47 protein-coding genes are annotated in these 53,416 nt (G+C 61.9%); 31 read left to right on the top strand and 16 right to left on the bottom strand.

The annotated features are described in order from the left end of the window. The 7 genes from VGU61_RS06250 to VGU61_RS06220 all read left to right on the top strand — a co-directional run. A partial coding sequence (locus tag VGU61_RS06250) for a FixH family protein (protein ID WP_326858242.1) occupies positions 1 to 492 on the top strand: 492 nt, incomplete at its 5' end. Positions 493 to 500: 8 nt separating this feature from the next. Continuing rightward, the gene (locus VGU61_RS06245; RefSeq protein WP_326858241.1) at positions 501 to 737 is read left to right on the top strand and encodes a hypothetical protein; all 237 of its coding nucleotides are present in this window, start codon (positions 501 to 503) and stop codon (positions 735 to 737) included. Positions 738 to 772: 35 nt separating this feature from the next. After that, the gene (locus tag VGU61_RS06240) at positions 773 to 2,536 is read left to right on the top strand and encodes a cation:proton antiporter (RefSeq protein ID WP_326858240.1); all 1,764 of its coding nucleotides are present in this window, start codon (positions 773 to 775) and stop codon (positions 2,534 to 2,536) included. Between the two features lie 63 nt (positions 2,537 to 2,599). Further along, positions 2,600 to 4,051 (top strand): PAS domain S-box protein, encoded by a 1,452-nt coding sequence (locus VGU61_RS06235; RefSeq protein WP_326858239.1) that lies wholly within the window; start codon positions 2,600 to 2,602, stop codon positions 4,049 to 4,051. Next, complete coding sequence (locus VGU61_RS06230; protein WP_326858238.1) at positions 4,041 to 4,682, top strand: response regulator transcription factor; 642 nt, start codon at positions 4,041 to 4,043, stop codon at positions 4,680 to 4,682. Before VGU61_RS06235 ends, VGU61_RS06230 begins: the two co-directional genes overlap by 11 nt. A gap of 260 nt (positions 4,683 to 4,942) precedes the next feature. After that, the gene (gene fnr, locus VGU61_RS06225) at positions 4,943 to 5,677 is read left to right on the top strand and encodes a fumarate/nitrate reduction transcriptional regulator Fnr (protein ID WP_326858244.1); all 735 of its coding nucleotides are present in this window, start codon (positions 4,943 to 4,945) and stop codon (positions 5,675 to 5,677) included. A gap of 40 nt (positions 5,678 to 5,717) precedes the next feature. Continuing rightward, positions 5,718 to 6,116: a hemerythrin domain-containing protein gene (locus VGU61_RS06220; RefSeq protein ID WP_326858237.1), complete on the top strand. Its 399-nt coding sequence runs from the start codon at positions 5,718 to 5,720 to the stop codon at positions 6,114 to 6,116. Positions 6,117 to 6,157: 41 nt separating this feature from the next. Here VGU61_RS06220 and rimI read toward each other — a convergent pair whose 3' ends face one another. Continuing rightward, positions 6,158 to 6,625 carry a ribosomal protein S18-alanine N-acetyltransferase gene (rimI, locus tag VGU61_RS06215; protein ID WP_326858236.1) on the bottom strand — a complete coding sequence of 156 codons (468 nt, stop codon included), beginning with the start codon at positions 6,623 to 6,625 and terminating at the stop codon, positions 6,158 to 6,160. A 109-nt stretch (positions 6,626 to 6,734) separates the two neighbouring features. Then, on the bottom strand, positions 6,735 to 7,124 hold the full coding sequence (locus VGU61_RS06210; protein WP_326858235.1) for a hypothetical protein: 390 nt from the start codon (positions 7,122 to 7,124) through the stop codon (positions 6,735 to 6,737). A gap of 331 nt (positions 7,125 to 7,455) precedes the next feature. Here VGU61_RS06210 and VGU61_RS06205 point away from each other — a divergent pair, with 331 nt between their 5' ends. Then, entirely contained in the window at positions 7,456 to 9,420 is a 1,965-nt protein-coding gene (locus VGU61_RS06205) for a diguanylate cyclase domain-containing protein (protein ID WP_326858234.1), read from the top strand. Between the two features lie 58 nt (positions 9,421 to 9,478). Here VGU61_RS06205 and VGU61_RS06200 read toward each other — a convergent pair whose 3' ends face one another. Then, the gene (locus tag VGU61_RS06200; RefSeq protein ID WP_326858233.1) at positions 9,479 to 10,918 is read right to left on the bottom strand and encodes an NAD-dependent succinate-semialdehyde dehydrogenase; all 1,440 of its coding nucleotides are present in this window, start codon (positions 10,916 to 10,918) and stop codon (positions 9,479 to 9,481) included. Between the two features lie 369 nt (positions 10,919 to 11,287). On the opposite strand from VGU61_RS06200, the gene VGU61_RS06195 reads away from it, so the two are divergent. The 5 genes from VGU61_RS06195 (at position 11,288) to VGU61_RS06175 (ending at position 17,482) form a co-directional block, all read left to right on the top strand. After that, on the top strand, positions 11,288 to 12,361 hold the full coding sequence (locus VGU61_RS06195; RefSeq protein ID WP_326858232.1) for a LacI family DNA-binding transcriptional regulator: 1,074 nt from the start codon (positions 11,288 to 11,290) through the stop codon (positions 12,359 to 12,361). A gap of 209 nt (positions 12,362 to 12,570) precedes the next feature. After that, complete coding sequence (gene kdgD, locus VGU61_RS06190; protein ID WP_326858231.1) at positions 12,571 to 13,482, top strand: 5-dehydro-4-deoxyglucarate dehydratase; 912 nt, start codon at positions 12,571 to 12,573, stop codon at positions 13,480 to 13,482. Between the two features lie 41 nt (positions 13,483 to 13,523). Further along, positions 13,524 to 14,495 (top strand): tripartite tricarboxylate transporter substrate binding protein, encoded by a 972-nt coding sequence (locus tag VGU61_RS06185; protein ID WP_326858230.1) that lies wholly within the window; start codon positions 13,524 to 13,526, stop codon positions 14,493 to 14,495. Between the two features lie 71 nt (positions 14,496 to 14,566). After that, positions 14,567 to 15,955 carry a glucarate dehydratase gene (gene gudD / locus VGU61_RS06180; protein ID WP_326858229.1) on the top strand — a complete coding sequence of 463 codons (1,389 nt, stop codon included), beginning with the start codon at positions 14,567 to 14,569 and terminating at the stop codon, positions 15,953 to 15,955. 63 nt (positions 15,956 to 16,018) lie between these two features. Continuing rightward, positions 16,019 to 17,482 (top strand): aldehyde dehydrogenase (NADP(+)), encoded by a 1,464-nt coding sequence (locus VGU61_RS06175; RefSeq protein WP_326858228.1) that lies wholly within the window; start codon positions 16,019 to 16,021, stop codon positions 17,480 to 17,482. 9 nt (positions 17,483 to 17,491) lie between these two features. Here the strand turns inward: VGU61_RS06175 and VGU61_RS06170 are convergent, their stop codons facing one another. The 4 genes from VGU61_RS06170 to VGU61_RS06155 are packed head-to-tail and all read right to left on the bottom strand — an operon-like array spanning position 17,492 to position 21,913. Beyond that, on the bottom strand, positions 17,492 to 18,346 hold the full coding sequence (locus tag VGU61_RS06170) for a DUF6920 family protein (protein ID WP_326858227.1): 855 nt from the start codon (positions 18,344 to 18,346) through the stop codon (positions 17,492 to 17,494). Positions 18,347 to 18,394: 48 nt separating this feature from the next. Continuing rightward, the gene (locus VGU61_RS06165; protein ID WP_326858226.1) at positions 18,395 to 19,810 is read right to left on the bottom strand and encodes a diguanylate cyclase domain-containing protein; all 1,416 of its coding nucleotides are present in this window, start codon (positions 19,808 to 19,810) and stop codon (positions 18,395 to 18,397) included. A 27-nt stretch (positions 19,811 to 19,837) separates the two neighbouring features. Beyond that, positions 19,838 to 20,065, bottom strand: a complete 228-nt coding sequence (locus VGU61_RS06160; protein ID WP_326858225.1) for a cation-translocating P-type ATPase C-terminal domain-containing protein — start codon at positions 20,063 to 20,065, stop codon at positions 19,838 to 19,840. Positions 20,066 to 20,125: 60 nt separating this feature from the next. Beyond that, positions 20,126 to 21,913, bottom strand: coding sequence for a PHA/PHB synthase family protein (locus tag VGU61_RS06155; protein ID WP_326858224.1), 1,788 nt, complete (start codon positions 21,911 to 21,913; stop codon positions 20,126 to 20,128). 257 nt (positions 21,914 to 22,170) lie between these two features. Here VGU61_RS06155 and fabI point away from each other — a divergent pair, with 257 nt between their 5' ends. From fabI to VGU61_RS06135, 4 genes are all read left to right on the top strand, one after another. Next, positions 22,171 to 22,956, top strand: coding sequence for an enoyl-ACP reductase FabI (gene fabI / locus VGU61_RS06150; protein WP_326858223.1), 786 nt, complete (start codon positions 22,171 to 22,173; stop codon positions 22,954 to 22,956). A gap of 60 nt (positions 22,957 to 23,016) precedes the next feature. After that, positions 23,017 to 23,454 carry a universal stress protein gene (locus VGU61_RS06145; RefSeq protein WP_326858222.1) on the top strand — a complete coding sequence of 146 codons (438 nt, stop codon included), beginning with the start codon at positions 23,017 to 23,019 and terminating at the stop codon, positions 23,452 to 23,454. 104 nt (positions 23,455 to 23,558) lie between these two features. After that, on the top strand, positions 23,559 to 24,038 hold the full coding sequence (locus VGU61_RS06140; RefSeq protein WP_326858221.1) for a phasin family protein: 480 nt from the start codon (positions 23,559 to 23,561) through the stop codon (positions 24,036 to 24,038). Positions 24,039 to 24,393: 355 nt separating this feature from the next. Beyond that, a complete protein-coding gene (locus VGU61_RS06135) occupies positions 24,394 to 25,383 on the top strand; it encodes an SDR family oxidoreductase (protein ID WP_326858220.1) in 990 nt (329 codons plus the stop codon). A 4-nt stretch (positions 25,384 to 25,387) separates the two neighbouring features. Here the strand turns inward: VGU61_RS06135 and VGU61_RS06130 are convergent, their stop codons facing one another. Continuing rightward, positions 25,388 to 27,193, bottom strand: a complete 1,806-nt coding sequence (locus VGU61_RS06130) for a glycoside hydrolase family 15 protein (RefSeq protein WP_326858219.1) — start codon at positions 27,191 to 27,193, stop codon at positions 25,388 to 25,390. A gap of 342 nt (positions 27,194 to 27,535) precedes the next feature. Between VGU61_RS06130 and cls the strand changes: the two genes are divergently transcribed. From cls to VGU61_RS06095, 7 genes are all read left to right on the top strand, one after another. Continuing rightward, positions 27,536 to 28,975: a cardiolipin synthase gene (gene cls, locus VGU61_RS06125; RefSeq protein ID WP_326858218.1), complete on the top strand. Its 1,440-nt coding sequence runs from the start codon at positions 27,536 to 27,538 to the stop codon at positions 28,973 to 28,975. Between the two features lie 437 nt (positions 28,976 to 29,412). Further along, positions 29,413 to 31,623, top strand: coding sequence for a TonB-dependent siderophore receptor (locus VGU61_RS06120; protein WP_326858217.1), 2,211 nt, complete (start codon positions 29,413 to 29,415; stop codon positions 31,621 to 31,623). A 25-nt stretch (positions 31,624 to 31,648) separates the two neighbouring features. Beyond that, positions 31,649 to 33,928 (top strand): IucA/IucC family protein, encoded by a 2,280-nt coding sequence (locus VGU61_RS06115; RefSeq protein WP_326858216.1) that lies wholly within the window; start codon positions 31,649 to 31,651, stop codon positions 33,926 to 33,928. A gap of 3 nt (positions 33,929 to 33,931) precedes the next feature. Next, complete coding sequence (locus VGU61_RS06110) at positions 33,932 to 35,182, top strand: MFS transporter (protein ID WP_326858215.1); 1,251 nt, start codon at positions 33,932 to 33,934, stop codon at positions 35,180 to 35,182. A gap of 35 nt (positions 35,183 to 35,217) precedes the next feature. Beyond that, positions 35,218 to 36,414, top strand: coding sequence for an ABC transporter substrate-binding protein (locus tag VGU61_RS06105; RefSeq protein ID WP_326858214.1), 1,197 nt, complete (start codon positions 35,218 to 35,220; stop codon positions 36,412 to 36,414). Next, a complete protein-coding gene (locus VGU61_RS06100) occupies positions 36,411 to 37,472 on the top strand; it encodes an iron ABC transporter permease (protein WP_326858213.1) in 1,062 nt (353 codons plus the stop codon). The genes VGU61_RS06105 and VGU61_RS06100 overlap by 4 nt, the downstream gene beginning before the upstream one ends. Further along, positions 37,466 to 38,221, top strand: coding sequence for an ABC transporter ATP-binding protein (locus tag VGU61_RS06095; protein WP_326858212.1), 756 nt, complete (start codon positions 37,466 to 37,468; stop codon positions 38,219 to 38,221). Before VGU61_RS06100 ends, VGU61_RS06095 begins: the two co-directional genes overlap by 7 nt. Before the next feature lie 30 nt (positions 38,222 to 38,251). Here the strand turns inward: VGU61_RS06095 and VGU61_RS06090 are convergent, their stop codons facing one another. Further along, a complete protein-coding gene (locus tag VGU61_RS06090; protein ID WP_326858211.1) occupies positions 38,252 to 38,392 on the bottom strand; it encodes a hypothetical protein in 141 nt (46 codons plus the stop codon). 263 nt (positions 38,393 to 38,655) lie between these two features. On the opposite strand from VGU61_RS06090, the gene VGU61_RS06085 reads away from it, so the two are divergent. The 3 genes from VGU61_RS06085 (at position 38,656) to VGU61_RS06075 (ending at position 43,328) form a co-directional block, all read left to right on the top strand. Next, entirely contained in the window at positions 38,656 to 40,554 is a 1,899-nt protein-coding gene (locus VGU61_RS06085; RefSeq protein ID WP_326858210.1) for a hybrid sensor histidine kinase/response regulator, read from the top strand. A gap of 495 nt (positions 40,555 to 41,049) precedes the next feature. Next, positions 41,050 to 41,535, top strand: a complete 486-nt coding sequence (locus tag VGU61_RS06080; RefSeq protein ID WP_326858209.1) for a chemotaxis protein CheW — start codon at positions 41,050 to 41,052, stop codon at positions 41,533 to 41,535. 80 nt (positions 41,536 to 41,615) lie between these two features. Continuing rightward, a complete protein-coding gene (locus tag VGU61_RS06075; RefSeq protein ID WP_326858208.1) occupies positions 41,616 to 43,328 on the top strand; it encodes a methyl-accepting chemotaxis protein in 1,713 nt (570 codons plus the stop codon). Between the two features lie 325 nt (positions 43,329 to 43,653). Here the strand turns inward: VGU61_RS06075 and glmS are convergent, their stop codons facing one another. Both glmS and glmU read right to left on the bottom strand, forming a co-directional pair. Beyond that, complete coding sequence (gene glmS / locus VGU61_RS06070) at positions 43,654 to 45,483, bottom strand: glutamine--fructose-6-phosphate transaminase (isomerizing) (RefSeq protein WP_326858207.1); 1,830 nt, start codon at positions 45,481 to 45,483, stop codon at positions 43,654 to 43,656. A gap of 9 nt (positions 45,484 to 45,492) precedes the next feature. Next, positions 45,493 to 46,863: a bifunctional UDP-N-acetylglucosamine diphosphorylase/glucosamine-1-phosphate N-acetyltransferase GlmU gene (gene glmU, locus VGU61_RS06065; RefSeq protein WP_326858206.1), complete on the bottom strand. Its 1,371-nt coding sequence runs from the start codon at positions 46,861 to 46,863 to the stop codon at positions 45,493 to 45,495. Between the two features lie 33 nt (positions 46,864 to 46,896). On the opposite strand from glmU, the gene VGU61_RS06060 reads away from it, so the two are divergent. Continuing rightward, a complete protein-coding gene (locus tag VGU61_RS06060) occupies positions 46,897 to 47,781 on the top strand; it encodes a DUF6279 family lipoprotein (RefSeq protein WP_326858205.1) in 885 nt (294 codons plus the stop codon). A gap of 37 nt (positions 47,782 to 47,818) precedes the next feature. Here the strand turns inward: VGU61_RS06060 and VGU61_RS06055 are convergent, their stop codons facing one another. The 4 genes from VGU61_RS06055 to VGU61_RS06040 all read right to left on the bottom strand — a co-directional run bounded on the left by VGU61_RS06055 (position 47,819) and on the right by VGU61_RS06040 (position 50,849). Next, positions 47,819 to 48,583, bottom strand: a complete 765-nt coding sequence (locus tag VGU61_RS06055; protein ID WP_326858204.1) for an SDR family oxidoreductase — start codon at positions 48,581 to 48,583, stop codon at positions 47,819 to 47,821. Between the two features lie 100 nt (positions 48,584 to 48,683). After that, positions 48,684 to 49,622 carry a tRNA 2-thiocytidine(32) synthetase TtcA gene (gene ttcA / locus VGU61_RS06050; protein ID WP_326858203.1) on the bottom strand — a complete coding sequence of 313 codons (939 nt, stop codon included), beginning with the start codon at positions 49,620 to 49,622 and terminating at the stop codon, positions 48,684 to 48,686. A gap of 12 nt (positions 49,623 to 49,634) precedes the next feature. Next, positions 49,635 to 50,027 (bottom strand): dihydroneopterin aldolase, encoded by a 393-nt coding sequence (locus VGU61_RS06045; protein ID WP_326858202.1) that lies wholly within the window; start codon positions 50,025 to 50,027, stop codon positions 49,635 to 49,637. A 51-nt stretch (positions 50,028 to 50,078) separates the two neighbouring features. Beyond that, complete coding sequence (locus VGU61_RS06040) at positions 50,079 to 50,849, bottom strand: SDR family oxidoreductase (protein ID WP_326858201.1); 771 nt, start codon at positions 50,847 to 50,849, stop codon at positions 50,079 to 50,081. Between the two features lie 113 nt (positions 50,850 to 50,962). Between VGU61_RS06040 and VGU61_RS06035 the strand changes: the two genes are divergently transcribed. The 3 genes from VGU61_RS06035 to VGU61_RS06025 all read left to right on the top strand — a co-directional run bounded on the left by VGU61_RS06035 (position 50,963) and on the right by VGU61_RS06025 (position 52,640). Beyond that, the gene (locus VGU61_RS06035) at positions 50,963 to 52,123 is read left to right on the top strand and encodes a class I SAM-dependent methyltransferase (protein WP_326858200.1); all 1,161 of its coding nucleotides are present in this window, start codon (positions 50,963 to 50,965) and stop codon (positions 52,121 to 52,123) included. A gap of 67 nt (positions 52,124 to 52,190) precedes the next feature. Continuing rightward, positions 52,191 to 52,388, top strand: a complete 198-nt coding sequence (locus VGU61_RS06030) for a DUF2905 domain-containing protein (RefSeq protein ID WP_326858199.1) — start codon at positions 52,191 to 52,193, stop codon at positions 52,386 to 52,388. A 42-nt stretch (positions 52,389 to 52,430) separates the two neighbouring features. After that, on the top strand, positions 52,431 to 52,640 hold the full coding sequence (locus VGU61_RS06025) for a DUF2905 domain-containing protein (RefSeq protein WP_326858198.1): 210 nt from the start codon (positions 52,431 to 52,433) through the stop codon (positions 52,638 to 52,640). Between the two features lie 36 nt (positions 52,641 to 52,676). Here VGU61_RS06025 and VGU61_RS06020 read toward each other — a convergent pair whose 3' ends face one another. Next, positions 52,677 to 53,219: a DUF3455 domain-containing protein gene (locus VGU61_RS06020; protein ID WP_414691605.1), complete on the bottom strand. Its 543-nt coding sequence runs from the start codon at positions 53,217 to 53,219 to the stop codon at positions 52,677 to 52,679. Between the last annotated feature and the right edge of the window lie 197 nt (positions 53,220 to 53,416).

Genomic DNA, 53,416 nt, shown 5'->3' with positions numbered 1-53,416 from the left:
ACCCCCTGGTACACCCACCGCTGGCCCTGGTTCCTGATGATCGGCCCGGTGGCCGTCGTGCTGGCCGGCATCGTTACCGGATGGATCGCCTTCGCGCAGCAGGATGCGCTGGTGGTGGACGATTACTACAAGCAGGGCAAGGCGATCAACCAGGATCTGCGGCGCGACCGTGCCGCGGCAGCGCTGGGATTGTCGTTCGCGCTGCGCTATGACCCCGCCACCGGCAAGCTGTCCGGCAACCTGCTTGCCAAGGATAAGCCGCTGGCCGGGGCAGCACAATTGCGCCTGGTTCATTCCACCCGCCCTGAACTCGATATGCGCGTCGTGATTGAGCCGGACAGCAAGGGCAATTTTTCAATCGACCTGCCGATGCTGGAGCGGGCGCGCTGGCAGGTGCAGGTGGAAGACATGCAGCGGGACTGGCGCCTGCACGGCGGCTGGAAGTGGCCGCAGGAACAAGCTGTTCACATCAAGGCCGATCCGGTCCAGTAGGAGAAACAATGTTACGTCTCGCATTGGTCGTGTTATGGCCATCGTTCCTGGTTGCAACGGTGGCGGAAGGCTTTTTCTTTTCGTTGTTCGATCCGCATGATCTGTCGATCAGCGGCATTCATCCCGAATTGCCGCCCATCGCCGTCTATACCGCCGGATTCTTCTTTTTCTGGGCATTCTGCTCGCTGGCCAGCATGCTGACCTGTTACCTGGTGCTGCCGGGGCCACGCCGCCCGCCGTTGTAATATCAGGCTTTGATTGTCAGACGCGAGTCCCCGGATTGCAAGAACACCATCCCATTCCCTACCTCGGAGAAGCACTCCTGTTCCTTGCCCTTGCGGGCATACTGATTCCCCTTCTGCAGGGCCTGCGCATCAACCAGGTGGTCGGCTTTCTCGCGGCGGGAGTCCTGGTCGGGCCGTTCGGGCTGGGCCTGTGGACGGACAGCACCCCGGCATTGCGCTATTTCACCGTCGAGCGCAGCGCCGGCGTCGATGCGCTGGCGGAGCTCGGCGTGCTGTTCCTGATGTTCACGATCGGCCTCGAACTCTCCGCGGCGAGGCTGTGGGCATTGCGGCGCTGGGTATTCGCGGGCGGCATGTCGCAGATCGTGCTGACCGCCGTCCTGATCGGCGGCATGGCCTATGTGTTCGGCAACCGTACCGAGACGGCGGTGGTGCTGGGCCTTGTGCTTGCGCTGTCGTCCACCGCCGCGGTGATGCAGCTCCTGGCCGAGCGCCGTACCCTCGGCACGCCGCTCGGGCAGGCCGGCTTCGCGATCCTGATGATGCAGGACCTTGCCGTCGTTCCCCTGTTCCTGCTGCTGGGCGTGATGGCGTCCGGCCAGAGCGACAACCTCCTGCCGCTGCTCGGCGGCGCACTCGCCAAATCGGCGCTGGCCGTCATGCTGATCTATGTAGTCGGACGACGGTTGGTCCAGCCGTTGTTCCGGCATTTTTCACGGCGTGGCCAGCCGGATGTGTTCATGGCGCTCACCCTGCTGTGCGCGCTCGGCATCGCGGCGCTGACCGCAGCGGCCGGGCTATCGCTGGCGCTGGGCGCATTCCTTGCCGGGTTGCTGCTTGCGGAAACGGAATTCCGGCATGAAGTCGAAGTGACGATCGAGCCGTTCAAGGGCCTGCTGATGGGCCTGTTCTTCATGTCGGTCGGCATGCAGATCGACCTGCGCCAGATCGCCGAATCGCCGGTATGGATGCCGCTGTCGGTGGTCGGGCTGTTCCTGATCAAGATGGCGGTGCTTGCCGTGGTATTCCGGGCCGGCGGTTTTTCATGGGGACGCGCGGTCGAGGGCGGATTGCTGATGGGGCAGGGGGGTGAATTCGCTTTCATCATCGTGGGCTATGCGCTCACCGCAGGCCTGATCGACCCGGCGGTCGCGCAATTCATGATGCTGGTGGTCGGGTTCAGCCTGTTCGCCACGCCGGCGGCGGCAAAGCTCGGACGCGCCGTCGGCGACTGGTGGGAGCAGCATAGGCGCAACGACGCGGCGGATCAGCACATGGCCGCGCCGGAGCTGATGGACGGCCATGTGCTGATCGCCGGATTCGGCCGTGTCGGGCAGTTGCTGGCACGCATTCTCGCCGACCGGGGCATCCGGTATGTTGCGCTGGAAAGCGACGGTCGCCTCGCCGGGCAATTGCATTCGCAAGGGCTCCCTGTTTACTTCGGCGATGCAGAGCGTGTCGAACTGTTGCGCAAGCTGCATGCCGATCGGGCCGCCGCGATCGTGCTCACCATGGATCATGCGGCGTCGGCACTGCACGCAGTCACCGCCATCCGGCGCGAATGTCCGCACACACCGCTGTTCGCGCGCTCCCGCGATGAAAAACATGCGCTGGCGCTGAAGAAGGCCGGCGCTACCATGGTGTTTCCCGAAACACTCGAATCGAGCCTGCAACTGTCGTCGCTGGTGCTGCAAACCATGGGTGAATCCGAAGCCGCCGCCACGCACATCGTACAGGCGGAGCGCGAGCGCAGGATTGCCATGTTGCAAGGAGTGGAGCTGCCTGTGCCGCCGCTATAAAATAGGGTCTTCATTCGCGGCGCGGAATCCTCTCCGCCGCATCACAGGGAAACCACATACCGCATGCTCAGAGGACAAAGCATCGACTGGATCTTGCAGTCGGCCATTGACGCCATGCTGATCGCCGACCCGCAAGGAATCATCGTTCTTGCCAATCCTCCGGCGGAAAGCATGTTCGGCTACGCGCAGGGCGAACTGGTCGGCAAGCCGATCGAAATACTGCTGCCGGACCGCTCGCAAGCCGCGCACGTGGCGTTGCGCATGAGTTATACGGAACAGCCTCATGCGCGCGCGATGGGCACCGGCAGGGAACTGTTCGGCAAGCGCCGGTCCGGCGTCGAGTTTCCGGTGGAAGTCAGCCTGTCGCCACTCAAAACGGATGCCGGCATCGCGCTGGTCATGGCGACCATCCACGACATCACCCGCCGCAAGCAGGCCGAGGCGGCGCTGCAGGAAAGCGAAGTCCGCATGCGCGCCATCTTCGATACTGCGGTTGACGCCATCGTGACCATCGATGCGCGCGGCATCATCGACCGCTTCAATCATGCGGCCGAAAGGCTGTTCGGCTACACCGAGGCGGAAGTGGCGGGCAGGAACGTCTCCATCCTCATGCCCTCGCCATACCGGGAAATGCATGACGGCTATCTTGCGCATTACGCAAAGACCGGCGAAAAGCGCATCATCGGCATCGGCCGCGAAGTCACCGGCCAGCGCAAGGACGGCAGCACCTTCCCGATGGAGCTTGCGGTGGCGGAGATGTTCATCGGCGAGCGGCGCATGTACACCGGCATGGTGCGCGACATCAGCGAACGCAAGCAGGCGGAAGAGGCGCTGCGGCAATCGCAGTCGGAACTGCGCCGCCTGTCCGCCCACCAGGAACAGGTGAAGGAGCAGGAGCGCAAGCGCATCGCCCAGGAAATCCATGATGAGCTGGGCGCGCAGCTCACCGGCATCAAGGCCTATGTGTCGGTGTCGATCGACCGCGCGGTCCGCGCCGGTCAGCCGGCCGACCCGCTGCTGGTGGAGACCGCCGGCCTGGCCGATAACGCCATCAAGACGGTGCGCAAGGTCATCACCGACCTGCGGCCGAGCGTGCTCGACCAGCTTGGCGTATGGGCGGCGCTGGAATGGTATGCGGAACAGATCCAGGAGCGCTCGGGACTGGCATGCCAGTGCATCATTGATCCGTCCACCTTCGACGTCGAACTCGATCATGAGCGCAGCACCATGGTGTTCCGGGTGGTGCAGGAGGCGCTGACAAACGTAGTACGCCATGCCGAAGCATCGAAAGCCGTGGTGAAGGCAACATGCGGCGACGGCATCGCCGTCGTCACCGTGGAGGATGACGGCAAGGGCATCGAGCCGGAGCGCCTGCTCAACCGCGACTCCTGGGGCCTGCTCGGCATGTACGAACGCAGCCGCCATTTCGGCGGCGACCTGCGCATCACCGGCGCGCCGGGACAAGGTACCCGTATTGTTCTGCGCCTGCCCCTGGAGAATGCTTATGGCGAATAACAAGATCCGCATCATGCTGGTGGATGATCACACGGTGGTCAGGAACGGCGTACGGCTGATGCTGAGTTCCGAATCCGACATTGTCGTCGCGGGCGAAGCCGCCAATGCGCAGGATGCGCTGGCGCTCGTGCGGGACCGGCAATTCGACGTCGCACTGGTCGACATCGCCATGCCGGGCAAGAACGGGCTCGACCTGCTGCGCCTGCTGCGCGCCGAACAGCCGAAACTCGCGGTGCTCATCCTCAGCACCTATTCGGAGGAAGTCTATGCGGTGCGCGCGCTCAAGCTCGGGGCAGCCGGTTACCTGACCAAGGACAGCCCGGCCGCCGTGCTGATCGCCGCCGTGCGCAAGGCCGCCGCCGGCGGCAAGTACGTCAGCCAGGCGCTGACCGAAAAAATCGCCGGCATGCTCGGCGGCGGCGGCGCGGCCACCCACGAAGAACTGTCGAACCGCGAACTGGAGGTGTTGAAGATGATCGCGGCTGGCGAAAGCCTGGTAAAGATCGCCGACACCCTGCACCTCAGCCCGAACACCGTCACCACCTACCGCACGCGCATCCTCGAAAAAATGGGCATGACGAGCAATGCGGAACTGACACGGTATGCGATTGAAAACGGCTTGCTGATCTGATTGCACATCCTGGGTAATGCATCCCGTGCATGGAGGCTGTGCTTTTATAGTCCGGCTTCCCGGCCGGAAGGGGAATGCCGAACCTGCAACAGGTCTCAAGTAGGTTTTCCCCTACACCCCGCAATCCCGGAAATCCCTACAAAACATGACTGCCATCCACGATGGCGGCCCGGTCCGCGCTCGCCGATACTTCCACCATCGACGAACCCGCCGGAACAGCCATCATGATGACAGCCCTGCAATTCACTCCGCCCGAACAGATGCACAAGGCAGCGATGCACGCTCCGGAGCCGAATCACTGCGCTTCCTGCAGCCTGCACAAGCTCTGCCTGCCGACCGGCCTGCAGGAATCGGACATGCAGCGGCTCGACAAGATCATCGGCCGCCGCCGCAAGGTGCAGCGCGACGGCAATCTGTACCGGATGGGCGATCCGTTCACCAAGCTGTATGCCATCCGCGTCGGTCATTTCAAAACCTACCAGATCAATTCCGCCGGCGAACAGCAGATCACCGGCTTCCAGATGCCCGGCGAATTGCTCGGCATGGATGCCATCGGCGCCGGCCGCCATCATTGCGGTGCTGTTGCTTTGGAAGACAGTGAAGTCTGCGAGATTCCCTTCGCCAAGCTGGAGGAGCTGTTTGCCGATATCCCGACCCTGCTGCGCCATTTCCACCGGCTGATGAGCCAGGAAATCACCCGCGAGCAAAACGCGATGCTGCTGCTGGGCGGCATGCGTGCGGAGCAGCGGCTGGCTGTGTTTCTGGTGAACATCGGTGCACGTTATGCCGCACGCGGCTACTCATCGAGCAAATTCCAGCTGCGCATGATGCGCGAGGATGTCGGCAACTATCTGGGGCTGACGATCGAAAGCATCAGCCGCATGCTGTCCCGGTTCAAGAAGGAGGGTTTTCTGAAGGTATCGAATCGCGAGATCGAAGTGCTGGACCCGGTGCGTCTGAAGGAAGTGGCGGCGGGAACCGCGCATGTCCACTGACGGCAGTCCCTTGTTCTGATCCAGGTTGCAGAAGGAAATCATGCCGACATCGCTTTGGTCTCCCACTCTCTCCGTTGGCATGCCGTCGATGGATACGTCGCACGGCGAGCTGCTCGACAAGCTGGCATGCCTGCTTGATGTACCGGATGCCGACTTTCCAGCGCACTACGCGGCGATGGTCGCCCGTGTCGAGAGCGACTTCAGGGAAGAGGAGGACCTGATGGAGAAAATCGACTTTCCCGGGCTTCATCATCATCGCGAACAGCATTGCGCACTGCTCGGGAAACTCCATCGCGTCGCGGGCGCAATCATGCAAGGCGATGTCGCGCTGGGCCGCCAGACGATCGCCATTCTGCCGCAGTGGCTGGTCACGCATATTTCCACATGGGATGCCGGCCTCGCATTCGCATTGCAGTTCCGGCACGAGGAAATACTCTAGGCCAGGGCTGGGGCCGTAATCGTGCCTGAAAAGCCGTACCGTCAGGACGACAGCCAAAGATCCCTGGCCATGCATACCGCATCCTCGATACCCTGGTAGTACCGCTTCCGCCGGTGCATCTCCCGGAATCCGTTCTGCCGGTAAAACGCGATTGCTCCCGCATTGCTTGCCCGGACTTCGAGACGAATCAGATCGATGCCGGCCACCCGCGCGGTGGCTTCCAGCCATGCAAGCAGGGCTGACCCCACGCCCTTGCGGCGCTGATCGGGATGTACCGCAAGCAGCAGAATATGCGCTTCGCTTTCCGCATATTTCATGATCGCAAACCCGGCCAGGCGATTTTCCTGGCGCACGACCACCACATTGGTCGACCTGTCGGCGATGCTGTTGGCAACGCGGCGCCGCGTCCAGCTCCACGACAGACCTTGCTCAATGACATTCCGGGAAAGCAGGGAAATGCCGGTCGCGTCGCCCGGCACGGCAAGTTCGACTTCATGATTGGCAATCATTGCATTCCCGCGATCGCCGTCGCAGGGCAGGCCGCATTTCCCGGAGCCGATTTGGCGCCGTGGCGCGCATGCCATGCAACCGGGAGCGTCCCTCTTTTCAAACAGGCGCTCAGATGTTGTACTGGTCCAGCACAATTTTTGCCGATTCGGCAATATCCGCCCCGATCAGGCTGATGGGCTTGTCATCCGTTTCGGCCTCGGCATCCTCGGCATCGGCCCGCTTGGCCAGCGCCATCAGGTGCTTGCGCACATGTCGCGCCAGCGATACCCGCTTGGTCGACTTGTTCAGTAGATAGTGTCCCTGATAGCGAAAGCCGTCCTCGAACACGATCTGGAAGTCGCATTGATCGTATCCGGTGTCCGGCGCACAGTCCGACCAATCGTCGAGCACCTTGTTGGCGGCCTCGAGCGATGACACCCTTGCTTTTGATGGCAACCCGTCAACACGTTGTATCAATATGCGGGCAATATCCACCTTTTCAGTTGCGTCCGATTCCATTTTGTCATCCAGTTTTGCGGTATTCATTAAAGTAACAGTGACGCCGCTTTGATGAATTTCAAGGTGCTCCGACCTATGGAAAACACGGAAAGCAGCGCCGAAGCCGGTGGGCCGTTTTGTTACTTTGTCCCGGACAGGCGTGATAAGTCCGGCGCGTTCGAGCCGCTCCTCATCCTGTCTGCATCTCCCTACCTGACATGGACAAGCCATGTAAGTTCGCCATCACGGGGACCAAAAATCAAACGCCCATTCCATTTCGGCAATGATCTATGCAATACTCGCGGCAGGGCATACCGGGTTATCAAGACGTCAATTTCAAGGCATCAATTTAATGGCCTTCCTTTTCCATTTGTGGAACACAATCGCGCCTGCCATCCGGGCTGTAATCGGAGTTGCCGCCGGATTCCCCATCGGATCGTTCTGCATCGGATTCACTTTCGGGCTGCTCTTGTTGTCCGAGGCAAATGCGGAGCAGGTGATTGTCGACATTCCCGCCGGCTTTCAGGCCCGCAGCCTGGGACCGGAAGTGGATGTCCTCGAGGACCCGTCCCACACACTGACCATCGGGCAGGTATCCGGACGCGACTATGAAAAAGCGTTCTACCCGCAACGCGGATCCGCGAACCTCGGCTACACCAACTCCGCTTACTGGCTGCGTATCAGGCTGAAACAGCCGGTCGCGATCGACCGAACCGTGCTGGTGGAAATCGAATATCCGCATCTGGACCATGTCTCGCTATTTCTTCCCGCGCCGGGCCCCGGTGAAGGTTTCATCGAAATGCGCACCGGCGACTCAACAAACTTTTCCAGCCGCGATATCAACCACCGCCATTTCGTCTTCAAAGTTCCCCTCGACGGCACCGAGGTCCGTACCGTGTACGTGCGGCTTGCCTCCGGAGGCACGGTAACCTACCCGGTCAGGCTCTGGTCGCCCGAAGCATTCCATGATGCCCATAGCGTGGAGCTGCTGATCCTCGGCATCTTCTACGGCATGCTGGTAGCGATGGCGTTTTACAACCTCTTTCTGTTCCTCACGGTCCGGGACCGCGTCTACCTGTATTACGTTGCCTTCATCGCCTCGGTCGGCATGCTGATGTTTTCCCTCGACGGCCTGGGCTACCAGTTCATCTGGACCGGCCTGCCGGCCATCGTCAACTGGACCAATGCCACGCTGACCTGCCTGACCCTGATTTTCGTGCAGCTCTTCGCGCACGAATTCCTGTCGCTGCCGAAAACGGCGCCGCGCATGGGCCGCCTGATGCGGGTGCTGATCTATCTGGCGCCGACGGCGTTCGTGCTGACCGCATTCGGCGGATATAGCGTGGCGATGCGCACGATGCTCCAGCTTGGCCTTATCTCGCTGGTCATGACCGTGGCATGCGCCGTCATGTCATGGCGCGCCGGATACCGGCCGGCGCGGTTTTTCTTTATCGCCTTCGGCATCGAGATTCCCGCCGCCGGCATGCTGATGCTCAGCAGTATCGGCATACTGCCGACCAATTTCCTGACAATGCATGGCCTGCAGATCGGTATCGGCATCGATGTCCTGCTGCTGTCGATCGCGCTGGCCGACCGCATCAACGCACTGAAGCGCGAGAAGGAACTGGCGCAGGCGGATGCGCTGGCAAGCCAGCAGCGGGCGCTTGCCAACCTGAAGAAACACGAGGAGGAACTGGAGAAACGGGTGGAGGCGCGGACAAACGAGCTGCATGCCCTGGCGGATACGCTGCGTGACGAGATCCGCAAGAAGGAATCGATCGAGATCCAGCTGCGCGAAAACGAACAGCAGATGCGGCACCTTGCCCACCATGACGCGCTCACCGGGCTGCCGAACCGGATGTCGTTGCAGGAGAGGCTGACGATGGCGATCCAGCAGGCCCAGCGCAACGGCTGTTGCGTCGCGCTGCTGATGATCGATCTCGACAACTTCAAGCAGATCAACGACAGCTGGGGCCATAGCGCCGGTGACGCGGTCCTGTGCACCGTGGCCCGCCGGCTCCAGGCCATGGTACGGAACGTCGATACGGTGGCGCGGATCGGCGGCGATGAGTTTGTCGTCGTGCTGTCCGACGTCGATTCGGATGCGGACGCGCTGCTCGTCGCCGAAAAAATACTGCTCGCCTTATCCGAGCCGATATCGGCTTTCGGCGCCACGTACCAGACCTCGCCAAGCATCGGCATCAGTCTTTTCCCCCGCGACGGCACGAACCTGGACGAGTTGCTCAAACGGGCCGATACCGCCGCCTACCAGGCGAAGAAGGCCGGGAAAAATACCTTCAGGCTTGCGATGTCCTGATCGGGGCCAGGCCTGCCTCGCCCTTACCGTGGAGGCGAGACAGGCGCCGGCTTGAGGATCAGACGTTCATCACCGCGACCGAACGCACATTGAGATACGCTTCGATCGCCTCCGGTCCGCCCTCGGAGCCGTAACCGGAATCCTTCAAGCCGCCGAAAGGCATCTCGGCCGACGGCAGGGCCGGCATGTTGATCCATAGCATGCCGACTTCGACCCGGCGCGCCAGCAGGTCGGCATTCTTCAGTGAACGCGTAAATGCATAGCCGGCCAGGCCGTAGGGCAGGCGGTTGGATTCGGCGATCGCTTCCTCCAGGGTGTTGAAGCTGCGGATCGCCGCCATCGGGCCGAACGGCTCGTCATTGAAGACTTTCGCTTCGAGCGGCACATCGGCCAGGATGGTGGGCTGCCAGAAGTTGCCCGCATCGCCGAGGCGTTCGCCGCCGGCGAGCACCTTCGCGCCGCGCTCGACCGCATCCTTGGTGAATTCCGCCATGGCGGTGAGCCGGCGCGGATTGGCCAGCGGTCCCATCTGCGTGCCTTCCGCCAGTCCGTCACCGACCTTCAGACCCTGCGCATGCTTGACCAGCGCCTGCTCGAAATCCTTGCGGATGCTTTCATGCACGAGGAAACGGGTGGGCGAAATGCAGACCTGGCCGGCGTTGCGGAACTTCGCGGCGCCGGCGGCCTTCACCGCCAGCGCGATGTCGGCATCCTCGGCAACGATCACCGGCGCATGGCCGCCGAGTTCCATCGTTACCCGCTTCATGTGCTGGCCTGCCATCGCGGCGAGCTGCTTGCCCACCGGCGTGGAACCGGTGAAGGTGATCTTGCGGATGACGGGATGCGGGATCAGGTAGCTGGAAATCTCGGCGGGATTGCCGTAGACGAGGCCAAGAACGCCGGGCGGGATGCCGGCATCGGCGAATGCCTGGATCAGCGCCGCCGGGCCGGCCGGGGTTTCCTCCGGTGCCTTCACCAGCATCGAGCAGCCGGCGGCCAGCGCCGCGCCCACCTTGCGCACCACCTGGTTGATCGGGAAGTTCCATGGCGTGAACGCGGCCACCGGCCCGACCGGATCCTTCAGCACCATCTGGCGCACCGCCAGGTTGTTGCGGGAAGGTACGATGCGGCCATATACGCGAAAGCCTTCTTCGGCGAACCATTCGATGATGTCGGCCGCGGCCAGCGCCTCGCCCTTGGCTTCGACCAGCGGCTTGCCCTGTTCCTGCGTCAGCAGGCGGCCGATATCCTCGGCGCGCTCGCGCATGAAGCCGGCAGCCTTGCGCATGATCTTGCTGCGTTCGGCCGGCGTCATGTCGCGCCAGGTCTCGAATCCCTTCTGCGCGGCTTCCAGCGCCTTGTCGAGGTCGGCGCGGCCGGCATGGGCGACGCGCCCGATTTCCTTGCCGGTGGCGGGATTGTGGATGGCCAGCGTGCGGCCGTCGGCAGCGTCCTGCCATTGGCCGTTGATAAACAATTGCGTATTCGGATAAGTCATGGTGTGCTCGCTTTGCCCAATGCAGGATGAATGGATCAAGCCGCCGCGCGCCGTCCGGCGGCCCTGCGTGAACTTGCCGGATGCGATGATGCGAACGGATGGTGCGGTGGTCGGAGTATTGACGGCACATATGTTTGCGGTCGTCAACGCCGGGATTGTCCGGATACCGCCTCGGCGGTTATCTTCCGGTAGTCTAGCAGGGACGCTTCTTGCGGGTGCGCGGCCCTCCGGTGCGTCACGCGGAACCGGTGAGCCGGCGCAAGAGACGGCGCGAAAGACATGCAGCCGCTCCGTCAGCGCAAACTATTCTTCTATAATCCAACCCGATGGTATCGCTACCAGACTTTCCCTTCTTTCCTCTTTTCCCAGATGGCAGAAAAATTGAATAAACCGGTCGTGGACGAAGCGGCGGAAGTCAAGCGCCGAGGCCGCCGCGGCAGCGGCAGCGTCACGTTAAGGGATGTCGCCAAGCTGGCCGGCGTCGCCCCGATCACCGCTTCCCGCGCGCTGAACTCGCCCAGCGCCGTGTCGCCGCAGGTGCTGGAACGCGTGCAGGACGCGGTCCGCCGCACTGGTTATGTGCCCAACATGCTCGCCGGCGGCCTCGCGTCCAGCAAAAGCCGGCTGGTGGCCGCCGTCGTGCCGACCATTGCCGGACCGGTATTCCAGGAGAGTGTGCATTCGCTCACCGAGGCGCTCGCCGAACACGGGTATCAACTGATGCTCGGCCAGAGCGGTTACCGGAATTCCCGCGAGGATGCGCTGCTGGACGCCATCATCGGCCGTCGTCCCGACGGCGTGGTCCTGACCGGCATCATGCGTTCGGCGGACGGCCGCCGCCGCCTGCTGGCCAGCGGCATCCCGGTGGTGGAGACCTGGGATCTGACTGCCACGCCCATCGATATGCTGGTCGGCTTCTCCCACGAAAACATCGGCATCGCGGTCGCGGAATATCTGCATGAGCGCGGCTGCAAGCGGGTTGCCAGCATCAACGGCAACGACGACAGGGCAGTGCGGCGCCACAATGCCTTCGCGCAGACCGCGCTGCGGCTTGGCATGGCGGCGCCCGGCGCGACCGCCATCCCGGCCCATGTGGTGCAGGCGCCCACCACCCTGGCGAGCGGGCGGGAAGGGCTGAGCCGCCTGCTCGAAGACGGCAAGGAAATCGACGCCGTGTTCTGCAGCTCCGACATGCTGGCGCTCGGCGTGCTGACCGAAGCCCAGGCACGCGGCATCGAAGTGCCGCAGCAGCTGGCGGTATGCGGATTCGGCGACCTGGGTTTCGCCCGCGATCTGCATCCGGCGCTGACCACCGTGCGCATCGACGGCACCGCGATCGGCCAGCTCGCCGCCCGGTTCATCATGGACAGGGCCGAAGGCCGGGCCGTCGAGCAGCCGATACGCGACATCGGCTTTTCCATCGTTCGGCGCGACAGCGCCTGACCGGCCCCGCACCGCTTTTAACATACCAAACGTTTCCGAAAAAACACGTTGACACCTCAATTTGGTACCGCTACCATTCGATCACCGTTGAATTGGTAGCGGTACCATTTATAGCCATTTCTCGTCATTTCCATGCCCATCGCCGTTGCAATGCAGCGCGGCAAGCAAGTTGGCGGACAGGCCGGCAACAACTTACACACAGGTGAAACATGAATCCAATCGAGTTAAAAAGCGTCCTCCAGAGCGGCCTGCTGTCCTTCCCGCTGACGGATTTCGACAAGGAGCTGAACTTCAATCCCGGCCCGTATGCCGAGCGGCTGGAATGGCTGATGCCCTATGGCGCTTCCGCGCTGTTCGCCGCCGGCGGGACCGGTGAATTTTTCTCGCTGGAGCCGGAGGAGTTCTCGCAGGTGATCCGCACCGCCATCCAGACCTGCAAGGGCCGCATGCCGATCATCGCCGGTGCTGGCGGCGGCACGACGCTGGCTATCAAATACGCGCAGGAAGCGGAACGCCAGGGTGCCCAGGGCGTGCTGCTGCTGCCGCATTATCTGACCGAGGCCAGCCAGGAAGGCCTGGTCGCGCACGTGCAGGCGGTCTGCCGAAGCGTGAAATTCGGCGTCATCGTCTATAACCGCGGCGCCTGCCGCCTGACGCCGCAATCGCTGCTGAAACTGGCGGATTCCTGTCCGAATCTCGTCGGCTTCAAGGATGGCATCGGCGATATCGAATCCATGGTCGCCATCCGCCAGACGCTCGGCGACCGCTACGCCTACCTCGGCGGCTTGCCGACGGCGGAAGTGTTTGCCGGCGCCTACAAGGCGATGGGCGTGCCGGTCTACTCCTCGGCCGTCTTCAATTTCATCCCGCGTACCGCCATCGAGTTCTACAACGCTCATGCGAAAGGCGACACCGCGACCACTAATCGCCTGATCCGCGACTTCTTCCTGCCGTACATCGAGCTGCGCAATCGCGGCCAGGGCTATGCCGTCAGCATCGTGAAGGCCGGTGCCACCATCGTCGGTCACGGCGCCGGCCCGGTGCGGCCGCCGCTGTCGGAGCTGAAGCCGGAGGAAATGGAGCAGCTCGCCGCACTGATCAAGCCATTGGGACCCCAGTAACGCATCACAACGACAGCCCGAACGGGCACAGGAGAAGAGACATGAAGCAACTGATTTCCGCAGCAGCCGTCACCATCGCCGCCCTTGCCGCCGTCACCGGCGCGCATGCCGCCGGCTATCCGGAAAAGCCGATCACCGCCGTCGTGCCATTCCCGCCGGGCGGATCGACCGACGCCATTGCCCGCGCCATCGCGCCCAAAATGCAGGCTGCCCTTGGCCAGCCCATCGTGGTGGAAAACAAGCCGGGCGCCACCGGCGCGATCGGCGCCGGATTCGTCAAGAGTGCGCCGGCCGACGGCTATACCTTCATGGTCGCGTCGATCGGCGTGTACTCGGTCAACCCGGTATTGCAGAAAAAACTTTCCTACGATCCGTCGAAGGATTTCGACCTGCTGACCGTCGCCGTGCGCGCGCCCAACGTGCTCGTCGCCACCCCGAACTTCCCGGCGAATTCGCTGCAGGACCTGGTCGCCTACCTGAAAAAGAATCCCGACAAGGTGAGTTTCGCCTCGTCGGGGGCGGGGTCGTCGGACCACCTGACCGCCGCCCTGTTCTGGCAGAAGACCGGCACACGCGGCGTGCATGTGCCATACAAGGGCGGCGCGCCGGCCATCACCGATCTGATCGGCGGCCATGCCGACGTATCGTTCCAGAACCTCAACGTCGTCGTCGGCCATGTCAAGGCAGGCAAGCTGAAGGCGCTGGCGATCACCGGCGACAAGCGGTCGGCGCTGCTGCCCGACGTGCCGACCCTCACGGAGGCCGGCATCAAGGAGGTCGATGTCTATTCATGGCAGGGCGTCGCAGCGCCGAAAGGCTTGCCGAAGGACGTCAAGGCGAAACTGCACGGTGCCGTCACCGGCGCGCTGAACGACAGCGAACTCAAGAAGAAGCTGACCGAGCAGGGTTTCGAAATCGTCGCCAACTCGCCGGAGGAATTTGCCCGGTTCCAGGCGCAGGAACTGGCGCGCTGGAAGAATGTCATCGAGGTCGGCAAGATCGAGATCGACTGATCGCAGCGCAATCCGGGCCGCGTCCATCGCGGTCCGCCTGAATCAGATAGATACTTTTCCTGGAATCCAACATGTCTGCAACGAACACGGCGCAAGCCGCACAAGACAACGCCGCGCAGGCGGCAAAGGGAACGCGCGGCGCACCCGTCGTCACGGAAATGCGCGTCATCCCCGTCGCCGGACGCGACGCCATGCTGCTCAACCTCAGCGGCGCGCACGGACCTTACTTCACCCGAAACATCGTCATCCTGAAGGACAGCACCGGTAATGTCGGCGTCGGCGAAGTGCCCGGCGGCGAGCGCATCCGCCAGACACTGGAAGATGCACGGCAACTGGTGCTGGGCAAGTCGATCGGCACCTACCAGGCGATCCTGAACGCGATGCGCAACACCTTTGCCGAACGCGATGCCGGCGGACGCGGCCTGCAGACGTTCGATTTGCGCGTGACCATCCACGCCGTCACCGCGATGGAGGCGGCGCTGCTGGACCTGCTGGGGAAATTCCTCGGCGTGCCGGTCGCGGCATTGCTCGGTGAAGGGCAGCAGCGCAGCAGGGTGGAGATGCTGGGCTACCTGTTCTACGTTGGCGACCGCACGCTCACCGACCTTCCCTATCCGAGCGAACCGGATGCCGAGGACGACTGGTGCCGTCTGCGTCATGAAAAGGCAATGACGCCGGAAGCGATCGTGCGGCTGGCGGAAGCGGCTTACGCACGCTATGGCTTCAATGACTTCAAGCTCAAGGGCGGCGTGCTGCGCGGCGAGGAGGAAATCGACGCGGTCACCGCGCTGGCGGAGCGGTTCCCGGACGCCCGCATCACGCTGGACCCGAATGGCGGCTGGCTGCTCAAGGACGCGATCCGCCTGTGCCGCGACAAGCACGATGTGCTGGCCTATGCGGAAGACCCGTGCGGCGCGGAGAACGGCTTCTCCGGACGCGAAGTCATGGCGGAGTTCCGCCGCGCCACCGGCCTGCCGACGGCGACCAACATGGTCGCGACCGACTGGCGCGAGATGGGCCACGCCATCCAGCTTCAATCGGTCGACATCCCGCTGGCCGATCCGCATTTCTGGACCATGCAGGGATCGGTGCGGGTGGCGCAGATGTGCAAGGAGTGGGGGCTGACCTGGGGATCGCACTCCAACAACCACTTCGATATCTCGCTGGCGATGTTCACGCAGGTGGCCGCCGCCGCGCCCGGCAAGATCACCGCGATCGACACCCACTGGATCTGGCAGGACGGGCAGCGCCTCACGAAAGAGCCGCTGAAGATCACCGGCGGCATGGTCGATGTGCCGGCGGCCCCGGGTCTGGGCGTGGAGGTCGACATGCAGCAGATCGAGGCCGCGCATCAGCTTTACCTGAACATGGGACTGGGCGCGCGCGATGACGCCATGGCGATGCAGTACCTGATACCGGGCTGGAAATTCGACAACAAGCGTCCCTGCCTGGTGCGCTGATTCGCCGGCGTATCCGCCGCATGTCATCACTTACTCAAGCAACATCTTCTGGAAGCACTCGCCATGTCAGCACAAGCAACACCATCGCCGCCGAACCAGGCGCTCCGTGAAATGCCGTTCGATGAAATCGACCGTATCGTGGCCGGCGCGGCGGCCGCCGCCGATCCATGGGCGGCGAGCGACGCGAACCTGCGCGGCAGCCTCCTGCGCGAACTGGCGGCGGCGCTGGAGAACGGACGCGAACATCTCGTCGCACTGGCGGATGAAGAAACCTTTCTCGGCGCGACGCGCCTGAACGGCGAACTGGACCGCACCGCCTTCCAGTTGCGCGCCTTCGCCGACGCGGTCGAGGCCGGCGAGCCTTACGCGACGATCGACGACCCGGCCGTTCCCGGTGCGCCGCCTGCGGGACATCCGCGCCTCGTGCGGGTCAATCTGCCGCTGGGCCCGGTCGCCATGTTCTCGGCGAGTAATTTCCCGTTTGCGTTTTCCGTACTCGGCGGCGATACCGCCTCCGCGCTTGCCGCCGGATGTCCGGTGGTGGTAAAGGCGCACCCGGCGCATCCGCGCCTGTCCGCCGCCGTATTCGGGCTCGCCCGCGCGGCTATCCGCGAAGCGGGCGCACCGGAAACGGTGATCGGCATGGTGGAGGGGGCCAGCCGCGAAGTCGGCGTGTACCTGGTGCGCCATCCGGGCATCGCGGCGGTCGCATTCACCGGCTCCTTCGCCGGCGGCGCGGCGCTGCAGCGCGAAGCCAACGCCCGCCCGCGTCCCATTCCGTTCTTCGGCGAACTCGGCTCGACCAATCCCATCGTGGCGCTGCCCGCTGCAATCGATGCACAGGGCGCGGCACTGGCGAAAACGCTCGGCGCCTCGATCGCGCAAGGCGCCGGCCAGTTCTGCACCAGTCCCGGCGTGCTGCTGATGCTGGAAGGCGATGCAACGGACGCGTTCATCCGGCAGCTCGCCGGCGAAATGGACAGCCAGGCGACGCATGCGATGCTCTCTCCCGCCATCCGTGCCGCCTTCGAGCATGGCGTGGACAGGCTGGTCCGCCATGCGGCGGCCACCCGCATCACGACGGGCGAATCGTCCGGCGACAAGCATCCGGTTCCCAACCTGGTGGCGCTGGACATGGACGCCTTCCTCGCCCATCCCGAACTGCGCGAGGAAGTCTTCGGTCCATCCTGCGTCGTGTTGAAGGCAAGGTCGGTCGATGACATAGTGGCCGCCTTGCAGGCAATCGGCGGCAGCCTCACCGTTACCGTCTGGGGCGCGGAGCAGGACGATGCCGACAGCCGCCGGATCGTCCGGCAGGCCGCTGCGATCGCCGGGCGGGTGCTGTTCGCCGGCGTCCCGACAGGCGTCGCGGTCACCCGGGGCCAGCATCATGGCGGGCCATGGCCAGCCTCGACCCAGCCGCACACCACCTCCGTCGGGCTGATGGCGATGCAGCGCTTCCTGCGCCCGGTCGCGCTGCAGGATCCGCCGGACTGGCTGACGGCACGTGGGGGCGTGCCGTTGTAAATGCAGCGGCTAGTGCGCGAACTCGTAGTCGATGTCCGCGATACGGCCGCGCCAGTACGGTTTCGGCCCTTCCGGCAGCAGCCACGCCACTTCGCCGTCGATCGGCACGCGCATTCCGTCGTGCCGCTCATAATTCCAGAAGCGGCCCTGCCATGGCGTCGGGATGATCTGGTCGCCTACCATGCGGCCGCGCGCTTCCGCGCGAACGGTGTCGATCAGGCCGTCTTCATTGAAGGTGAAGAGCATGTCGAGAGAAATCGGACCGTCGACGAGGGTGCCCCGCGCGGACCGGTCATCGACAGCTTCCCATTGAACGCCCTGGCTGGGAAGCAATGCGGTCGGATACCACGCCGCCTCGGCAAAAAAGCGCATCAACTCGCCTTCCGCCACAGCACGCGTACCCCGCATGTCGGCCACCGGGATCAATCCCAGCACGGCGGCATGCAGGATTCCTTCGCCGGCGACATAAGCGTCGTGCACCCGGGCAGTCACGCCTGGAAACATCGACACCCGCCCGTCCCAGTCAAAGCCCGGACGGCGGGTCACCACCTGCTGATCAGAGGTGAACGGTTTCCACTGATCCGCGCCTTGCCCCATGTTGAACGTACCCTGGTGCCGCACGCGCACGCCCGATACCATCGGCTGCCCGTCCCGCAGCACGGCGCGAAAATAGCGTTGCACCGGCGCAGGCAGGCCTTCCAGCTCGGCGAAGCGGACGGATTTCGGCTCCATGGGAACGCGGGCCGCATCGAGCCGTAACCGCAGATCGTGGGTCATGCCGCTCCAGCGCAGGGCGCCGGCGGCAGCCGACGCCCCGGCAACCGCGGCAATGGACAATGCAACAATCGTGATCTTTTTCAGCATGGCAGCACAGGAAGGGGAAGGTTCAAAAAGCCCGTCTATTGCAGGCGGCTATTCCGCAGGCGCCGCCTTGATTTTCTTTTCCTCGTACATCGCCCTGTCCGCCTGCCCGAGAAGCTGGTCGATGCCGTCGCCGTCGTCGGGATAAAGTGCGACGCCGATACTCGGCGGCGAACGCACGACATTGCCGTCGATCGTCATCTCCCGGCCCAGCGCGGCACGGATTTTTCCGGCGATCGACAATGCCTGTCCGGGCATCTGGAGTTGCTCCACCAGCACCACGAACTCGTCGCCGCCCAGGCGGGCGACGGTATCGTTGTCGCGCATGCACTGTTTCAACCGGCGCGCGACTTCCTGCAGAAGCAGGTCGCCGCCGGCATGCCCGAGGGTGTCGTTGATCTGCTTGAAGTTGTCCAGATCAATATAGAGAATGGCCATGCGGCCTTCGTCCTTGCGCACCGCCGCGAGTGCGGCCTCCATCCGGCTGTAGAACAGGCGCCGGTTCGGCAAGCCGGTCAATTCGTCGAACTGTGTCATCGCCAGCAGCGCCGCGTGCAACTGCTTGCGCTCGATGGCGGTCGCGACCTGCATCGAGACGAACTGGAGAAGTTCCTTGTCCTTGTCGGTATACATCGTGGCGGGAGGGCTCTTCATCACCATGGCGCCCAGGGATTTCGCTTGTGAAAGCAGGGGTACGGCCAGCCAGGATGCGGCGTTCGCTACAGGCTGAACGCTGCCGGAGCCGGTGCCGGTGCGTAAAAGCGCCAACGGTTCCGGTCTCAGCGTCGACTCGCGGCGGGCGATGACTTCGATGCAAATGCGGCGCACATCGGCTTCCTCCTCGAACGGCGTAACGCCGTGGCTGTCGAGGTGATACGGAAAACCGAGCGTGCCACCGTCGCCGTCGCACAGCGCAACGGCAAAGCTGCTTACCGGTATCAGCGTTGCGATGATCTGGTGCACTTCCCGGAGCAGCGTCGCAAGGTCGGACGCGACATGTGCCGCTTCCGAAACGGCATAGGTTGCCGCCTGCAGCGATCTCGCCTGTTCCCGCTCCGTCACATCGCGGGCGACGCCGATTCTCAACTGGTCGGCCTCGGACCAGCGGGCGGACCACATGATGCTGGCCAGGCGGCCGTCTTTACGCATGTAGCGGTTCTCAAAGCCGATCCTGTGCTGTCCGGCCATCACCTTCGCCGCTTCCTCCATCGTTCTTGCACGATCCTCCGGGGCAATGAAATCGATCATCATCCTGCCGATCATTTCCTCGGGTTTATAACCAAGTATCCGTTCGGATGCCGCATTCACATACAGAATGCATCCATGGACATCGACCATGAATACCGCGTCCAGCAGGAGATCCGCAAAGTCAGGCAGTCCGTCATAGGTTTTCACGTTCATGTCGACGATATTAGCAGCTGCCGGTTCCCGTTCTCCTATGCGCTTTTCGCCGCCGCGTAGAGCCATCCCTCCTCATCAGCAGCTTGTCCATTTCTACAAGCAAAAACACCAGGCTCGATAATTCCAGGCAGAACAGCAGTTCGGGGCGGTCAGCGGTTGCGTATCGAAGATCGGATTCAATGCCGGCACATACACCGTCGCCATCTGCAGCAGGAAGGTCGGCAGCACCGCGCCCAGCAGCGGCAGGTTGGAACGCAGCCCCTGGCTGAAAATCGAATCGCGGTCGGAACGCCGGCGCTTCGCCGGCGTGCTGCAGATCATCGATCTTCATGCATACAGGCCGGCGGATTAGGTAAAGGGATCGTCGCGGTTGCGCAGGACTCAGCGCAGCAGCACGTAGGTGCCGGGCGCATCGCACAGCGGCTTGCCCATCGCCGGCGGCGCGATCATCTTGCCGGAACGTTCCGACAGCCAGCGCTCCCATGCCGGCCACCACGAACCCTGCTGGCGCGGCACGCTCGCTTCCCACACATCCGGATCGACATACCGGTCGTCATGCGCATGGGTTGCCATCTGGTAGCTCCTTTTCGGATGCCCCGGCGGTGACACCACGCCGGCATTGTGTCCGCCAGTGGTCAGCAGAAAGGTAACTTCGGTATCGGTCAGCAGCCGGATCTTGAAGGCCGAGCGCCACGGGGCGACATGATCGGTAAGCGTGCCGACGGCGAAGATGGGCGCCCGTATATCGGTGAGCGCGACCGGCTTGCCGCCGGCCAGGTAACGGCCTTGCGCCAGCTGGTTTTCGAGGAAGAGCTTGCGCAGGTATTCCGAATGCATCCGGTAAGGCATGCGTGTCGTGTCGGTATTCCATGCCATCAGGTCATTCCTGGTTTCCGGGCGGCCCAGCAGGTACTGGTTGAGCCGGCGCGACCAGATCAGGTCGTTGGAGCGCAGCAGCTGGAATGCGCCGGCCATCTGTTTGGTATCGAGATAGCCCTTCTCCCACATGATCGCTTCGAGGAAGGCAACCTGGCTTTCGTCGATGAACAGCGACAGCTCGCCCGGTTCCTTGAAGTCGACCTGCGCCGTGAACAGCGAGATGCCGGCAAGGCGCTGGTCGCCGTCGCGTGCCATGGCTGCCGCGGCAATGGCGAGCAGCGTGCCGCCGAGGCAGTAGCCGACCGCATTGACCTGCGGCGCGCCGGTGATCGAGGTGACCGCCTGCAATGCATCCATCACACCGAGGGTGCGATAGTCTTCCAGCGACAGGTCGCGATCCTGGGCATCCGGGTTTTTCCAGGAAATCATGAATACGGTGTAGCCCTGGCCGACCAGATACCTGACCAGCGAATTCTCCGGCGACAGATCAAGGATGTAGTACTTCATGATCCAGGCCGGCACGAACAGCACCGGTACCGCGCGCACCTTCGGCGTGACCGGACTGTACTGGATCAGCTCGATCAGCCGGTTGCGGAACACCACCTTGCCGGGCGTGATGGCGACCGTGTGCCCGACGGCGAAATCCTCGTCGGCATGCTCTTTCCGGCGCGCCTCGCGTTCCATATCGCGCAGCGCATTGACTGCGCCCTGCAGCAGGTTGCGCCCGCCCGTGCGCGATGTTTCATCCTGCACGACCGGATTGGTCAGCGGAAAGTTCGACGGCGAGAACATGTCCAGCCATTGGCGGGCGATGAATGTGACCACATCCTGATGATGCGGCGCCACGCCGCTGACCCCGGTCGTCGCGCGATGCCACCACTGCTGCGACAGCAGGAAGCCCTGGTACAGGCCATGGTAGGGCCAGCGCTGCCATGCCGGATCGGCGAAGCGCTTGTCCTGCGGCAGGGGCTTCACGCAATCGCTGTCGGAATTCGGCGCGTTGGTGCCATGCGTAACGCAGTAATCACACCAGCGGAAAAACTTGTCCCATGCATCGGTCACCAGTTCCTGATGCTTGGACGGCGACAGCTGCAGATGCATGAGCCAGTCGACATAGGCCAGCGTCAGCGCGGCAGGCGAGAGATCGGCGGTAAGGCCGCCCAGCCATGCCTTGAATGCACGGTCGAGGTCGGAGGGCGCTTCATGCACCCGGCTGTAATGACCGGTCGCGCCCAGCCACGCGCTCGCCAGGCGTTCCGCGTTGAAGGGCGGAATAGTCGGTGTGTTCATGATGCGGAGGCTCCATACAGATGGTCACCGCAGATTAACAACCTGTTTGTGAAAATTTTTGATCCAGATCAACGGGGTCCGGATGCCCGGTCTTAACCTTGGCGGCTACCGTTTTCCCTGATCGCCGACTTGTCCATGACGCCATTGACGATTGAAAACCGCATCTTCAAGGAGACCGCCATTGGTGGCGGCGCGGTTGGCGCTCGAACGTAGAACACCTTATCCAAACATCCGACAAAAGCCCCGATATGCCCACCATGGTGACCCCGACAAACAAGCCTTTCGATCTTTCCGGCCGGCGCGGCCTCGTGCTCGGTATCGCCAATGAACAATCGATCGCCTACGGCTGCGCACGCGCGCTCCGCGAAGCGGGCGCGACCCTGGCGGTCACCTATCTCAACGACAAGGCCGAACCGCATGTACGCCCGCTCGGGGAAGCGCTTGGCAGCGCGATCATCGCCGCATGCGACGTGCGGATCCCCGGGCAGCTGGAAGCGGTGTTCGAGCGTATCGAACGGGAATGGGGATCGCTGGACTTCGTGCTGCATTCGATCGCCTTTGCACCGAAGGAGGATCTGCATGGGCGCGTCGTGGACTGCTCGGCCGCCGGCTTCGCGATGGCCATGGATGTGTCCTGCCACTCCTTCATCCGCACGGCCCGCCTTGCCGAACCGCTGATGAAACGGGGCGGATGCCTGATGACGGTCACGTTCTACGGTTCCGAGCGGGTGGTCGAGCATTACAACCTGATGGGGCCGGTGAAAGCGGCGCTGGAAAGCACCTGCCGCTATCTTGCCGCCGAGCTCGGGCCGAAGGACATCCGCGTCCATGCGATATCGCCGGGGCCGGTGAAGACGCGCGCGGCCAGCGGGATCGACCGCTTCGACCAGCTGCTGGAACGCGCGGCGGCCGAAGCGCCGCAACGGCAGCTTGTCGGCATCGACGACATCGGCGCGCTCGCCGCCTTCCTCGCGGGCGACGGCGCAAGGCTGATCACCGGCACCGTCATCCCGGTGGATGGCGGCCAGCATGTGCTGGCGTGAGCCGCGGCAGTAAATTTGCATCGATCAATCACAATCATCACAACCACCAGAGAGGACACCATGTTCAACGTCATTCTCGTGCCGACCGATGGCTCTGCCTTGTCCGAAAAGGCAGTCCGTGGCGCGATCGGGATCGCCAGGCTGACCAAGGGCCGTATCGTCGCAGTCGCTGTCGCCGAACCATATCCCTTTGCCCCGTTATCGCAGGGCACCGCCACGCCGGATCAGAACATTTATGAAAAGCAGACCCGCATGTATGCGCAATTGCATGCCGACCGGATCGCTGAAATCGCGGCCGAAGCGGGCGTGCCTTGCGAAAAACATGTGACGATGTCCTTCAGTCCTTATGAGGGCATCCTGGCGGCCGCCGCCGAGCATGGCTGCGATGCAATCTTCATGGCGTCGCACGGCCGCAAGGGACTGAACCGGTTGTTCGTCGGCAGTGAAACGCAAAAAGTGCTTGCGCATACCACTCTCCCGGTGACGGTGTTCCGTTAACGCGGTTACGGAAAGAAAGACGGAAAACGATCGCACGACAGGTTGAACGTTCGCGGCCATACCCTTGTCAAAACGTTTCCCCATTAGTTTCATAGGAGTATTTTGTGTTCACGTTTCCCGTTACCGCAGCATCCGATTTTGTTCGTAACAACCTTGAAGTCCAGTTTTCCCTCGCCAACAAGATGATCGGAAGCATGATGGATACGTCGATGCAGCTTGGAAGGCTGAACATTCAGGCATCACGCAAGTTGATGGAAGAATCCGCCACTGCCACGGAAAAAGCCATCGGGCTGAGGTCCTTCGCCGACACCCAGGCGTTTCTCCTCGAGCAGTCACAGCTGGCATTCCAGCGGTTCAGCGGCTATAGCCAGAATGCACAGAAGATCGCCACCGGCAGCATCGGCAATCTGAATACGGCTGTCGCTGTCACGAATTCACAGCAGGAAACGGCCGCCGTCGAAGCTCCTGTGCAGGAAAAGCACGGGGCATCGCACGGGCAGCAGCATGAAGTCGATCCGCAACCATCGGCGCTGGTTGAAAAGCTGATCTCCAACGTCGCCGGCGATACCGGCAATCTCCACTGACCGTCCCCAAGGTCCTCGCCGCGTCTCTGCACGGCACTTGAGTGCGAAGCGCGGCGGCTTCGTTTTTTCTCTCCCTCGCCGATCCTCCTTCACCCATGCCGACGCGCATCAAGAACAGCGTCGATATGCGGCACGACAGAAAAACGATAATTTTTTGACATGGAAAGCGGAACCGCTTTCGTTATCGCTACTCAAGAACTAAAAGCGCATGGGCAGGTTGTTGACGGCTTGCCACGCTGGGTGCTTCTCCGTGCCCCGAATGTGCGGTGTGCTTCCATGCATGCCGGCGGGCAACCGCTGCTCGCATGGTTGATGCAGCCGTCCTTTGGCCAACCTCGAACACCGACCTTCGCACATGACGACGAGCCGAACAGTTGTTCTTACGGGCGCATCCGCCGGCATCGGCCGGGCGGCGGCAATCCTGTTTGCCAGGCGGGGCTATCGTGTCGCCTTGCTCGCCCGCAGCCCGGAAGGACTGGCAGGCGCATGTGATGATGTCCGGGCGGCCGGCGGAATCGCATTGCCGATCATCACCGATGTGGCCGACCATGCCCAGGTTGAAGCCGCCGCTGCGCGGGTGGAGCAGGAATTCGGCGCGATCGATGTCTGGGTAAACAATGCGATGGCCACCATCTTCTGTCCGCTCAAGGACATGTCGCCGGAGGATTTCGAGCGTGCCACCCGGGTGACCTACCTGGGCGCGGTATGGGGAACGATGGCGGCGCTCAAGCGCATGACCTCCCGCAACCGCGGCACCATCGTGCAGGTCGGCTCGGCCCTGGCCTATCGGTCGATTCCGTTGCAGGCACCTTACTGCGGGGCGAAGAGCGCCTTGCGGGGATTCACCGACTCGGTCCGCTCAGAGCTGATCCACGATAAAAGCCAGGTGCGCATCACCATGGTCCAGTTGTCGGCATTCAATACACCGCAGTTCGACTGGGGGCGCACCTGTTTCGACAAGCAGCCGCAGCCGGTGCCGCCGATATTCCAGCCGGAGCTGGCGGCGCAAGCCATCCTGCTGGCGGCCGAGCGGCCGCGACGCGAATTCTGGATTGGTTTCCCCGCGGTGAAGGCGATCCTTGGAACCCGCGTCGTGCCGGGATTTCTCGATCATCTGCTGGCGAAAAGGGCATATTCAGGACAATTCACCGACCAGCCGCTGCCACCCGGCAGAACGGACAATCTTTACCATCCCGCTCCCGGCGACCGCGGCGCGCACGGCCGCTTCGACGACCAGGCGAAACCGTCAAGCCTGCAATTCCGTCTGGCGGCGCACCGCAACGCCGTCGTTGCAGCCGTTCTTATCGTGCTTGTCCTGCTGGGCGCGGCCCTGATTGCAATGTGAGCCGTCAGTTCTCCGCCAGCGCAAGCCACGCCATGATCTGCGACACATGGGTGAGCCCCTGCGGAAAATTGCCGAGCATCTGGTTCGATGCGGTGTCGTACTCTTCCGAAAACAGGCCGAGTTCATTGCTGCAGGCGATCGCCCTGTCGTAATAGGTTCGGGCTTCCGCTTTCCTGCCTTGTCTGGCAAGGCAGGACACCAGCCAGAAGGTGCAGGGAAGGAACATCCCCTCCGGGCCTTTCAGACCATCCGGTCCCCGGTAGCGCAGCAGCAGGCCGTCGCGATCGAGCTCGCCGCAGATCGCGTCGACGGTGCGCAGCATGCGCGGATCGTCGTACGCGACGAATCCCACGCGGGGCAGCATCAGCAGCGCCGCGTCCAGCTCGCTGCTGTCGAAGGCCTGCAGGAACACGCCGCGTTCGCGGTCGTATCCCCTGCTTTCGATGGCTTCCCGGATGTCGTCCCGGATTTGCATCCAATGCGCGAGCGGCGCGTCGAAACCGGTGTCTTCGGCGAGCTGAATGCCGCGGTTGATCGCCGCCCAGCACATCGCCTTCGAATGCACGTAGTGGACCGGATTGCCGCGTACTTCCCAGATGCCGTAGTCCGGTTCGCTCCAGCGCCGGCACACGGTATCGATCACGCTCACCAGAAAATCCAGGTAGTCGGGATCGGTTTCATGACCGTTACGGTGCCATTCCCATGCCATTTCCAGCAGCTCGCCGTAGATGTCGAGCTGGGTCTGCTTCGCCGCGCCGTTGCCGATGCGGACAGGCCGCGATTGCCTGTACCCTTCCAGCCAATCCAGTTCGACCTCGGTCAGCCGGCGGTTGCCGTCGACGCCGTACATGATCTGGAGCTGATCGGCGCTGCCGGCGGAACAGCGCTGGATGAAGCGGTGGAATTTGTCCGCCTCGGTGGCATAGCCCAATTCCTGCAAGGCCCGGATGGTGAACACCGAATCCCGCACCCAGCTGAATCGGTAATCCCAATTACGCCCGCCGCCTATCCACTCGGGCAGCGAGGTGGTCGAGGCGGCGACGATGGCGCCGGTGGGCTCGAAGGTCAGCGCCTTGAGAACGATGGTCGAACGGACGGTATGTTCGTCCAGCTGGAAGGAAGAGCGCATGCGCGACGACCAGTTGGTCCACCAGCGGCGCGTGCTTTCCAGGTGGCGGTCGAGATTGTCCGGATTGATGGCCTGCGCGGTGACCTCGGGCGTGATTTTTTCGGGAAACTCGAACTGCACGGCGAGCCGCACGCGTTCGCCGGCGCGGATGCGGAAGGTGCCGCACAAGTCCCGGTGCGCAACCACATCGAGCGGGATGTCGGAATGAATGATCAACCCCTGGTTGCTTCCGATCGCGGTGAACGTGCCGGACGGATGGCTCTTCATGCGCGGGATGATCTCGCCATAGTCGAAGCGCGGCGTCACCTCGATGCGCATCTCGACATCGCCGGAGATGCCGTCGATCAATCGCACGAGGTCCAGCGGCGGATTTTCAGGACTCTTGTCATCCATCGCGAAGAAATCGGTCACGCGGACTTCGCCTTGCGGAGTGGAAAAAACGGTTTCGAGGATCATCGATCCGTCCACGTACTGCCGCGTCGATGTCACGTCCGGCGCGGTGGGCGCCACGAGGCAGAAGCCGCCCTTGTCCCAGTCGAGCAGTCTGCCGAAACAGGCGTCATCGTCGACGCAAGGCATGCAGCACCAGTCGACCGACCCGTAGCGCGATACCAGGGCGCTGCAATGGCAGTCACTGATCAGGGCATAGTCGCCGATCGGCGGATACTTCATCGCCGGCATGCGCAACGGTGTTTGCCGAGGTTAAATTTTTTGCCTGGGAAATTTATGCATCGTAAGGTTGGTATGTGGTGCGCATTGCCTGATGTCATGCCCTTCTCCTTTTGCCTTTTATGCCGTACACAATCGATGCCTGCATTCCGGCATCCTTTTTCGGCTGGTATGGTCGATTGTATGCAGCCGCAATGACTCGCACCCTGCGTTGCGGCCCATTCTTGCTGATGCGTATCAAGAACCTCCCACGTTCGTGAAAGTCCGACAATAAAATAGTTGCCGGAAATGACACAGGCATCACATCATTGTCCCTTCGAGCAAAAATTAGCCAATGAATGCGATTGAACGGCGATGACATTCACCGACTTTGCGCCTTTCGTGGTCTCCTTCTTCCATATCGTGGCTGCGCTCGCGGTGACGGTTGATGCGGTATTCCGCAAGCGCCATGTGCAGTCGATCATCGGCTGGACCGGTCTGGCATGGATGGTGCCGCTGGGCGGCGCCATCCTGTACCTGTGTTTCGGCATCAACCGCATTCATCGCGCCGGTATCGCCATCGGCCTGGAGAAAAGCTGGGGCAGGGGCAGTCCGCGGGACGTCAGGCCGGTGCCGGCCGATATCGAGATCGCCGCCAGCCACACCACCTTCGCCGGGCTGATCCGGCTGTCCGCGCAGATCACGCGCAACCCGCTGGTGAAGGGCAACCGCATCGAGCCCCTGGTGGATGGTGATGAGGCCTATCCGGCAATGCTGGCGGCAATCGACGGCGCGCGCCGCTCGGTCACGCTCCTCAGCTACATCTTCGATAACGACGAAGTCGGCATGATGTTCCTGCAGGCGCTGCAACGGGCGATGCAGCGCGGTGTGCAGGTGCGCGTCCTGATCGACGGTGTCGGCGCCCGTTACACGCGGCCGGACATGATCCGCGAGCTGCGCAGGGCCGGCGTGCGGGCGGAAGCGTTTTTGCCGACCCGGGTGCCGAGGCTGTTCCGGTATGCGAACCTGCGCAACCATCGGAAGATTCTGGTCGTCGACGGGCAGACCGGATTCACCGGCGGGATGAACATCCGTGTTGGCCATATGCTCAGCCTGCAGCCCGCCTATCCGCTCAACTGCCTGCATTTCATGATCGAAGGACCGGTCGTTGCCGACATGCAGCGCGCGTTCGCGATCGACTGGGCGTTTTCTACCGGCGAGCAATTGAACGGGGCGGCGTGGTTTCCGCCGCTGGCCGAACGCGGGCTGAGTGCCGCCCGCGGCATCCCCGACGGTCCGGATGCCGATCTGGACAACATGCTGCAGATCCTGCTCGGCGCGCTCTCCGTGGCGCAACACCGCGTACGCATCGTCACGCCGTATTTCGTGCCGGACGATGTGCTGCTCAGCGCATTGAAAGTAACCGCCCTGCGCGGCGTGCTGGTCGACATCATCCTGCCCTTGCGCAGCAATATTCCCGTCGTCGACTGGGCTACCCAGCCCTTGCTGGCGGATTTGCTCGACAAGGGTTGCCGGGTCTACTTCAGCGGTCCGCTGTTCGACCACAGCAAGGTATTCGTGGTCGACGGCGTATGGTCCCTGATCGGTTCCACCAACTGGGACGCGCGCAGCCTGCGGCTCAACTTCGAATACAACCTGGAGTGCTACGACAGGGCGCTCGCAGGAAAACTGGACGCGCTCATCGACGCCAGGCTCGGTTCGGCGCAACGGGTTTCCGCGCATGAACTACGTAACCGTCCCTTCCTGGTGCGCCTGCGAAACGGGCTGGCGCGCCTGCTCTCGCCATATCTGTAACCGGCTTCGGTACCGCGGCGCTGCCCGACCGCCGTTCCCGCCTCCCGGCATGTCAAAAAAGTCGTGTAATAAAAAAATGCCATCACCGTTGTTGAAAATGATTCTCATTTAAATTATGATGTGCGCATCGACCAACTCGGTACTGCCGGAAGTGACTTGCGGTAGCAATCGGTCCGGTCGGTAAAGCGTTCAGCCAGCCAAATTCCCTCCGCGGAAAACAGCCAGTCAGCAGTCAATGATGTTTACAGGGAAACGCCATGCGCGCGTTTCATTGTCGACTGGCTCAGGTTCCTTCTGTTTGCCTCCGATAGCCGCCGATCTCGCATGTCTCCGTGCGATACCGAGCGTGCCTTCTTGTCGGCTTCCCCCCTGTATCGATGTTTGCTGGACCCGGCAGGAAACACGACGATCAATCCAACAAGAAGACTTTGCCCATCATGCCTACACAAGTTCATGCTGCTATCGCGCCCCCGCCGGCAACCTTTCTCAAGCCCCTGACCCATGCCATCCGCATGGCGTTCGCCGGCATGCTGCTCTCCGGATCCATCGCGCAGGTTCATGCGCAAACCGCACCGGCGGGCGGGCAAAGCGCCATTGGCGACAGCGCGCTGCCGGAGGTGCGGATCACAGTCGAGCGGTCCGAAGGTCTTCCAAAGGCCTATGCCGGTGGCCAGGTGGCGCGCGGAGGACGGCTGGGCCTGCTCGGCAATACGGATGTCATGAGGGCGCCGTTCAGCATCAGCAGCTACACATCGCAAATGATCCGCGACCAGCAGGCGGCGACGGCGGCCGATGTGCTGGCCAGGGACCCGTCGGTCCGCTCCAGCGGCCAGACCGGCGGTATCCTCGATTCCTTCTTCATCCGCGGCTTCCCGATCGGTGAAGGCAACACCGGCGAAGTCGCTTTCGACGGTCAGTATGGCGTCGCGCCGAATTACCGGATCTTGTCCGAATATGTCGAACGCATCGAGGTGATCAAGGGACCGGCCGCCCTGCTGTACGGCCTGTCGCCGAACAGCGGCATCGGCGGCGTCATCAACATCGTCCCCAAGCGCGCCTTCGGCACCGACCTGACCCGCTTCACCGCCGACTATGCGTCAAGCTCCCAGGTCGGCGGCCATCTCGACCTGAGCCGGCGCTTCGGCGCGGAGGGGCAGTTCGGTCTGCGCGTCAACGGCAGCCACCACCATGGCGACACGCCGCTGGACAACCAGTCGCGCAGGGCGACCGTCGGTGCGCTGGCACTCGACTACCAGGGCAAGCAGTTCAGGGCGACGCTCGACCTCATCGACCAGCGCGAGCGCTTCGACGCGCCGTCGCGTCCGTTCCTGATTTCGCCGGGCATTGCCGTGCCGTCCGCGCCCGACGGCCGGCGCAATATCACGCAGGCGTGGGAGTGGGCGAAGATCGACGACCAGTCGGCCCTGCTGCGCACCGAATACGATGTGAACGACCGGCTGACGCTGTTCGCCAATATCGGCGGCGGACGCACGGATGTGGCGCGGCTCTTCGGCGCGCCGACGATCGTCAACGCCGCCGGCGCGACGACTTCGACGCCGGGCCACTTCAAGTTCGACATCGACCGCTCGACCTCCGACGCCGGACTGCGGACCCGCTTCGACACCGGCGGCGTGCGCCATACCGTCACCCTCCAGGCGAGCGCCTATCGCGACACCCTGGCCCGCGGCTCCGTCAATGGTACGGCTGTGACATCGAACATCTATGCACCTCTCGCAAGACCCCCCCAGGCCGTTGCGGCGCCTGCCCTTGTGCCAAGAGTCTCCGAAACCACGCTGTCCGGCGTTGCCCTGGCCGACACGCTGTCCATGATGGACGACCGGGTGCAGCTCATGCTCGGTGCGCGCCACCAGCAGGTCGAGTCGGACAACTTCAACCCCGCAACCGGCGCGGTCACCTCCACCTATGACAAGAGCGCGGTCACGCCGCTGGTCGGACTGGTCTTCAAGCCGTGGCAAAACGTATCGCTCTACGCCAACTACATCGAGGGGTTGAGCAAGGGCGACACCGCGCCGTCGACCGCCGCCAACGCGGGCGAAGTCTTTGCGCCGTACAAGTCGAAACAGAACGAGATCGGCATCAAGATCGATCACGGCAGCCTCATCACCACGCTGAGCGCCTTCCAGATCAGGAAGCCCAACGCGCAGCTTACCGGCACGGTGTACGCGCCCGACGGCGAACAGCGCAACCGCGGCATCGAATTCAACGTGCTTGGCGAAGTGCGCCCTGGCGTCCGGCTGCTCGGCGGCGCAACCCTGTTCGATGCCGAACTCACCAGAGCCAGCAACAGCGCCGTGCTCGGCAACACCCCCATCGGCGTGCCGACGGCACAGGCAAACCTGGGTATCGAATGGGACACGCCATGGATGCAGGGCCTGACCCTGACCGGCAGCGCGGTCTATACCGGCAAGCAATATGTCAACCAGGCGAATACACAGAGCATCCCGGCCTGGACCAAGGTCGATCTCGGCGCGCGCTATATCACCAGGATCGCAGGCAAGGCAACCACCTTGCGCGCCAACCTTCTCAACGCATTCGACCAAGACTACTGGTCCGGCGTGGCGACATGGGGCGGCTTTACCCAAGGCGCGCCGCGCACCCTGCTGCTGTCGGCTTCCGTGGACTTCTGAGCCGGACGCTGCATTCATGTCGACCATGCCACAGCCTTTGCAGAGCAACCCATCGCCGGCCAACCCCGGTTTCATGCGGATGGAAGCCTGCGCGCCGATGATGCTTAGCCCGATCCTGGACCAGTCGGTTTCCCGTCTCGTCTATGCATCGCCGGAGACGCTGCGGACGCTGGTCGACCGGTACGGGTCGCCGCTCAACATCGTCTGGCCGCATATCCTGATGCAGAACGTGGAAGCGTTTCGCGCGGTATTGCAGGCGCACCGGGTACGGTACGAAATCTTCTACGGCGCGAAGGTGAACAAATCGCAGGCACTGGTACGCGCGGCGGTGGAATCCGGCATCGGCGTGGACGTGTCCAGCATGTATGAATTCAGGGACGCGCTGCGCGCCGGCGCGGACCCCGCGCGGCTGTGCGCGACCGGTCCGGCGAAAACGGCGGCGTTCCATGCCGAACTGATTGCGCACGACGCGCTCATTTCCATCGACTCGATGGAAGAGCTTGCCGAACTGGAGGATGTCATCCGTGGAACGCAGGGCCGGCGGGTGCGGGTGCTGCTCCGGCACAGGCCGGCGGCATCGCACGCCAGCCGCTTCGGGATGGGAGACGAGGATCTGGCTCGCTGCCTGCGCCGGTTGGCGGAACGGAAGCACCGGTTCGCCTTCGAGGGATTCCATTTTCATCTGAGCGGCTATGCGCACGAGACGCGCGCGCAAGCCATGCGCGAACTGACCCGCCATATCGACGCGGCGCGCCTCCAAGGCCTGCGGCCGACGATGATCGATATCGGCGGCGGCATGCCGATCCGCTACGTGGACAGCGACGAATACGAGTCCTTCCTGCAATACCAGTGCAAGGATCATTACCGCACCGGCCGCGTGCCGGCATCGTTCTATCCCTATGGCAGTCCGGTTGACGCCGGGGTGTGGCTGCACCGGCTGCTGGCATCGCCCTGCGTGGACGGCCTGTCGGTCGCCGCCTATCTCAACGCGATGGACCTGAGTCCGGGGGAGGTGGCAAGGTTGTCGCCGGAATTCAACGCCAGGGTGAGCGTGCGCATCGCCGCATTGCGCGCCGATATGGCTTACATGGAACGCATGCCCCATGTGGAGGACTACCACCAATGGTTCTCCGAATGCTTTCCGGCGCTGTGGACGAGCTGGAAGGAAGGCCTGAACGCAAAACAGTTGAACGAGAGAGACTGGCTGCCCTTGCCCATCCATTCCTGGCATCTCGAACACTACGTCGAGCAGGAATATGCGGCGGAGGTCGAGGAGGGCATACTGATGCTCGATGGCCCCGACATCGAGACGCTTCCGACCATGTCCTTCCGGACGATGGCACCGGTGTCGCCTGACGCCGCGCCGTTCATCAAGCTTCCCGTGGCACTGTGGCTGACCAGCGAGCAGCGCAGCCTGCAGGCCAAATCCATTCACATGGGGCCGCGCATCAGCACGCTCATCAAGCGCATCCTGGCCGATGAAAACGGATTCGGCCAGACGATCGATATCTTTCCGGAAGAAGTTGCCTTCCACTACCGGCATGCGGTCAGGCAGGAAGACCGGCCGGGGCGCCATCTGTCGGTCGCCTATCGTGCCGCGAAGGAAGCCCTGGACCGCGCCGACGGTCTGCTGCCCGTCACCGTTGCCGCGCTATTTGCCAAATCGCCGTCAAGCGGAAGACCGTTGGTCACGGAACTGATTGAGCGCGGCGGCGAACGCGCCTCGGAGGCTCGAGTGGAAAACTGGTTCAGGCACTATGCGCGCGTGGTCATCCGCCCCGTGGTCGGCATCTACCTGCTGTACGGCATCGGCCTCGAAGCGCATCAGCAGAATACCTCGGTTTTGTTTTCGGACGACGGGGCGGCCAGCGGCCTGCTGATCCGCGACTTCGGCGACGGCCGCACCTATGCACCCCTGCTTCGCGAGCGGGGACACGATCTCAAGCCGTATGTCCACCCGGGCATTCTTCCCACCGTCTTCACCGACGACATCGAGCCGGTGCGCAGCTTTGTACTGAATGCCTGCTTCGTATGCCACCTGCATGAACTGGCGCTGCTGCTGACGGATGACTATGCGATGCCGTCGCGCCGGCTGTGGGACATCCTGCGCGAAGAGACGGTACGCACTTTCGACTGGCTGGCGCCGCGGGTTTCCGGCGCATTGTGGGAAGCGGAACGGCACGCGTTCCTGCAGCAACCGTGGCCGGCGCGGTCGGTTCTGCGCATGCACCTGCTCCGCTATGCCGATTACCGGCTGCAGCATGCCTTGCCCAACCCGCTGGCATCGCCCCAGGGCGGGAACTGACGCATGCCGAACGCCGCCATCGCGCCGCAGCAGGCGTCGCGCCTGATTCACGTTCTGTTCGTGATCCAGCTCATTTCCATGGGAGCGATGGAAATGAGCGGGCCGTTCTGGCCGCTTCATCTGAAGGCGCTCAGCACGTCCGACGTCCAGTTCGGCATCGCCGGCGTGGCGGTCTATGTCGGGCCGATGCTCGGCATCCTGCTGACGAGCGCATTCTGGGGACGCATTGGCGACCGCTTCGGCCACAAGCCGATGATGATCCGGGCATTGCTCGGCTTGTCGCTGACCCAGCTTGCGCTGGCGTACGCCACCGACGTCTGGACCATCCTCCTGCTGCGCTTTCTGCAGGGCGCCTGCGCCGGGTACATCGCGCCGGCGCAGGCCTACGGCGTCAGTATCGAAGCGCCGCTGCGCCGGGCACGGCTGTTCGCCTATCTGCAGGTGTCGACGAATATCGGCTCGCTGGCGGGCGCGGTTGCCGGCGGCCTCATCCTCGACCATGCCGCCTTCTTCTGGATCAATACCGTCGCGGCGATCCTCTGCGCACTCTGCGCTGTCGCCGTCGCGATGATTCTGCCGTCGGTGCCGCCGCCCGCGCATGCCGCACCCGCGACCCAGCCTTCCGTAGCGGCTTCCAGGTCGGGCGGGTCCCTGTGGCGTACCGCGCCGATCCTGGGGCTGCTGGGCATCATCGGCATCCTTCTCATGAGCCGCATGATTACCCAGACGCCGTTTTCGCTGTATGTCGGTTCCATCTTCCATGTCAGCAACTGGGTCGTCGGCCTGTGCTACGGCTTGCTCGCGCTCGGATTCGTGATGTCGGCCTCGCTCTGGGCAAGGTACTTCGAGAACCGGGATCTGCCCGATGCCCTGCGCCGGATGGCGTGCATCGCCGCCGCCTGCGCAATGCTGACGGCACTGGCAGGCGCAACGCGAAACATCGGCGTGTTTGTCGCGATCTACTTTGCCTGGGGCGTGCTGCTCGGCGCGACGACGCCGGTGCTGATGTCGCTGATATCGCGGGCCGCTGCCGGCCACCAGCAGGGCTACGTACTCGGCATCGCGCAAGGCACGTCGCAGTTTTCATCGATCGCCGGCATCGCGCTCGGCGGTTGGTTCCTGCAGGCGGCAGGGCTGGAATACATTTATTTCCTCGTTGCATTTTTCTATGCCCTGGCAGTGGTCGCCGTGCTTGCGACCCTGCGGCGCAGGCAGGCGGCATCCCGCCGCGCCGGCATGTCGCCGGGTCCCTGACGAGCTTCACGCATTCATCCAACAGAGTCTTCATCATGGCAATTCAACGTCGATCCACATCAGTGCTCATCTTTCTCTTATTGGCGGGTGCGCTGGCAGTGTATTTCTTCGTCTCTTCCCGCAGCGAACCCACGACCGCCGCGCCGGCTCAGCCGCCCGGGACGATCACCGTGACCGACCTGCTCGGCCGCCAGGTAGCGGTCCGCGTGCCGGTGCAGCGCGTCATCCTCGGCGAAGGCCGGCAGTTGTACCTCGTCGCGGCGCTCGATACCGACAATCCGTTGCAGCGCATTGTCGGCTGGCGCAGGGACATGATCCAGGCGGACCCGGACACCTATTCCCTGTACCTGCGCAAGTTTCCGGAGATCGCGAAGATTCCCACGTTCGGCGGATTCGACGACGGCACCTTCAATATCGAACAGGTGATCACACACAAGCCCGATGTGATTTTCCTGAACATCGAAGCGCAACGCGCTGCCCAGGACGCGCGCTACATCGAAAAGCTTGCCGCGCTCGGCATCCCGGTCGTCTATATCGACTTCCGTCACTATCCAATGGAAAACACCGAGCCAACCATGCGGCTGTTTGGCAAGCTCTTTGGCAAGGAGAGGCGCGCCGAGGAATTCATAGCGTTTCACGCCCAGCAGATCAGGCGCGTGACGGATGTCATCAACAAGCATGACCTGGCGCGACCGAAGGTCTTCATCGAACGCGGTGGCGGCTATACCGAAGACTGCTGCCTGAGTTTCGGCAACGAGAATTTCGGCAAGTTCGTCGAGATGGCGGGCGGCAGCAACATCGCCAGGGATATCATCCCGGGCACGTTCGGCCAGTTGAATCCGGAGCAGGTGGTAGCCGCCAATCCGGAGCACGTCATTGTCACCAGCGCCAACTGGGAGGCCTATGTCCCAGGAGGTAACTGGGTCGGCGTCGGTCCGGGATCGGACCGGGCGGTCGCGCGGCGCAAGCTGGAGGGTTACACGCTGCGCCCAGCCTACGCCGGCATCAAAGCGCAGGAGCAGCGGGCGTTCCATGCGATCTGGCATCAGTTCTACAACAGTCCATACCAATTCGTCGCCATCCAGCAGCTTGCGAAGTGGCTTCACCCGGCGCTGTTCCCGGATCTCGACCCGGACGCCACCTTTCGGGAACTGCATGAACGCTTTCTGCCCTTCCCGCACCTGCCCGGCTATTTCGTCAGCCTGACCACAGACGTAGAGGCCCGCCAATGAGCGCCGTAATCCTGCCGAAAAGCGGCCAGCGCGGCCTGTACCGTGCCCTCGTGCTGCGCAAGCAGGTACTGCTTGCGGTGCTGGTGATCCTGTTGCTGGTCAGCCTTCTGCTCGATCTGACGCTCGGGCCGGCGAGCTACCGTTTTGACGAGGTGGTTCGCGCGCTGGTCTCGCCGGACAGCGCGCCCTTGCAGGTGAAGGTGGTGATGTGGGAAATCCGCCTGCCGGTGGCGTTGATGGCGGTCGCCGTCGGCGCCGCGCTATCGGTGGCCGGCGCGCAGATGCAGACGATCCTCAACAACCCGCTGGCCAGTCCTTTCACACTCGGCATTTCCGCCGCCGCCAGTTTCGGCGCGTCGCTCGGGCTCGCGTTCGGCGTCAAGTTCGTTCCGGTCGCCGCCGAGTATCTCATCCCCATCAACGCCTTTGCGATGGCCATGCTGTCAGCCATGCTGATCCACCTGCTTTCGATGCGGCGCGGTGTGACCGCCGAGACGATCGTCCTGCTCGGTATCGCACTGGTATTTACTTTCAATGCCTTGCTGGCGCTCGTCCAGTACTTCGCCAGCGAGCAGGCGGTCGCCGCCGTCGTATTCTGGACCATGGGCAGCCTGACCAAAGCCACATGGCCGAAACTGGGCCTGACCTGTCTCGTCATTGCCATCACGCTGCCGGTCTTTGCGCGCCGCGTGTGGGCGCTAACCGCATTGCGCCTCGGCGACGACAAGGCCGCGAGTTTCGGCGTGGACGTACCGCGCCTGCGTTTCCAGACACTGGTTCTGGTCAGTCTGCTCGCCGCCATTCCGGTGGCCTTCGTCGGAACCATCGGCTTCGTCGGCATCGTCGGCCCGCATATCGCCCGCATGCTGATCGGCGAAGACCAGCGCTTCTTCCTGCCGGCGTCGCTGCTGACCGGCGCGCTGGTGCTGTCGCTCAGTTCCGTGGTGAGCAAGACCCTGATTCCCGGCGCCATCTTTCCCATCGGCGTGGTGACCTCGCTCATCGGCATTCCCTTCTTCATCTCGCTCATTCTCGGCAGCAGGAGGAACGCATGGTGACGCTGCGCCTGGACGATGTCGGCGCCCGCTACGGACGGCATCCGGTCATTTCGGGCATCAGCACGCCGGTGTTCCGCGCCGGGGAAGTGGTATCGGTCATCGGTCCCAACGCGGCGGGGAAGTCGACGCTGTTCAAGCGCATGGCCGGCCTGCTCGACGGACCCGGCCGCATCCATCTGGAAGGCGCGCGCAAGGGATTCGACGGCATCTGCTACATGCCCCAGGACATCAGCGCGAATGCCCGGCTGACGGTCTACGAATCGATTCTGCTGGCGCGCAAGCAGCAAACCACGTCCTGGGCGGCGCACGACGCCGACCTGTCGATGATCGATGACGTCATGGCATCGCTCGGGATTGCCGATCTCGCCTTTCGCAACCTGGCCGAACTGAGCGGTGGGCAGCGTCAGCTCGTCTCCATCGCGCAGACGCTTGCGCGAGATCCGGAAATCCTGCTCATGGATGAACCCACCAGCGCGCTCGACCTGCACCGGCAGGTCCAGGTACTCGGCTTCATGCGCAAGCTTGCCAGGAAACGGGGCATGATTGTCTTCATCGCCATCCATGATCTCAACCAGGCACTGCGTTTCTCCGACCAGGTACTGGTGATCGCAGACGGTACGGCACAGGGAAGCGGCCCCTCCGGCGAGGTCATCACCGTAGGCATGCTGCACAAGGTGTACCGGATCGCAGCGCGCATCGAGCGATGCTCGAAGGGCATCGGTCACGTCATCGTCGATGATGTTGTCTAAACGGCTTTCCCTGGATGCAGCGCATGGCGATTAAGCAGCCATCACCCTCACGAGTTCATCCGCTTCGACGTGCGACATCACGTCGTCTTCGCGTAACAGGGCGATGCCATGTCCTGCCATTGCCGCATCCAGCAGCGGCGGAGAAGTGCTGAAGATCAGCGAGCCATCCACGAGAACGTACCCGCAGGGACATTGCCGTATATGGCAATGAAAGGAGATTTTTTTTCTGAATTGAAGTCTCAACAGAGAAGGTTTCTACGCATTTGCTGTATAACAGACCAATTTCAGGAAGTGGTTAATTGAAAGTAAGCCTATCTAGCAAGGATGTAACGATATTCTGCGCATTGGCATGCCTGTTGGCGGCCCTGATCGCAATAGCGGGATGGACATTCGGGAAAACTGAACTGGCGAGCATCTTCGCTGGCGCGCCTCGCATGTTCCCGATCACTGCAGTCGGATTTATCGTCGTTTCCGCAGTCCTTCTGCTGGAAACCTGCATGGCAGGCAAGCATCTGCGTACCAAGATCGTGTTCATCGCAGGTATAGGCTGCTGCGGACTGGCTGCCGTTTTTCTTCGCGCGTTCGGTTGGGCGCCGCCTCCACTGAGCCTTGCCACCGGCGCGAACGCGACCTTTTGGAGCCTTCCCGCACCGGTCACGTCCGGACTTTTCCTCGCCACTGGTGCAAGCCTTGGCTTGATGCATGTGCGCAGGGCAATAGGGATTGCCCAAACCATAGCCATCGGCACCCTCCTGTTTTCACTCCTTACTGTCGCCAGCTATCTTTCCAGGGAAACTTTTCTGTACCAGCTGCTGCCCGGTAGCGGCACCGCGCTTCCGACGGCGCTTGCATTCATGCTGGCGGCAACCGGATTGGTTTGTCTGCGGCCGCATGAAGGCGTGCTGGCCGTGCTTTCCCAATCGGCCGCAGGCAACCGGACATTGCGCCAGTTGCTCGTTCCGGCATTGCTGTCCCCCGTCCTGCTTGCCCTTGTAACGACTGCCGCTCTTGAGAGGGCCGATTACCATTCCGACATTGATACGATCGTGCTGTTGTTTGCGTGGGGCTTGCTCATTGTGCTTACGATCGTGATCTGGCGTTTTGCACATAAGCTCCATCACGCCGACCTTGCCCGCAGTATCGCGGAAAAGGAGAGAAACGAAGCGCTGGCCGCGCTGCACATGGCCAATGAACGCAAAAATGAGTTTCTGGCGATGCTTGCGCATGAGCTGCGAAATCCGTTGGCACCCATCAGCGCTTCCGCCGACCTGCTAAAGACCGTGTACGCATCGGATCCAAGTCATGTCCGCCGCACAAGCGAGGTCATATCCCGGCAGGTGAACCACATGGTGCATCTCGTGAACGATCTGCTGGATGTTTCCCGGGTAACGAGAGGCATGATCACCCTCGACAAGCAAAAGCTTGATCTGGCTCAGCTCGTCGCGGACGCGCTGGAGCAGGTGCAGCCGCTGCTTGAAATGAAGGGGCACAACCTGGTAACCGATCTTCCCTCTGCAAAAGTGCACGTGCAGGGCGATCACAAAAGGCTTGTGCAGGTCCTCGCCAATCTATTGAACAACGCTGCCAAATACACTCCCGACGCAGGCTGCCTGCGGCTTCAGGTGAGTGCGTCCGACAGCCGGGTCACGATCATGATGCAAGACCATGGCATTGGAATAACGCCCGAGCTGTTGCCGGACATATTTGGATTGTTCACCCAGGCAAAGCGGACGCCCGACCGATCTCAGGGCGGATTGGGGCTGGGGCTGGCACTGGTAAAAAATTTGGTGGAATTGCATGGCGGTCAAGTGGCTGTGCACAGCGAGGGGCTTGGCAAGGGGAGCGTTTTCAGTGTGGTGCTGCCCCGGATGGCAGGAGAGCTTCATCAGGGACCGGATTCCGGACAGGTAGAGGTGCTGCCACGGAGGAACAACGGGCTGGCCATCATGGTCGTTGATGACAATGTCGACGCCGCAGATACATTGTCGGCCTTGCTTGAAGCGGCTGGACATGACGTTGTCGTGCATTACGCGCCGCAACCTGCACTGGAACAGGCACAAGCCCGGAAACCGGATGTATGCATCGTCGATGTCGGCTTGCCCGGCTTGAATGGGTATGAGCTTGCCGCGCTGCTGAGAAAAACGCTCGAAGCACCCCTGCCTGCGCTCATTGCATTGACCGGCTACAGCAGCGAGGAAGGACGTGCAGCCGCAGCCGATGCAGGGTTTGATCGATACTTTGTGAAGCCTGTCGATGCACAGGTGCTGGCAGATGCCCTGGCCGATGTGGCGGTCGGGCGCCAGATGGAAGACGCGGGTTCAGGGAAACGTTAAGGCATATGACGTCCGGTTCGCCAAGCGTGGCGTTGCACGGTCGAGGAAAGCCCGTGAGGTCGGAAAAATGTGGCGGGCGCTCGGCATCACAAAATGCACTGGACCGGCAGGCGGTCCATGCCTTCTTGGAAATCATGCTTCAGGCACCGGTTCTCTCCCGAGAATTTGATGCTTTATAGCAACAATTTCACCAGACCGGCTTTTGATCGACTGTCCTATACGAACAGTGCATTCATTAGCCGACGAATCAGCGTTTATGTGAAACGCACATTGTTGGTGCGTATAAATGCCGCGTAACGGTGCAGATATTGTCTATAACGGTGCAGAGCATTTTCCGCTCCCCACTCGCATGAAGAGATAGGCCTTTCCGTTTTTCCCAGTAGTAATTACAAAATAATCATCGTCGGCATGCGCTATAGCGTTTACCCTTAGTTGTCTCAAGGAAACATTTATGTAATCAACAATGGATTTGTTTTGATTTGCTAAGGGCTGGGAATGCTGGAAGAAGTACGTACCAAATGCGACGCCGAGGTTTTGTCATTCAAGTTGGGGGAGGAGGAATACGGTATCAATATCCTGTCGGTGCAGGAAATTCGTGGATGTGACCTCGTTACGCGAATCGCCAATGCCCCGACATATGTCAAAGGCGTCATCAACTTGCGCGGCATTATCGTGCCGATTGTTGATATGCGCATCAAATTCAATGTCGGCACGCCGACATACGACCAATTCACGGTCGTCATCATTCTCAATATCGGCCAGCAGGTGATCGGCATCGTCGTCGACAGCGTATCCGACGTCGTCACGCTTTCCGCGGATCAGATTAAAGCCGCTCCTCAAATGAGTGCCGCGGTTGATATGGATTTCGTCCAAGGGCTGGGGACAATCGGCGATCGCATGCTGATCCTGCTCGATATCGACAAGCTGATGTGTTCGGAAGAACTGGGGCTCATCACGACACTGCATAAGCATGCGGCATAAAGCGCACGCAGCGCATTCATCACTGCATCACACCGGCTCACAGCCGGCATAACGATAGAACTACACTTCAAAGGGACAACATGAATATCGCCAACCTGAAGATTGGTAAGCGCCTCGCGCTGGGCTTTGGCACCATCTGCGTTTTACTCGTGTTCATCCTCGGTTTCAGTATCACCATGCTGGGGCGGGTCAATGAAGGCACGCATGAAATCGTGAATGACAGGATGCCTAAAGTGGAAATGTCATACAACCTCAATATGGGGATCAATGACATTGCAATTTCGTTGCGCAACATGCTGCTGACGGACAAAAAGCAGGATATCGACAAGCAGATCGAAACCGTCATGCAGACGCGCAAGGATATCCGTATCGCCCTCGACGACATGAAAGCGACCATGCAACGCCCGCAATCCGTGAAGATCGTGGAAAAGCTGATTGAATCGGACGGCAAATATATTGCGGGGCAGGATCAGCTCATCAAAATGGTCAATGCCGGTTCGCTTGATGAAGCACGAACCTTCCTGATCAACGAGTTGCGCCCCGTGCTGGTCAGCTACAAATCATTGTTAGCCGAACTGATCACCCTGCAAAAACAGTACGCACAGGAGGCAGGCAAGCAAGCGGACGAAACCTACAACGACACTCGCAACCTGTTGATTGTTCTTGGTATCGCCATACTGATCTTTGCATCTGCAATCGGCTACTGGATCACAGTCTCCATTACAAGACCCGTCAATAAAGCGCTTAAGTTGGCCAAGACCGTGGCGGCGGGTGATCTGACAAGCCAGATCGAAGTAACGACAAAGGACGAGATGGGCGAACTGCTTCAGGCATTGAAGTTGATGAACGAAAGCCTTGTCCGGACCGTGAGTACGGTAAAAACCGGTACGGACACCATCGCTTCGGCATCGACGCAGATTGCCGGCGGTACCCAGGATCTGTCGGCAAGGACGGAAGAACAGGCAAGTTCGCTTGAAGAAACAGCGTCTTCCATGGAAGAACTGACGTCGACAGTCAAGCAGAATGCCGAAAACGCCCGCCAGGCCAATGCATTGGCCGCTTCGGCATCGGACGTGGCCAGCAAGGGCGGCGACGTCGTTTCCAAGGTGGTCGATACCATGGCGGCCATCAATGAATCGTCCAAAAAGATTTCGGACATCATCGGCGTGATCGACGGCATTGCGTTCCAGACCAATATCCTTGCCCTGAATGCCGCGGTCGAAGCCGCTCGCGCCGGCGAGCAGGGACGCGGATTTGCCGTGGTTGCATCAGAGGTGCGTAATCTCGCGCAACGGTCCGCGGCGGCGGCCAAGGAAATCAAAACCCTGATCGGCGATTCAGTGGAAAAAGTGGATGCCGGCGGCAAGCTCGTGGACCAGGCCGGCGCGACCATGCAGGACATCGTCGAAAGCGTGAAACGCGTCACCGACATCATGGCCGAGATTCTAGCTGCCAGCGACGAGCAGACCGCAGGAATCGAACAGATCAATCAGGCGATCACCCAGATGGATCAGGTCACGCAGCAGAATGCCGCCCTGGTCGAAGAGGCCGCCGCGGCATCGGAAGCAATGCAGGAGCAGGCCGGCAATCTGGCGCAGGTTGTCAGTGTGTTCAAGCTGGATGGACGTGCAGGCAACGCCGTCAGCACATCGCCATCGCCGGCCAGGCGCAGCGCTGTGACCGCACCGGTCGTCGCCAAACCATTGACGAAGCGGCGTGAGCCGGCGATTCCGCATAAAGCCCCGAAACAACTCGCTCCTGCAGGTAATAATGAAGATTGGGAAGAGTTTTGAATGAATTGATCAAGTCGGACAACGCTGATTAATGAAAGCGCGCAAGGGCTGAAACTTCGGCCTTTGATCGAACCCCGGTCAGGTAGCTCCTGGCTGGGGTTTTTTCCTTGCAGGGCTGACGATGAACCATCGCCGAATGTCCATCCAGGCCGATGGTGGATCCTCACCGGCTCATCCTGCTTTCGTCGCCAAGCAAGCTTTACGGCTTTGCACAATCCTGTGCTCGCAGAGCAATGAGAAAAGCCCGTATTTCCAATTCCTGAAATACGGGCTTTTCTTTACCGACGTTCGGTTGCGACGATACGGGCTTGTCCCGGCCTGCTGATTATTCCACCGTGACCGACTTCGCCAGATTCCTCGGCTTGTCCACATCCGTGCCCCGCGCCAGCGCGGTGTGATACGCCAGCAACTGCAGCGGCACCACGTGCAGGATGGGTGACAGATCGCCATAGTGCTCCGGCAGGCGAATCACATGAATGCCGTCGCTTGGCGCAATGCGTGAATCCGAATCGGCGAACACGTACAGCTGGCCGCCGCGGGCGCGCACTTCCTGCATGTTGGACTTCAGCTTCTCGATTAGGGTGTCGTTCGGCGCCACCGTCACCACCGGCATTTCCTGCGTCACCAGCGCCAGCGGGCCGTGCTTGAGTTCGCCGGCCGGATAGGCTTCGGCGTGGATATAGGAGATCTCTTTCAGCTTGAGCGCGCCTTCCAGCGCGATCGGATAGTGCAGGCCGCGACCGAGGAAGAGGGCGTTCTCCTTGCGGGCGAAGCTTTCCGCCCAGCCGATGATGTGCGGCTCCAGCGCCAGCACGCTTTGCAGCGCGGTCGGCAGGTGGCGCAGGTTCTTCAGGTGGCTGGTCTCCTGTTCCGGTGTCAGGCGGCCGCGCATCTTCGCCAGCGTCAGGGTCAGCAGGAACAGCGCGGTGAGCTGGGTGGTGAAGGCCTTGGTGGAGGCGACGCCGATTTCCGCGCCGGCGCGGGTCAGATAGGACAATTCGGTTTCCCGCACCATCGCCGATGTGCCGACATTGCAGATTGCCAGCGAATGCTTGTGGCCGAGTTCCTTCGCATACTTGAGCGCCGCGAGGGTGTCGGCGGTCTCGCCCGATTGCGACACCACGACAATGAGCGCATCCGGATTGACCGCCGGCTTGCGGTAGCGGTATTCGCTGGCGATTTCCACATTCGTCGGCAGGCCGGCGATCGATTCCAGCCAGTACTTGGCGGTCATCGCCGAATAGTAGCTCGTGCCGCAGGCGAGCACCTGGATCGCGTTGATGCGCTCGAAGACGGTGCTGGCCTTCTGGCCGAACAGGCCGGGGACGAAACCTTCGATGCCTTCGAGCGTGTCGGTGATGGCGCGCGGCTGTTCGAAGATTTCCTTTTGCATGTAGTGACGGTACGGACCGAGATCGATCGCGCCGGAATAGGCATTGACCGTATTGACTGCCCGCTCGACGGGCTGGTCGTTCTTGTCGGTGATGCGGACGCTGTCACGCTGCACGTCGACCACATCGCCTTCTTCCAGATAGATGATCTGGTCAGTGGTGCCGGCCAGCGCCATCGCGTCGGAAGCGAGGAAGTTCTCGCCCTTGCCGAGGCCGACGGTCAACGGGCAGCCAAGGCGTGCGCCGACGACGCGGTGCGGTTCATCCTTGCAGAACACCGCGATCGCGAAGGCGCCGTGCAGGCGCTTCACTGCTTTCTGCACGGTGCGGAACAGGTCGCCGTCGTACAGGTGATTCACGAGGTGGGCGATCGCTTCGGTGTCGGTCTGCGACTCGAAGCGGTAGTCGAGCGCTTTCAGCTCGTTGCGGATTTCTTCATAGTTTTCGATGATGCCGTTATGCACCAGGGCGATGCAATGATCGCCTTTCTTGTTGGCCGAGAAATGCGGGTGGGCGTTGTCGGTGATGGGGGCGCCGTGGGTGGCCCAGCGGGTATGCGAGATGCCGGTGAAGCCTTGCAGACCGGTCTGCGAAATCTGCATGTCCAGTTCCGCCACGCGCGACACGCTGCGCGCTCGCTTGAGCCCACCGTCATGCACGGCGACGCCGCAGGAGTCGTAGCCGCGATATTCAAGGCGCTTGAGGCCTTCGATGAGGACAGGGACGATATTACGTTGCGCAACCGCGCCGACAATGCCGCACATGATGGTTTCCTATTTCTTGAGTTTCACGGGCCGCTTCCAGCCTTCGATGGTCAATTGCTTGCTGCGCGAAAGGGTAAGCTGCCCTTCCGGAGCATCCTTGGTCAGGGTGGTACCGGCGCCGAGGGTTGCGCCCTTGCCTACCCGCACCGGCGCGACGAGTTGCGTGTCGCTGCCGATGAACACATCATCTTCGATCACCGTGCGGAACTTATTGACGCCGTCGTAGTTGCATGTGATTGTGCCCGCGCCGATGTTGACGCGCGAACCGACTGTGGTATCGCCGACATAGGCGAGGTGGTTCGCCTTGCTGCTGGCGGCAATCTGGCTGTTCTTGATTTCAACGAAATTGCCGATGTGTACATCGTTGGCGAGTTCGGTGCCGGGACGCAGGCGCGCATAGGGACCGATGATCGAACCGGCGCCGATGATCGCATCTTCGATATGACAGAACGGCTTGATCTGCACGCCGGCGGCGATGCGCGCGTTCTTGATGACGCAATGCGCGCCGATGACGGCGCCGTCTTCCACTTCCACCGTGCCTTCGAACACGCAATTGACATCGATCGCGACATCGCGTCCGCAGGTCAGCGTGCCGCGGATGTCGATGCGCGCCGGATCGGCGAGCGTGACGCCCTGTTCGAGCAGTCCGTTGGCGATATTGCGCTGATGAATGCGCTCCAGTTCGGCCAGCTGCACCTTGCTGTTGACGCCGAGCGTTTCCCAGACGGCGCCCGGCTGCGCGGAGGTCACGTCGACCCCGTCGGCCACCGCGCGGGCAATGATGTCGGTCAGGTAGTACTCGCCCTGCGCATTGTCGTTGGACAAGGTTTCCAGCCACTTCTTCAGCCGGGCGGTCGGCACGACCATGATGCCGGTATTCACTTCGCGGATCGCACGCTCCTCGGCGGTCGCATCTTTCTGCTCGACGATGCGGACGATCTTGCCGTTCTCGCGCACGATGCGGCCATAACCGGTAGGATTTTCCAGCTCGACAGTGAGTATGGACAACGTGTCAGTCAACTTATTGCCGCCCGCGCTGTCCAACAGTTGCTGCAATGAATGTGCGGTCGTCAGAGGCACATCGCCGTACAGCACCAGCGTGGGCACATTGTCGTCGAGATGCGGAACCGCCTGCATCACCGCATGGCCGGTGCCGAGTTGCGGTTCCTGCTTGGCAAAGGCGATGTCGGGCGCCTTGACCGATTCCGGCACGGCGTCGCCGCCGTGACCGTAGATCACGCAAAGCCTGGAAGGCGAGAGGGTGCGGGCCGTATCGATGACATGCAACAGGAGCGGCTTGCCGGCCAACGGATGCAGCACCTTCGGAAGTGCCGATTGCATGCGCTTGCCCATGCCGGCAGCGAGAATGACAACGTTCATATGAGAGATATTGTGGGAATGCAAAATTTTATCATGCGGTATCCCCGCGCCTTTGCCGAAAAGTTACGCTGGCTCCTGGTGCTTGGCCTGGTGCTCGGCATGGTCGGTTGCAGTGCGGTTCGCCTCGGCTATAGCAATGGCGAGAGTGTCGCCTATTGGTGGCTGAATGGCTACGTCGATATTGAAGGTGATCAGCAGCCCCTGGTTAAACGACATCCGGAAAATTTTTTCGCATGGCACCGCAAGACGCAATTGAAGGATTATGCCCAGTTATTCGCCCTTGGGCAGCAGCGGATTCAACAACAGGTCACGCCCGCCGATCTGCAGGCGGACTACGACGCGATCAAGAAACGCACCCTTCTGGTGATGGACAGGGCGCTGCCCGATCTGACGGAATTGGCCCTCGCGCTGCAACCGGAACAGCTGGAGCATCTCGAGAAAAAATTCACATCGAATAACGAAACTTATCGTAAAGAGTATCTCCGCGGCGATCTTGAGCAGCGTCAACTTTTCCGGTTCAAGAAAGTCATGAAACAGGCGGAGTTCTGGTTCGGGAATTTCAGCGACGAGCAGGAGGCGCAGATCCGCGCCGCATCGGATGCGCGACCGTTGAACAATGAGCTGGCGATGGCCCAGCGCGTACGCCGGCAGCAGGAAATGCTGGCAATGCTGAAGCGGATGCAGGCGGAAAAGCCGGGACGCGACGCCGCACTGAAGATGGTGCGGCAATATGCCGCGTCCGCGATGGACTACTTCGGCGATCCGCAGCACAAGGCATTCGCCGATGCCTACCAGGAGGCAAACCTGCGGATGATGGCGGTCATCATCAACTTGACGACGCCGGAACAGAAGGCGCACGCCGACAAGCGCCTGCAGCAGTTCATCAATGACTGCCATACGCTGTCCAACCGTACTTAACCTGACATGGCCGGACGCCCCGGCGCCGCCTGGCCTGTCAGACCATCCGCGGCTGCCCGTTGGATGCGGTCAGCCCGCCATCGATCGGCAGATTGACGCCGTTCACGAAGCGCGCATCATGGCTGGCAAGGAAGGCGATCACATCGGCGACTTCATCCGGCTCGGCGCCGCGCGCCATCGGGATGCGCTGCCTGAACTTCGCCATCAGCTGTTCGTTGCCATAGATGTCTTCGGTCATGTCGGTGCGCGTGAGGCTGGGGCAGACCGCATTGACCCGGATGCCGTCCCTGCCATGATCCATCGCCAGCGCCCGGGTGAAATTCGTCACTGCCCCCTTGGCGGCGTTATAGAAGCTCAGACCCCAGTCGCCGCCCAGACCGGAAACTGACGAGACATTGATGATCGAGCCACCGGTCTTGATCAGTTCCGGGATCGCCACCCGGCAGCCATAGAAGACGCCGTCGAGATTGACGGCCATGACCTGCCGCCAGTCCTCCACGCTCGCCTCGGTCACCTTGCCGACCGGCGCGACCGCCGCATTATTGACCAGCACGTCAAGACGGCCGAATCGTTCCAGCGTCTCCCGCATCAGTCCTTCGACTTCGGCAAGAACCGAAACGTCGGTCACGCGCACCAGGCTTTTTCCTTCGGGCAGTTCCGCCGCCACCTTGTCGAGCTTGGCCCTGGTGCGTCCGGCAAGGACGACCGACGCGCCTTCGGCCGCGAAACGCCTGGCGGTTGCCTCTCCGATGCCGGAACCGGCGCCGGTCACGATCACGATCTTGTCATTGAATCGATGCATATGTTCTCCTGAAGTGGTTGAAGCTTCTGTTCTCATGGACGATATGATTGTCTTCGAGTTCATGCGGCTCGTTCAGGAAGACGATGCCGCGCATTCCATTTCACTCGTCCATGGCGCTGAAGCGCACCACATTCGCCGGCGTGGTTGCGCAGGGCTCCTCATCGAACGCGATGTCGCCGTCGGCAGACGCTTCGCCGGTTGCCTTCAGGCCGGCAAAGCCGAACAGATCCCGGTCCATCAAATGCGATGGCGCGACCGTCGATAAGGAAGAGAAAATATTCTCGACCCGCCCCGGGAATTTCTTTTCCCACTCGCGCAGCATCGCCTTGATCTGCTTGCGCTGCAGATTTTCCTGGCTGCCGCACAGATCGCAGGGAATGATCGGAAACTGCTTGACCGCCGCATAGCGCTCCATGTCCGCTTCCTTCACATAGGCAAGCGGGCGGATCACGATGTTCTTGCCGTCGTCAGACTGCAGCTTCGGCGGCATGCCCTTGAGCTTGGCGCCGAAAAACATGTTCAGGAAAAAAGTTTCCAGGATGTCGTCGCGGTGGTGCCCAAGCGCGATCTTGGTCGCGCCGAGTTCGCCGGCAACGCGGTACAGGATGCCGCGCCGCAGCCGCGAGCACAGTGCGCAGGTCGTCTTTCCTTCCGGGATGACGCGCTTGACGATACTGTAGGTATCCTGGTTTTCGATATGGAACGGCACGCCGAGCTTCGTCAGATATTCCGGCAGGACATGCGCAGGGAAGTTTGGTTGCTTCTGATCGAGATTGACGGCGACGATGTCGAAATGGATTGGCGCGCGTTCACGCAGCGTCAGCAGGATGTCGAGCAGGCCATAGCTGTCCTTGCCGCCCGACAGGCATACCATCACCTTGTCGCCGTCTTCGATCATGTTGAAGTCGCCGATCGCCTGGCCGACGAGGCGGCACAAGCGCTTGTGCAGCTTGTTGTTCTCGTAGGCGATTTTTTCGGCCTGCCTGCTGGGGACGCCGCTGTCGGCGACCGGTGCCGCGTCGATGGATGAATGGTTCATGATTACTCTGTTTCAAGCCTTGATCTGGAATACTTCAACGCCGACCGAGTCGCAATCCGGATAGACGTCCGGCTTCTCGGTCGACACGCGAACGGCGCGCACCTTCGGATGCGCCAGCATGGCCTTGGCCACGTCGTCGCATAGCGTTTCCTGCAAATGGATATGTCCCTGCGCCATGCGTTTGGCAATGGTGTCGCGCATGTAGTCGTAGTCCACCACTTCTTCGAGATGATCTTCCTTCGGCGTCGAGACGGACAGCGGGATGAACAGGTCGACATTGATCAGCACGCGCTGCTCGCCCTTCTTTTCGAATTCATGGACGCCGATATTGATCTGTACTTCATAGTTGCGCAGGAACAGGCGTCGGCAATTGGCAAGAGCAGGGTGGGACAAGGAAGAGAGCATGGTGTGGTGTGCGTGCTGAAAGAGATAGTGGAAGCGAAAGGCTGCTTTTGGTTATTTGGCGAGGAACATGACGTCGCGCTGCAGGGGAATCAGGTGCTGGCCGCCATCGACCAGCAGCGTCGTGCCGGTGATCGCTGGCGATTCTGCGACAAAACAGACAGTCGCCGCAACATCTTCCGGCGTACTGGAGCGCCCCAGCGGCGTCACCGCATGCGCCTTCGCGAACCCGCCCTCCGTCTGGTCGCCGGACACCAGCGTGATACCGGGCGCCACCCCGACGACGCGCAGCCGTGGCGCCAGTGCCTGCGCCAGCATGGTAGTGGCGGTATGCAGCGCGGCTTTGGACAACGTGTAGGACAGGAAATCAGGATTCAGGTTGAACAACTTCTGGTCGAGAAGGTTGATGGCTACAGCGCGGCTGTCCGGCGGCGTAATCTGATAGAGCGCCTGGGTCAGAATAATTGGTGCCGCCAGGTTGGCATGCATATGGGCATCGAGTGATGCAACGGAAAAATCCTGCGCGCCGTCCTGCTGAAACAATGACGCATTGTTCACCAGGCAGGAGACCGGCGCCTGCAACGCTGCGGCGGCGTCCGCCAGCAAGGTTCTCGCCTGCGCTTCGTCGGCGAGGTCGCATTGCACTGCCGCCGCGCGCCGGCCCAATGCTTCGATCTCGGCGACGGTAGTCCGGGCTTCCTGCTCCGATTGCCGGTAATGCACCGCCACGTCCCATCCACGCCCGGCCAGCGCCAGCGCGATCGTGCGCCCGATGCGTTTGGCCGCTCCGGTAACAAGTGCAACTTTGCGAATTTCTGCAGTCATGTGTTCGTGGGTGTTGAAAAAGAGAGTAGCGCCGGCCCATCATGCCAATGCCTGCATGCAGGTGGACACACATACTTACAATGTCGTGCGTCGATTTCACTACAATATCGGACATGCAACTGCAACTGCCCGAACCTTCGTTTGACGCCCTGACCGCGTCGCGCTCGCTGCAAACCCTGATCTCCAACGACATCCGTCGCAATTCCGGCTGGATTTCCTTTGCGCGGTACATGGAGCTGGCGCTGTACGCGCCCAATCTTGGCTATTACAGCGGCGGTGCCGCGAAACTCGGCAAAGACGGTGATTTTACAACCGCCCCTGAAATCACGCCGTTATTCGGTGCAACTCTCGCGCATGTGGCCGCCGACCTGATGCGGCAGACCGCGCCGCAGATCGTCGAGTTCGGAGCCGGCAGCGGCAAGCTGGCGCGCGACATCCTCACCGAGCTGACCGCCATGGGCGTTTCCATTCATCGCTACCTGATTGTTGAAGTGTCCGGCGAGTTGCGCGCCCGGCAACAGCAGATGCTTCGGGGTTTTCCGCAAGTCACCTGGCTGGATCATTTTCCGCATTCGTTTTCCGGGATGGTGATCGGCAACGAGGTCCTGGATGCGATGCCGGTGAACCTCGTGGTGAAAACCGATGGCGGCTGGAAAGAGCGCGGCATCGGTTTGTCCGCCAAGGGCTTTGTCTACCGCGACCGGGCATGCGACGCCGCGCTGCTGGCCCAGATCCCCGACGCGGACAGCCTGCCGGTCGGCTACCTGACCGAAGTCCATCCGATCGCCGCCGGATTCATGAATTCCCTGTCCGGCATGCTCAATGCCGGTTACAACGACACCGGCCACGGCGGTGCCGCCATCCTGATCGATTACGGCTTTCCGGCCCATGAATATTATCTGGGGCAGCGCGATCAGGGTACGCTGATGTGCCATTACCGGCATCATTCCCACCCGGATCCGTTTTACTTGCCGGGTTTGCAAGATATCACCGCCCACGTTGATTTCACCGCCATGGCGCGCACGGCGGTCGACGCCGGACTGGACTTGCTCGGCTACACCAGCCAGGCCGCTTTCCTTCTTGATGCCGGCATCGGCGACCTGTTGCTGCGCATCCCGCCAACCGACCAATTGCGGTTCCTGCCGCAATCGAATGCGGTGCAGAAATTGATTTCCCCCGCCGAAATGGGCGAGCTGTTCAAAGTGCTGGTTGTGGGCAAGGCTGCCAGCCTGCCGGAGAAATTCGGCCGCAACGACCGTAGCCACAGGTTATGATGGCTGCCAAGTCCGGCGCCGAGCGGCGCGGGCTGCAGTCTTCGAATCCACCTGCCCGGGAAAACGCATGATCCGTTGGTTTTTGACCATTTTTGTTGCATTGATCGTGTTTTCCGCGCTCCTTCCCTGGCTCGAAAAGCTTGGCGTCGGCCGCCTGCCCGGCGACATACGCTTTACCCTGTTCGGCAGAAAATTCTTTCTGCCGTTTGCGTCGACCATACTCCTGTCGCTGCTGGTGTTCGTGGTAGCGCGCCTTTTGCCCTAACATGGCGGCAATACGCTATATGTTGATCGAAGGAGGGGACGGATGATCCGCTGGGTCGCGGTGATATTTCTGGGCTTGCTGGTGTTCTACCCGCTATTGCCGCAATTATTGGACAAGTTGCGTGTCGGCCGCCTTCCCGGCGATGTGCGATTCAGATTGGCAGGCCAGGTATTCTGCCTGCCGTTCGGGTCCACCGTTCTGTGGTCGGCATTGGCCTTCCTGATCGCCGAGGCGGTGCACTGGTTGTTTTAGCACCAAATCCTGTGCGCCGCCTGATCGGTCAATCGTTCAGGATGCCTTGTAAAACACATAGTCGGCCTGGTACTTCACCAGTTTCTTCGCACCGACATTTCCCGCGCCGCAGCTCTCCGCCGGCGCAACCCCGCCCACGGTATTCAATCGCTGAATGTATGTCACGCCGGTCATTGCGCCGCTGCCCGTCGCCGGGTTTGCCTGCACCAGTTGCAACGGAATCGCGCCGGCATTGGGTGCAGGCGCAACGGCGAGCTGCTTGCCGGTGACCTTGCTGCCATCATTGGATTCCCAGGTCGGGCCGCCGTAGTACTTGCCGACCGCTTTCTTGTTCATGTCGTACAGGACGGCATCCGGGCCGGCGAACACCCATTCGAATGCGCTTGCCGCGCCGGCCTTGGCACGGCACTCATAGGTCAGTTCGCCGATGCCGACTGTTTTCATCACCGGCTTGTTGCCGGCGGGGACGGCGACGGCCGCCGGCGCATCCGGGGCGCTCATCATGCCCGACGGCGTCGAGCAGGCGGTGAACGTTGCAACCATTGCAATTCCGGTCAATACAGTGAGGGTTTTTGTCATGTGGAGCTCCTGAGCAGGTAGTTAATAAAAAGCCTTGTTGCATGGCTTTTACGCCGGGGCAATGCATTCGGATTCAAATCCCGCTACTGTTGATGTTTTTTTCTTCATTCATGGCATCGACCCTCGAACAACTGCGCGAGCGATATGGAAGCCGCTACAAATGGCTGGTGCTGCTGACGGTCATGATCGGCACCATG

Source organism: Noviherbaspirillum sp. (assembly GCF_035944575.1).
Taxonomy (GTDB): Bacteria; Pseudomonadota; Gammaproteobacteria; order Burkholderiales; family Burkholderiaceae_D; genus Noviherbaspirillum.
This window is presented reverse-complemented; position numbering and strand designations above follow the sequence as displayed.

Excerpts from the sequence above, each read along its gene's own strand:
- VGU61_RS06245 (WP_326858241.1), top strand. The coding sequence starts at position 501 with ATGTTACGTCTCGCATTGGTCGTGTTATGGCCATCGTTCCTGGTTGCA.
- VGU61_RS06235 (WP_326858239.1), top strand. The coding sequence starts at position 2,600 with ATGCTCAGAGGACAAAGCATCGACTGGATCTTGCAGTCGGCCATTGAC.
- VGU61_RS06230 (WP_326858238.1), top strand. The coding sequence starts at position 4,041 with ATGGCGAATAACAAGATCCGCATCATGCTGGTGGATGATCACACGGTG.
- fnr (WP_326858244.1), top strand. The coding sequence starts at position 4,943 with ATGCACAAGGCAGCGATGCACGCTCCGGAGCCGAATCACTGCGCTTCC.
- VGU61_RS06220 (WP_326858237.1), top strand. The coding sequence starts at position 5,718 with ATGCCGACATCGCTTTGGTCTCCCACTCTCTCCGTTGGCATGCCGTCG.
- rimI (WP_326858236.1), bottom strand. The coding sequence starts at position 6,625 with ATGATTGCCAATCATGAAGTCGAACTTGCCGTGCCGGGCGACGCGACC.
- VGU61_RS06210 (WP_326858235.1), bottom strand. The coding sequence starts at position 7,124 with ATGGAATCGGACGCAACTGAAAAGGTGGATATTGCCCGCATATTGATA.
- VGU61_RS06205 (WP_326858234.1), top strand. The coding sequence starts at position 7,456 with ATGGCCTTCCTTTTCCATTTGTGGAACACAATCGCGCCTGCCATCCGG.
- VGU61_RS06200 (WP_326858233.1), bottom strand. The coding sequence starts at position 10,918 with ATGACTTATCCGAATACGCAATTGTTTATCAACGGCCAATGGCAGGAC.
- VGU61_RS06195 (WP_326858232.1), top strand. The coding sequence starts at position 11,288 with ATGGCAGAAAAATTGAATAAACCGGTCGTGGACGAAGCGGCGGAAGTC.
- kdgD (WP_326858231.1), top strand. The coding sequence starts at position 12,571 with ATGAATCCAATCGAGTTAAAAAGCGTCCTCCAGAGCGGCCTGCTGTCC.
- VGU61_RS06185 (WP_326858230.1), top strand. The coding sequence starts at position 13,524 with ATGAAGCAACTGATTTCCGCAGCAGCCGTCACCATCGCCGCCCTTGCC.
- gudD (WP_326858229.1), top strand. The coding sequence starts at position 14,567 with ATGTCTGCAACGAACACGGCGCAAGCCGCACAAGACAACGCCGCGCAG.
- VGU61_RS06175 (WP_326858228.1), top strand. The coding sequence starts at position 16,019 with ATGTCAGCACAAGCAACACCATCGCCGCCGAACCAGGCGCTCCGTGAA.
- VGU61_RS06170 (WP_326858227.1), bottom strand. The coding sequence starts at position 18,346 with ATGCTGAAAAAGATCACGATTGTTGCATTGTCCATTGCCGCGGTTGCC.
- VGU61_RS06165 (WP_326858226.1), bottom strand. The coding sequence starts at position 19,810 with ATGGCTCTACGCGGCGGCGAAAAGCGCATAGGAGAACGGGAACCGGCA.
- VGU61_RS06160 (WP_326858225.1), bottom strand. The coding sequence starts at position 20,065 with ATGATCTGCAGCACGCCGGCGAAGCGCCGGCGTTCCGACCGCGATTCG.
- VGU61_RS06155 (WP_326858224.1), bottom strand. The coding sequence starts at position 21,913 with ATGAACACACCGACTATTCCGCCCTTCAACGCGGAACGCCTGGCGAGC.
- fabI (WP_326858223.1), top strand. The coding sequence starts at position 22,171 with ATGGTGACCCCGACAAACAAGCCTTTCGATCTTTCCGGCCGGCGCGGC.
- VGU61_RS06145 (WP_326858222.1), top strand. The coding sequence starts at position 23,017 with ATGTTCAACGTCATTCTCGTGCCGACCGATGGCTCTGCCTTGTCCGAA.
- VGU61_RS06135 (WP_326858220.1), top strand. The coding sequence starts at position 24,394 with ATGACGACGAGCCGAACAGTTGTTCTTACGGGCGCATCCGCCGGCATC.
- VGU61_RS06130 (WP_326858219.1), bottom strand. The coding sequence starts at position 27,193 with ATGCCGGCGATGAAGTATCCGCCGATCGGCGACTATGCCCTGATCAGT.
- cls (WP_326858218.1), top strand. The coding sequence starts at position 27,536 with ATGACATTCACCGACTTTGCGCCTTTCGTGGTCTCCTTCTTCCATATC.
- VGU61_RS06120 (WP_326858217.1), top strand. The coding sequence starts at position 29,413 with ATGCCTACACAAGTTCATGCTGCTATCGCGCCCCCGCCGGCAACCTTT.
- VGU61_RS06115 (WP_326858216.1), top strand. The coding sequence starts at position 31,649 with ATGCCACAGCCTTTGCAGAGCAACCCATCGCCGGCCAACCCCGGTTTC.
- VGU61_RS06110 (WP_326858215.1), top strand. The coding sequence starts at position 33,932 with ATGCCGAACGCCGCCATCGCGCCGCAGCAGGCGTCGCGCCTGATTCAC.
- VGU61_RS06105 (WP_326858214.1), top strand. The coding sequence starts at position 35,218 with ATGGCAATTCAACGTCGATCCACATCAGTGCTCATCTTTCTCTTATTG.
- VGU61_RS06100 (WP_326858213.1), top strand. The coding sequence starts at position 36,411 with ATGAGCGCCGTAATCCTGCCGAAAAGCGGCCAGCGCGGCCTGTACCGT.
- VGU61_RS06095 (WP_326858212.1), top strand. The coding sequence starts at position 37,466 with ATGGTGACGCTGCGCCTGGACGATGTCGGCGCCCGCTACGGACGGCAT.
- VGU61_RS06085 (WP_326858210.1), top strand. The coding sequence starts at position 38,656 with ATGTTCCCGATCACTGCAGTCGGATTTATCGTCGTTTCCGCAGTCCTT.
- VGU61_RS06080 (WP_326858209.1), top strand. The coding sequence starts at position 41,050 with ATGCTGGAAGAAGTACGTACCAAATGCGACGCCGAGGTTTTGTCATTC.
- VGU61_RS06075 (WP_326858208.1), top strand. The coding sequence starts at position 41,616 with ATGAATATCGCCAACCTGAAGATTGGTAAGCGCCTCGCGCTGGGCTTT.
- glmS (WP_326858207.1), bottom strand. The coding sequence starts at position 45,483 with ATGTGCGGCATTGTCGGCGCGGTTGCGCAACGTAATATCGTCCCTGTC.
- glmU (WP_326858206.1), bottom strand. The coding sequence starts at position 46,863 with ATGAACGTTGTCATTCTCGCTGCCGGCATGGGCAAGCGCATGCAATCG.
- VGU61_RS06060 (WP_326858205.1), top strand. The coding sequence starts at position 46,897 with ATGCGGTATCCCCGCGCCTTTGCCGAAAAGTTACGCTGGCTCCTGGTG.
- VGU61_RS06055 (WP_326858204.1), bottom strand. The coding sequence starts at position 48,583 with ATGCATCGATTCAATGACAAGATCGTGATCGTGACCGGCGCCGGTTCC.
- ttcA (WP_326858203.1), bottom strand. The coding sequence starts at position 49,622 with ATGAACCATTCATCCATCGACGCGGCACCGGTCGCCGACAGCGGCGTC.
- VGU61_RS06045 (WP_326858202.1), bottom strand. The coding sequence starts at position 50,027 with ATGCTCTCTTCCTTGTCCCACCCTGCTCTTGCCAATTGCCGACGCCTG.
- VGU61_RS06040 (WP_326858201.1), bottom strand. The coding sequence starts at position 50,849 with ATGACTGCAGAAATTCGCAAAGTTGCACTTGTTACCGGAGCGGCCAAA.
- VGU61_RS06035 (WP_326858200.1), top strand. The coding sequence starts at position 50,963 with ATGCAACTGCAACTGCCCGAACCTTCGTTTGACGCCCTGACCGCGTCG.
- VGU61_RS06030 (WP_326858199.1), top strand. The coding sequence starts at position 52,191 with ATGATCCGTTGGTTTTTGACCATTTTTGTTGCATTGATCGTGTTTTCC.
- VGU61_RS06025 (WP_326858198.1), top strand. The coding sequence starts at position 52,431 with ATGATCCGCTGGGTCGCGGTGATATTTCTGGGCTTGCTGGTGTTCTAC.
- VGU61_RS06020 (WP_414691605.1), bottom strand. The coding sequence starts at position 53,219 with ATGACAAAAACCCTCACTGTATTGACCGGAATTGCAATGGTTGCAACG.